Source organism: Bradyrhizobium sp. 138 (assembly GCF_023074075.1).
Classification (GTDB): domain Bacteria; phylum Pseudomonadota; class Alphaproteobacteria; order Rhizobiales; family Xanthobacteraceae; genus Bradyrhizobium.
The window spans coordinates 57,422-112,340 of the sequence record NZ_JADPKT010000086.1; the positions used below are offsets into that span (position 1 = coordinate 57,422).

58 protein-coding genes and 1 pseudogene (1 of these 59 only partly in view) are annotated in these 54,919 nt (G+C 64.6%); 36 read left to right on the forward strand and 23 right to left on the reverse strand.

Annotated elements, in window-relative coordinates:
* Positions 1-41: 41 nt before the first annotated feature.
* Positions 42-686, reverse strand: a complete 645-nt coding sequence (locus tag IVA79_RS29870; protein ID WP_247559845.1) for an arylesterase — start codon at positions 684-686, stop codon at positions 42-44.
* Between the two features lie 55 nt (positions 687-741).
* Here IVA79_RS29870 and IVA79_RS29875 point away from each other — a divergent pair, with 55 nt between their 5' ends.
* The 4 genes from IVA79_RS29875 to IVA79_RS29890 all read left to right on the forward strand — a co-directional run bounded on the left by IVA79_RS29875 (position 742) and on the right by IVA79_RS29890 (position 5,886).
* The gene (locus IVA79_RS29875) at positions 742-1,461 is read left to right on the forward strand and encodes an ABC transporter ATP-binding protein (protein WP_247559847.1); all 720 of its coding nucleotides are present in this window, start codon (positions 742-744) and stop codon (positions 1,459-1,461) included.
* Positions 1,458-4,028 (forward strand): FtsX-like permease family protein, encoded by a 2,571-nt coding sequence (locus tag IVA79_RS29880; protein WP_247559849.1) that lies wholly within the window; start codon positions 1,458-1,460, stop codon positions 4,026-4,028. Before IVA79_RS29875 ends, IVA79_RS29880 begins: the two co-directional genes overlap by 4 nt.
* Positions 4,029-4,309: 281 nt before the next feature.
* Entirely contained in the window at positions 4,310-5,101 is a 792-nt protein-coding gene (locus IVA79_RS29885) for a Bax inhibitor-1/YccA family protein (protein ID WP_247559851.1), read from the forward strand.
* Between the two features lie 254 nt (positions 5,102-5,355).
* Positions 5,356-5,886: a GNAT family N-acetyltransferase gene (locus IVA79_RS29890; RefSeq protein ID WP_247559853.1), complete on the forward strand. Its 531-nt coding sequence runs from the start codon at positions 5,356-5,358 to the stop codon at positions 5,884-5,886.
* A gap of 167 nt (positions 5,887-6,053) precedes the next feature.
* On the opposite strand, the gene IVA79_RS29895 is transcribed toward IVA79_RS29890, so the two are convergent.
* From IVA79_RS29895 to acnA, 3 genes are all read right to left on the reverse strand, one after another.
* A complete protein-coding gene (locus tag IVA79_RS29895; RefSeq protein WP_247559855.1) occupies positions 6,054-6,422 on the reverse strand; it encodes a DUF2794 domain-containing protein in 369 nt (122 codons plus the stop codon).
* Positions 6,423-7,022: 600 nt separating this feature from the next.
* Positions 7,023-7,799, reverse strand: coding sequence for a DUF1223 domain-containing protein (locus IVA79_RS29900; protein ID WP_247559857.1), 777 nt, complete (start codon positions 7,797-7,799; stop codon positions 7,023-7,025).
* Positions 7,800-8,035: 236 nt separating this feature from the next.
* Entirely contained in the window at positions 8,036-10,756 is a 2,721-nt protein-coding gene (gene acnA, locus IVA79_RS29905) for an aconitate hydratase AcnA (RefSeq protein ID WP_247559859.1), read from the reverse strand.
* Between the two features lie 242 nt (positions 10,757-10,998).
* Between acnA and ccmA the strand changes: the two genes are divergently transcribed.
* The 5 genes from ccmA (at position 10,999) to IVA79_RS29930 (ending at position 13,992) form a co-directional block, all read left to right on the forward strand.
* The gene (gene ccmA / locus IVA79_RS29910; RefSeq protein ID WP_247559967.1) at positions 10,999-11,601 is read left to right on the forward strand and encodes a heme ABC exporter ATP-binding protein CcmA; all 603 of its coding nucleotides are present in this window, start codon (positions 10,999-11,001) and stop codon (positions 11,599-11,601) included.
* 76 nt (positions 11,602-11,677) lie between these two features.
* Entirely contained in the window at positions 11,678-12,346 is a 669-nt protein-coding gene (gene ccmB, locus IVA79_RS29915) for a heme exporter protein CcmB (RefSeq protein WP_247559861.1), read from the forward strand.
* An 82-nt stretch (positions 12,347-12,428) separates the two neighbouring features.
* Positions 12,429-13,220: a heme ABC transporter permease gene (locus tag IVA79_RS29920; RefSeq protein WP_247559863.1), complete on the forward strand. Its 792-nt coding sequence runs from the start codon at positions 12,429-12,431 to the stop codon at positions 13,218-13,220.
* On the forward strand, positions 13,217-13,402 hold the full coding sequence (gene ccmD, locus IVA79_RS29925; RefSeq protein ID WP_247559865.1) for a heme exporter protein CcmD: 186 nt from the start codon (positions 13,217-13,219) through the stop codon (positions 13,400-13,402). The genes IVA79_RS29920 and ccmD overlap by 4 nt, the downstream gene beginning before the upstream one ends.
* Positions 13,399-13,992 (forward strand): DsbE family thiol:disulfide interchange protein, encoded by a 594-nt coding sequence (locus tag IVA79_RS29930; protein ID WP_247559867.1) that lies wholly within the window; start codon positions 13,399-13,401, stop codon positions 13,990-13,992. The genes ccmD and IVA79_RS29930 overlap by 4 nt, the downstream gene beginning before the upstream one ends.
* A gap of 122 nt (positions 13,993-14,114) precedes the next feature.
* Here IVA79_RS29930 and IVA79_RS29935 read toward each other — a convergent pair whose 3' ends face one another.
* Positions 14,115-14,717, reverse strand: coding sequence for a septation protein A (locus tag IVA79_RS29935; protein ID WP_247559870.1), 603 nt, complete (start codon positions 14,715-14,717; stop codon positions 14,115-14,117).
* Between the two features lie 3 nt (positions 14,718-14,720).
* Positions 14,721-15,668 carry a signal recognition particle-docking protein FtsY gene (ftsY, locus tag IVA79_RS29940; protein ID WP_247559872.1) on the reverse strand — a complete coding sequence of 316 codons (948 nt, stop codon included), beginning with the start codon at positions 15,666-15,668 and terminating at the stop codon, positions 14,721-14,723.
* A gap of 96 nt (positions 15,669-15,764) precedes the next feature.
* Between ftsY and IVA79_RS29945 the strand changes: the two genes are divergently transcribed.
* Both IVA79_RS29945 and IVA79_RS29950 read left to right on the forward strand, forming a co-directional pair.
* On the forward strand, positions 15,765-16,433 hold the full coding sequence (locus tag IVA79_RS29945) for an RNA pseudouridine synthase (RefSeq protein ID WP_346658212.1): 669 nt from the start codon (positions 15,765-15,767) through the stop codon (positions 16,431-16,433).
* 165 nt (positions 16,434-16,598) lie between these two features.
* Positions 16,599-17,708 carry a DUF2336 domain-containing protein gene (locus tag IVA79_RS29950; protein ID WP_247559877.1) on the forward strand — a complete coding sequence of 370 codons (1,110 nt, stop codon included), beginning with the start codon at positions 16,599-16,601 and terminating at the stop codon, positions 17,706-17,708.
* A gap of 116 nt (positions 17,709-17,824) precedes the next feature.
* Here IVA79_RS29950 and mtaB read toward each other — a convergent pair whose 3' ends face one another.
* On the reverse strand, positions 17,825-19,081 hold the full coding sequence (gene mtaB / locus IVA79_RS29955) for a tRNA (N(6)-L-threonylcarbamoyladenosine(37)-C(2))-methylthiotransferase MtaB (protein ID WP_247559879.1): 1,257 nt from the start codon (positions 19,079-19,081) through the stop codon (positions 17,825-17,827).
* Positions 19,081-19,956: a diaminopimelate epimerase gene (gene dapF, locus IVA79_RS29960; protein WP_247559882.1), complete on the reverse strand. Its 876-nt coding sequence runs from the start codon at positions 19,954-19,956 to the stop codon at positions 19,081-19,083. Before dapF ends, mtaB begins: the two co-directional genes overlap by 1 nt.
* A gap of 213 nt (positions 19,957-20,169) precedes the next feature.
* Between dapF and IVA79_RS29965 the strand changes: the two genes are divergently transcribed.
* Together IVA79_RS29965 and IVA79_RS29970 are read left to right on the forward strand one after the other, a co-directional pair.
* Positions 20,170-20,949 carry a GyrI-like domain-containing protein gene (locus IVA79_RS29965; protein WP_247559884.1) on the forward strand — a complete coding sequence of 260 codons (780 nt, stop codon included), beginning with the start codon at positions 20,170-20,172 and terminating at the stop codon, positions 20,947-20,949.
* A gap of 5 nt (positions 20,950-20,954) precedes the next feature.
* Positions 20,955-21,671 (forward strand): SIMPL domain-containing protein, encoded by a 717-nt coding sequence (locus IVA79_RS29970; RefSeq protein ID WP_247559969.1) that lies wholly within the window; start codon positions 20,955-20,957, stop codon positions 21,669-21,671.
* A gap of 36 nt (positions 21,672-21,707) precedes the next feature.
* On the opposite strand, the gene IVA79_RS29975 is transcribed toward IVA79_RS29970, so the two are convergent.
* Positions 21,708-22,772: an MBL fold metallo-hydrolase gene (locus IVA79_RS29975; protein WP_247559886.1), complete on the reverse strand. Its 1,065-nt coding sequence runs from the start codon at positions 22,770-22,772 to the stop codon at positions 21,708-21,710.
* A gap of 329 nt (positions 22,773-23,101) precedes the next feature.
* Here IVA79_RS29975 and ffh point away from each other — a divergent pair, with 329 nt between their 5' ends.
* The 8 genes from ffh (at position 23,102) to IVA79_RS30015 (ending at position 29,796) form a co-directional block, all read left to right on the forward strand.
* Entirely contained in the window at positions 23,102-24,649 is a 1,548-nt protein-coding gene (ffh, locus tag IVA79_RS29980; protein ID WP_247559888.1) for a signal recognition particle protein, read from the forward strand.
* 87 nt (positions 24,650-24,736) lie between these two features.
* Entirely contained in the window at positions 24,737-25,069 is a 333-nt protein-coding gene (gene rpsP / locus IVA79_RS29985) for a 30S ribosomal protein S16 (RefSeq protein ID WP_028150508.1), read from the forward strand.
* Positions 25,070-25,078: 9 nt separating this feature from the next.
* Positions 25,079-25,603, forward strand: coding sequence for a ribosome maturation factor RimM (gene rimM / locus IVA79_RS29990; RefSeq protein ID WP_247559890.1), 525 nt, complete (start codon positions 25,079-25,081; stop codon positions 25,601-25,603).
* Between the two features lie 101 nt (positions 25,604-25,704).
* Positions 25,705-26,340 (forward strand): DUF4304 domain-containing protein, encoded by a 636-nt coding sequence (locus tag IVA79_RS29995; protein WP_247559892.1) that lies wholly within the window; start codon positions 25,705-25,707, stop codon positions 26,338-26,340.
* 88 nt (positions 26,341-26,428) lie between these two features.
* Positions 26,429-27,184 carry a tRNA (guanosine(37)-N1)-methyltransferase TrmD gene (trmD, locus tag IVA79_RS30000; protein WP_247559895.1) on the forward strand — a complete coding sequence of 252 codons (756 nt, stop codon included), beginning with the start codon at positions 26,429-26,431 and terminating at the stop codon, positions 27,182-27,184.
* A 110-nt stretch (positions 27,185-27,294) separates the two neighbouring features.
* Positions 27,295-27,675 (forward strand): 50S ribosomal protein L19, encoded by a 381-nt coding sequence (rplS, locus tag IVA79_RS30005; protein WP_247559897.1) that lies wholly within the window; start codon positions 27,295-27,297, stop codon positions 27,673-27,675.
* A 409-nt stretch (positions 27,676-28,084) separates the two neighbouring features.
* Positions 28,085-29,491 carry a 3-isopropylmalate dehydratase large subunit gene (gene leuC, locus IVA79_RS30010; RefSeq protein ID WP_247559899.1) on the forward strand — a complete coding sequence of 469 codons (1,407 nt, stop codon included), beginning with the start codon at positions 28,085-28,087 and terminating at the stop codon, positions 29,489-29,491.
* Between the two features lie 95 nt (positions 29,492-29,586).
* Complete coding sequence (locus IVA79_RS30015; RefSeq protein ID WP_247559901.1) at positions 29,587-29,796, forward strand: hypothetical protein; 210 nt, start codon at positions 29,587-29,589, stop codon at positions 29,794-29,796.
* Positions 29,797-29,850: 54 nt separating this feature from the next.
* On the opposite strand, the gene IVA79_RS30020 is transcribed toward IVA79_RS30015, so the two are convergent.
* Positions 29,851-30,399, reverse strand: a complete 549-nt coding sequence (locus IVA79_RS30020) for a hypothetical protein (RefSeq protein ID WP_247559903.1) — start codon at positions 30,397-30,399, stop codon at positions 29,851-29,853.
* A gap of 176 nt (positions 30,400-30,575) precedes the next feature.
* Between IVA79_RS30020 and IVA79_RS30025 the strand changes: the two are divergent.
* Positions 30,576-30,867 (forward strand): annotated as a pseudogene (locus IVA79_RS30025) (DUF1330 domain-containing protein).
* Between the two features lie 3 nt (positions 30,868-30,870).
* On the opposite strand, the gene IVA79_RS30030 reads toward IVA79_RS30025, so the two are convergent.
* Positions 30,871-31,119 (reverse strand): hypothetical protein, encoded by a 249-nt coding sequence (locus IVA79_RS30030; protein ID WP_247559905.1) that lies wholly within the window; start codon positions 31,117-31,119, stop codon positions 30,871-30,873.
* Positions 31,120-31,151: 32 nt separating this feature from the next.
* On the reverse strand, positions 31,152-31,433 hold the full coding sequence (locus IVA79_RS30035; RefSeq protein WP_247559971.1) for a hypothetical protein: 282 nt from the start codon (positions 31,431-31,433) through the stop codon (positions 31,152-31,154).
* Positions 31,434-31,588: 155 nt separating this feature from the next.
* On the opposite strand from IVA79_RS30035, the gene IVA79_RS30040 reads away from it, so the two are divergent.
* The 4 genes from IVA79_RS30040 to IVA79_RS30055 all read left to right on the forward strand — a co-directional run bounded on the left by IVA79_RS30040 (position 31,589) and on the right by IVA79_RS30055 (position 34,179).
* Positions 31,589-31,987: a metallopeptidase family protein gene (locus IVA79_RS30040; protein ID WP_247559907.1), complete on the forward strand. Its 399-nt coding sequence runs from the start codon at positions 31,589-31,591 to the stop codon at positions 31,985-31,987.
* A gap of 80 nt (positions 31,988-32,067) precedes the next feature.
* Positions 32,068-32,673 carry a 3-isopropylmalate dehydratase small subunit gene (leuD, locus tag IVA79_RS30045; protein ID WP_008539074.1) on the forward strand — a complete coding sequence of 202 codons (606 nt, stop codon included), beginning with the start codon at positions 32,068-32,070 and terminating at the stop codon, positions 32,671-32,673.
* A 79-nt stretch (positions 32,674-32,752) separates the two neighbouring features.
* Positions 32,753-33,538 (forward strand): hypothetical protein, encoded by a 786-nt coding sequence (locus IVA79_RS30050; protein ID WP_247559909.1) that lies wholly within the window; start codon positions 32,753-32,755, stop codon positions 33,536-33,538.
* Between the two features lie 221 nt (positions 33,539-33,759).
* On the forward strand, positions 33,760-34,179 hold the full coding sequence (locus tag IVA79_RS30055) for a hypothetical protein (protein WP_247559911.1): 420 nt from the start codon (positions 33,760-33,762) through the stop codon (positions 34,177-34,179).
* Positions 34,180-34,281: 102 nt separating this feature from the next.
* Here IVA79_RS30055 and IVA79_RS30060 read toward each other — a convergent pair whose 3' ends face one another.
* The gene (locus IVA79_RS30060; protein WP_247559913.1) at positions 34,282-36,510 is read right to left on the reverse strand and encodes a TonB-dependent siderophore receptor; all 2,229 of its coding nucleotides are present in this window, start codon (positions 36,508-36,510) and stop codon (positions 34,282-34,284) included.
* Positions 36,511-36,726: 216 nt separating this feature from the next.
* Between IVA79_RS30060 and IVA79_RS36865 the strand changes: the two genes are divergently transcribed.
* A complete protein-coding gene (locus tag IVA79_RS36865) occupies positions 36,727-36,849 on the forward strand; it encodes a hypothetical protein (RefSeq protein ID WP_256465669.1) in 123 nt (40 codons plus the stop codon).
* A gap of 18 nt (positions 36,850-36,867) precedes the next feature.
* Here the strand turns inward: IVA79_RS36865 and IVA79_RS30065 are convergent, their stop codons facing one another.
* Positions 36,868-37,527, reverse strand: a complete 660-nt coding sequence (locus IVA79_RS30065) for an HAD hydrolase-like protein (RefSeq protein WP_247559915.1) — start codon at positions 37,525-37,527, stop codon at positions 36,868-36,870.
* 3 nt (positions 37,528-37,530) lie between these two features.
* Entirely contained in the window at positions 37,531-38,412 is an 882-nt protein-coding gene (locus IVA79_RS30070) for a CoA ester lyase (protein ID WP_247559917.1), read from the reverse strand.
* 112 nt (positions 38,413-38,524) lie between these two features.
* Here IVA79_RS30070 and IVA79_RS30075 point away from each other — a divergent pair, with 112 nt between their 5' ends.
* Positions 38,525-39,166 carry a carbonic anhydrase gene (locus IVA79_RS30075; protein WP_247559919.1) on the forward strand — a complete coding sequence of 214 codons (642 nt, stop codon included), beginning with the start codon at positions 38,525-38,527 and terminating at the stop codon, positions 39,164-39,166.
* Between the two features lie 115 nt (positions 39,167-39,281).
* Here IVA79_RS30075 and IVA79_RS30080 read toward each other — a convergent pair whose 3' ends face one another.
* Positions 39,282-40,316 (reverse strand): aspartate-semialdehyde dehydrogenase, encoded by a 1,035-nt coding sequence (locus IVA79_RS30080; protein ID WP_247559921.1) that lies wholly within the window; start codon positions 40,314-40,316, stop codon positions 39,282-39,284.
* A gap of 116 nt (positions 40,317-40,432) precedes the next feature.
* On the opposite strand from IVA79_RS30080, the gene IVA79_RS30085 reads away from it, so the two are divergent.
* Together IVA79_RS30085 and IVA79_RS30090 are read left to right on the forward strand one after the other, a co-directional pair.
* A complete protein-coding gene (locus IVA79_RS30085) occupies positions 40,433-41,221 on the forward strand; it encodes a hypothetical protein (protein ID WP_247559924.1) in 789 nt (262 codons plus the stop codon).
* A 155-nt stretch (positions 41,222-41,376) separates the two neighbouring features.
* Complete coding sequence (locus IVA79_RS30090) at positions 41,377-41,766, forward strand: hypothetical protein (protein ID WP_247559926.1); 390 nt, start codon at positions 41,377-41,379, stop codon at positions 41,764-41,766.
* 186 nt (positions 41,767-41,952) lie between these two features.
* Here the strand turns inward: IVA79_RS30090 and IVA79_RS30095 are convergent, their stop codons facing one another.
* Positions 41,953-42,588 carry a DapH/DapD/GlmU-related protein gene (locus IVA79_RS30095; protein WP_247559928.1) on the reverse strand — a complete coding sequence of 212 codons (636 nt, stop codon included), beginning with the start codon at positions 42,586-42,588 and terminating at the stop codon, positions 41,953-41,955.
* 131 nt (positions 42,589-42,719) lie between these two features.
* Complete coding sequence (gene leuB, locus IVA79_RS30100) at positions 42,720-43,832, reverse strand: 3-isopropylmalate dehydrogenase (RefSeq protein ID WP_247559930.1); 1,113 nt, start codon at positions 43,830-43,832, stop codon at positions 42,720-42,722.
* Positions 43,833-43,966: 134 nt separating this feature from the next.
* Here leuB and IVA79_RS30105 point away from each other — a divergent pair, with 134 nt between their 5' ends.
* Positions 43,967-45,169, forward strand: a complete 1,203-nt coding sequence (locus tag IVA79_RS30105; RefSeq protein WP_247559932.1) for a YbfB/YjiJ family MFS transporter — start codon at positions 43,967-43,969, stop codon at positions 45,167-45,169.
* Positions 45,170-45,315: 146 nt separating this feature from the next.
* On the opposite strand, the gene IVA79_RS30110 is transcribed toward IVA79_RS30105, so the two are convergent.
* The 4 genes from IVA79_RS30110 to IVA79_RS30125 form a co-directional block, all read right to left on the reverse strand.
* Entirely contained in the window at positions 45,316-46,098 is a 783-nt protein-coding gene (locus IVA79_RS30110) for a molybdopterin-binding protein (protein ID WP_247559934.1), read from the reverse strand.
* An 11-nt stretch (positions 46,099-46,109) separates the two neighbouring features.
* Positions 46,110-46,739, reverse strand: a complete 630-nt coding sequence (locus IVA79_RS30115; protein ID WP_247559936.1) for a cytochrome b/b6 domain-containing protein — start codon at positions 46,737-46,739, stop codon at positions 46,110-46,112.
* Between the two features lie 182 nt (positions 46,740-46,921).
* On the reverse strand, positions 46,922-47,476 hold the full coding sequence (locus IVA79_RS30120) for a fasciclin domain-containing protein (RefSeq protein WP_247559938.1): 555 nt from the start codon (positions 47,474-47,476) through the stop codon (positions 46,922-46,924).
* Positions 47,477-47,811: 335 nt separating this feature from the next.
* Entirely contained in the window at positions 47,812-48,573 is a 762-nt protein-coding gene (locus IVA79_RS30125; RefSeq protein WP_247559940.1) for an SDR family NAD(P)-dependent oxidoreductase, read from the reverse strand.
* Between the two features lie 86 nt (positions 48,574-48,659).
* Here IVA79_RS30125 and IVA79_RS30130 point away from each other — a divergent pair, with 86 nt between their 5' ends.
* Positions 48,660-50,186: a malonyl-CoA synthase gene (locus tag IVA79_RS30130; RefSeq protein WP_247559942.1), complete on the forward strand. Its 1,527-nt coding sequence runs from the start codon at positions 48,660-48,662 to the stop codon at positions 50,184-50,186.
* A 136-nt stretch (positions 50,187-50,322) separates the two neighbouring features.
* On the opposite strand, the gene IVA79_RS30135 is transcribed toward IVA79_RS30130, so the two are convergent.
* On the reverse strand, positions 50,323-51,183 hold the full coding sequence (locus IVA79_RS30135; RefSeq protein ID WP_247559945.1) for a sulfite exporter TauE/SafE family protein: 861 nt from the start codon (positions 51,181-51,183) through the stop codon (positions 50,323-50,325).
* 507 nt (positions 51,184-51,690) lie between these two features.
* Between IVA79_RS30135 and sdhC the strand changes: the two genes are divergently transcribed.
* The 4 genes in view from sdhC to IVA79_RS30155 are tightly spaced (at most 24 nt apart) and all read left to right on the forward strand, a layout consistent with a single transcriptional unit that may run on beyond the window.
* Positions 51,691-52,089, forward strand: a complete 399-nt coding sequence (sdhC, locus tag IVA79_RS30140) for a succinate dehydrogenase, cytochrome b556 subunit (protein ID WP_247559947.1) — start codon at positions 51,691-51,693, stop codon at positions 52,087-52,089.
* Entirely contained in the window at positions 52,086-52,490 is a 405-nt protein-coding gene (sdhD, locus tag IVA79_RS30145) for a succinate dehydrogenase, hydrophobic membrane anchor protein (RefSeq protein ID WP_247559949.1), read from the forward strand. The genes sdhC and sdhD overlap by 4 nt, the downstream gene beginning before the upstream one ends.
* A 3-nt stretch (positions 52,491-52,493) precedes the next feature.
* Positions 52,494-54,329, forward strand: a complete 1,836-nt coding sequence (sdhA, locus tag IVA79_RS30150) for a succinate dehydrogenase flavoprotein subunit (RefSeq protein WP_247559951.1) — start codon at positions 52,494-52,496, stop codon at positions 54,327-54,329.
* A gap of 24 nt (positions 54,330-54,353) precedes the next feature.
* Positions 54,354-54,919, forward strand: the 5' portion of a protein-coding gene (locus IVA79_RS30155) for a succinate dehydrogenase iron-sulfur subunit (protein ID WP_247559954.1). The gene runs 217 nt beyond the window's last position; 566 of the gene's 783 nt are visible here — the first part of the coding sequence; it begins with the start codon at positions 54,354-54,356; the stop codon falls past the right edge of the window.

A 54,919-nucleotide genomic window follows, 5' to 3' on the forward strand; every position in this document is an offset into this window, starting at 1 on the left:
CCGGGAAAACCCTGGGTATGAGGGTTGGCGCTGCCTGCATTTCAACGCCGCTGCCCAACGATCGTGCCAATGAATGCCTCCACCGTGGGCATGATGTTGCCAACGATGATGTCGACGCCGGCCGCGGTCGGATGAATGCCGTCGGCCTGGTTGAGCTTGGCATCGGCGGCGACGGCGTCGAGGAAGAATGGATAGAGCGGCACGTCGAATGTTTTCGCAAGCTCCGGATAAATCGAATTGAAGCGCGCGGCGTAATCGGCGCCGTAGTTCGGCGGCGCCAGCATGCCGCAGAGCATCACCGCGATCTTGCGCGCCTTGAGCCGCTGGATGATGTCGGTGAGCGCGGCGCGCGTCAAACCGGGATCGATGCCGCGCAGCGCATCGTTGGCGCCGAGCTCGACGATGACGCCCTCGGTTCCCTCAGGCACCGACCAGTCGAGCCGATCGCGGCCGCCGGAAGCAGTGTCGCCGGACACCCCGGCATTGGTCATGTCGACCGCTATGCCTTTGGCCTGCAAGGCTTTTTGAAGCTTTTGGGGGAACGCCTGCTGGGCCGGGAGGCCGAGGCCGGCACTTAAGGAATCGCCGAGAACCACCAGCTTGATCGGCTTGGCCGCCGGCTGTGCTTGGGCCAACGCGCTTGTCGCAATCGTCATCAAAGCGAGCATCAACACGGCTATGTGCATGAACAATCCGTAACGCCTCTCGACCGCGCTATCGGAGTTGCCATATGACCGGACCATGGACACTCGCATCGAAACCTCTTCGCTCGCCGCTGCCGCGGACACCATCGCCATCTCCAACGTCAACCTCTCATTGGGGACCGGCGCGGCACGCGTTCACATCCTCAAGGATATCAGCTTGCGGGTTGCCTCGGGCGAGGCGATCGGCCTGATCGGCCCGTCAGGCTCGGGCAAATCCACGCTGCTGATGGTGATGGCGGGGCTGGAGCGTCCTGATAGCGGAGAGGTGGTGGTCTCAGGCACGCCTTTCAATGCCCTCGACGAGGACGCGCTGGCCCGCTTCCGCGGCCGCCAGGTCGGCATCGTCTTCCAGTCCTTCCATCTGATCCCGACCATGACGGCGCTGGAGAACGTCGCCGTGCCGCTCGAACTCGCCGGCAATCCGGATGCAGCAAAGCGCGCGGCGCAGGAGCTGCAATCGGTCGGGCTCGGCGATCGCCTGCATCATTACCCGACGCAGCTTTCCGGCGGCGAGCAGCAGCGGGTTGCGCTGGCCCGCGCGCTGGCGCCCGATCCCGCCATCCTCGTCGCGGACGAGCCGACCGGCAATCTGGATGAGGCGACGGGAAAGCAGATCGTCGATCTGCTGTTCAGCAAGCATGCCGAACGCGGCATGACCTTGGTGCTGGTCACGCATGATTCCTCACTCGCGCATCGCTGCGATCGCGTGATCCGCCTGCGCTCGGGCCGCATCGACACGCAGTCTGCGCCGGCATGAGCGCGGTGGCCGAATCTTTCGTGAAGCCGGGCGGCGTTGCGCTGTCGCTGCGTTATGCGCTGCGCGAATTGCGCGGGGGCCTGCGCGGCTTCTACGTCTTCATCGCCTGCATCGCGCTCGGCGTGATGGCCATCGCCGGCGTCGGCTCGGTCTCGGCCAGCCTCTCCGACGGCCTTGCGCGCGAGGGCCGCACGCTGCTCGGCGGCGACGTCTCCTTCGTGCTGTTCCAGCGCGAGGCGAAACCTGAGGAAGTCGCCTTCCTGCGCTCGCGCGGCACCGTGTCGACCGCCGCCACCTTGCGCGGCATGGCGCGCGCGGCCGATGGCCAGCTCGCTTTGGTCGAGATGAAAGCGGTCGACGACACCTATCCGATGCTGGGTCAGCTGACGCTGGCGCCGCAGCTGGCGATGCCCGATCTGCTCGCGGAGCGCGACGGCGCATTCGGCGCGGCCGCCGATCCGACGCTGCTGGCGCGGCTGTCGCTGAAGACCGGCGATCGCGTCACCATCGGCTCCGCGACCTTCCAGATCCGCTCGACCGTCGAAGCCGAGCCCGACAAGCTCGCCGGCGGCATCGGCTTCGGCCCGCGCTTCCTGATCAGCGAGGCGGGCCTGCGGGCCACCGGCCTGATCCAGCCCGGCAGTTTGGTGCGCTGGGTCTACCGGGTGAAGCTGCCCGATGCCGCGAACAATGAGCGCGCCACCGAAACCTTTATCGCGGATGCGCGCAATGCCGCGCCGCAGGCCGGCTGGGAGATCCGCAGCCGCTCCAACGCGTCGCCGCAGCTCGAGCGCAACATCAACCGCTTCACCCAGTTCCTGACCCTGGTCGGCCTCGCCGCACTGCTGGTCGGAGGTGTCGGCGTCGCCAATGCCGTGAAGAGCCATATCGACCGCCGGCTCGAGGTGATCGCGGCGCTCAAGGCCGTCGGCGCTACCGGGCGCGACGTGTTCGGCATCTATCTTGCGCAGGTTCTCTTGCTCGCAGGCATCGGCTCGATGATCGGCCTTGCGCTCGGCGCCGCCATGCCCTTCGCCATCGTCGGCCTGTTCGGCAAGCTATTGCCGCTACCGGTGGTGCCGGCCGTGCATGCCGACGAGCTCGCGCTGTCCTTCGTCTATGGCCTCCTGACCGCGCTCGCCTTCGGCCTGTGGCCGCTCGGGCGAGTGCACGACGTGCCGGTGGCCGCGCTGTTCCGCGACACCATCAGCTCCGAATGGCACCGGCCGCGCGTGGGCTATCTCGTGTTCATGGGTGTCGTGATCGCGCTGCTGATCGCGGTCGTGATCGGGCTGTCGTTCGATAAGCGCATCGCGGCGGTGTTCGTGGCGGCCTCGGTCGTCGTGTTCGCCCTGCTGCGCGGCATCGCCGCCCTGCTGATGGGAACCGCGCGGCGGCTGCCGCGGACACGGCTGCCGATGCTGCGGCTTGCGATCGCCAACATCCACCGGCCGGGCGCGCTGACACCCTCGGTCGTGCTGTCGCTGGGCCTGGGGCTCGCGGTGCTCGTCACCATCACCCAGATCGACGGCAATCTGCGCCGGCAGTTTCTCGCAGCGCTGCCCGATCAGGCGCCGTCGTTCTTCTTCATCGACATCCCAAGCGCACAAGCCGAGCAGTTCGACCTCTATCTGCGCCAGATCGCGCCGGATGCGAAGGTCGAGGACGTGCCGATGCTGCGCGGGCGCATCGTCGCGGCGCGCGGCGTTCGCGCCGAGGACCTCAAGCCGACCACCGATTCCGAATGGGTGCTGCAGAGCGACCGCGGGCTGACCTATACCGGCGAGCTGCCGAAGGGCTCCAAGGTGGTCGAGGGCGAATGGTGGAGCGCGGACTATTCCGGCCCGCCGCTGGTCTCGATGGAGAAGAAGATCGCCGACGGATTGGGCCTCAAGCTCGGCGACGAAATCGTGGTCAACGTGCTCGGCCGCGACATTCCGGCCAGGATCGGCAATCTGCGCACCATCGACTGGCAGGGACTCGGCATCAACTTCGTTCTCGTGTTCTCGCCGAACGCCTTCAAGGGCGCGCCGCATACCCACATCGCGACGCTGACGGAAGCGGGCGGAAATGCGGCCGGCGACGGCAAGATCATCAAGCAGGTCGCCGACGCCTATCCGATGGTGACGAGCGTGCGTGTGCGCGAGGTGATGCAGACGGTCGGCTCGGTGGTGACCAATCTGGCGCTGGCGATTCGCGGCGCCAGCGCCGTGACCCTGATCTCGGCGATCCTGGTGCTCGGCGGGGCGCTCGCCGCCGGCCATCGCCACCGGGTCTACGATGCGGTGATCCTGAAGACGCTGGGCGCGACGCGGTTGCGGCTGCTCGGCGCCTATGCGCTCGAATACCTCCTGATCGGGCTCGCCACCGCCTTGTTCGGCGTGATCGCCGGCAGCGTCGCAGCCTGGATGATCGTGACGCGGCTGATGACGCTGAGCTTCGTCTGGCAGGCCGGCAGCGCGGCCGGCGTGGTGGCGGCCGCCCTGGTCGTCACCGTCGGGCTCGGGCTTGCCGGCACGCTGCTGGCATTGAACAAAAAGCCCGCGACGGTGTTGCGGAATTTGTGACAAATGGTAGCGGCTGGCCGCGCGGGTGCGAAATCGCACGATTCCTGCGATTAACCACGACTGCTCGTCAGGTTCGCGTCATAATAGCCGCCAAGGGCGACATTCAGCCGCGCGTGGAAGGTTGCAGCGAATGTGTTAGTTTCCCACATATCGAATGGGTTCGGAGCCCCGATTGTTAGCCAAAATTTAGTCGGTTGGCATCGGTATCCGAGATAGAATTTGACGAACCGGCGGCATGGCGACCCTCGTGCCGGACCGGACCAACCAACGGGAATTCGACCATGTCGGACCTAGACCGTAACTACGCTTCTCCTTTCGGCAGGGCCGCCGGGCGTGTTGACGCCGCGACGGTCGATGCCGGCCTGCGCGCCTATATGCTGCGCATTTACAACTACATGAGCATTGGCCTGGCCATCACCGGCCTTGCCGCGCTCGGCGTCTACATGGCCGCCGTGACCGACGTTCCGACGGCGGACGCCGTCCGCGTCGGCAAGCTGTTCCTGACGCCGTTCGGCTACGCGATGTTCGTCAGCCCGCTGAAGTGGCTATTCATGCTCGCGCCGCTCGCCATGGTGTTCGTGATCTCGGCGGGCATCAACCGTCTCGCACCCTCGACCGCCCAGATCCTGTTCTGGGTGTTCTCGGCGCTGATGGGCATCTCGCTGTCGTCGATCTTCCTGGTGTTCACGCACACCTCGATCGTGCGGGTGTTCTTCATCACCGCGGCGACCTTCGGTGCGCTGAGCCTTTACGGCTACACCACCAAGCGTGACCTGACCGGCATGGGCTCGTTCCTGTTCATGGGCCTGATCGGCATCATCATCGCGAGCCTGGTGAACCTGTTCCTGGCGAGCTCGATGCTGCAGTTCATCGTGTCGGTGGTCGGCGTGCTGATATTCGCGGGCCTCACCGCCTGGGACACCCAGCGGCTGAAGAACGACTACATCTACGGCTACGCCTCGGCCGGCGGTGACATCGCAGAGCGTGCGGCCATCACCGGCGCACTGTCGCTGTACCTGAACTTCATCAACCTGTTCACGCTGCTGCTGCAGCTCCTCGGTCAGCGCGACTAAGCGCCAGACCAGAGCGAACGGACACGAACCCCGGCCGAGAGGCCGGGGTTTTTGTTTGGGTGGCGTGGCCTCTCCCCGTCATTGCGAGCGAGCGACTTGTCCGCCGCAGCCTTGGCGAAGGGCGGAAGCAATCCAGAGTGCCTCCACGGATGCATTTCTGGATTGCTTCGTCGCAAGGGCTCCTCGCAAAGACGGAGGCTATGGCAACACCGTTGCCTCTTCCGGCCACCGCGGGAAGGCTCTAATCTTCCCCCATGACCGCACCTGACATCAGGCCCACGACCGAGGCCGACCTTCCCGCCATCACCGCCATCTACCAGCAGGCCGTCCGCGAGGGCACCGCGACGTTCGAGCTGGAGCCACCTGACCTCTCGGAGATGACGCGGCGCTATCGCGCGCTGGTCGACGGCGGCTATCCCTATTTCGTCGCCATGCTCGACGGCCGCGTGGCCGGCTATGCCTATGCCGGCCCCTACCGGCCGCGGCCGGCCTATCGCTTCACGGTCGAGAATTCGATCTATCTCGATCCCTCGTTCCACCGCCGCGGGGTCGGCTCAAGGCTGCTGGAGCGGCTGGTCGCCGAATGCGAGGCGCGCGGCTTTCGCCAGATGATCGCGGTGATCGGCGACTCCGCCAATGCCGGCTCGATCGGCGTGCACACCAAGGGCGGCTTCAAGATGATCGGCACGCATCCCAATGTCGGGCTGAAATTCGGCCGCTGGCTGGATACGGTGATGATGCAGCGCGACCTCGGCGAGGGCGCGAAGACGGTGCCGGCAAAATAGGTCTCGTAGGGTGGGCAAAGCGTAGCGTGCCCACGGTCTGTGGCGATGGAGAAAGGTCGTGGGCACGGCGCGTTGCGCCTTTGCCCACCCTACCGCACCGATCGTAAGGTTAGACCACCGCCAATTTGCTAGTGCGCCTTTGCCACCCTCCGGCACCGTGCGTGCCGCTACACCACCGCCAATTTGCGATCGATCACCAGCAGCACGCGCTCCAGCTCGTGGCCACGGCGCAGGATCAGGCCCGTCGCCGAGATCACGCTGTACATGCCTTGCTTGCGCGCCAGCCGCGGATCCTTCTCGATGCGATAGATCGGCACTTCCGAGGCACGGCGATAGACCGAGAACACGGCGCGATCCCTGAGGAAATCGATGGCATAGTCGCGCCACTCGCCGTCGGCGACCATGCGGCCGTAGAGATTGAGAATACGGTGCAGCTCGAGCCGGTTGAACGTCACCCGGCTCGGTTGCGTCGTCGCAGCGGCGTGACGCGCCGCCGCGCGCTGCTCGCTCGGATCGGCATCCTCCGACAGACTCATGGAGCGCTTCCTCATCGCACGGTATGACCCGCGTCCGCGAAGACCGTCCCCGGAACCGCAGATCATCATGACAGTGATATGATTGCGCCAACCGTTCCCCGCCGCAAGGCCCCTTGATGGAACTCGCTGGCTCAACTTATCGGAATCAAGGCACACGCATGGGTGGAACTTCCTCGCGGCAAACCGTCACGGGATCGTTAGCAGGAATCATAGTCTCGCCGCTTTTCCGCCCATCGACTGCCGCCCTGCATTGCGAAAAGACTCACGTGCGTTGACCCGGTCCTTTCGGTTCCGGATTCCTCAGCCCCCAGCCCCCCGGGGTCGAACAGGATCGGGTCTGTACGCGCGACAAGGAGGGCCAACGCAAGTTGGTCCTTTTTTGTTTGTGTCGGGATGTTTCTGCCGCCGACCGACCGTCTCTCCAAACATCCGCGCGAAGACTCTCACATCCTGAAGGCCACGCCCTTGCGCGGCGTCTCGAAGGATGAAAGGCCCGGCCGCGCCAGCAGGGGTCTGCCTGGTTCGAGACGGCGCTGACGCGCCTCCTCACCATGAGGGTTGAGAGTGCGTTCGAGTCGGAAGTTTCGAAGCGCGCGCGCTTCAGTGCAGCGACGTGTAAGCCGCGCCCAGCATCGGGCCGGGCTTCTCCCGGCTGCCATCCTGGACGTAGACCACCGCGCCGTCGACGCCGTCGCGCGTGAGGTTCTCGATCGGCACCGTCCAGCTTTCCGGACGCCCGGTCCAGTCACCGACCTTGAGCACGTTGCGCACCACATTGTGATAGGTGACTTGCTGCCCGCGATTCTCGCCGCGGGTGATCGCGATCGGGACCGACCGGGCGATCGAACAGATCCAGACCTCGCCATGCGAGATTGCCGGCTCGTTGCTCGCGGCCACCGACACGTTGATCTGCTTGCCCGCGAGCGACATCGTCACCGGCACGCTCATCACGCCCTTGCCCTTGTCAGCTTTGCCGATGGCAGTCTCGATGCCGGTACGGTCGCTGCCGATGACGTGGGTCGAGCCGTTGACCACGACCTGCGGCGTGTAGACCTCGCGGTCGCCGCGCATGCGCGAATAGGCACGCTGGCGTGCAGAAAAGCGCGAATCCGCCAGCGTGTCCTTCCAGCCCAGATAGTCCCAATAATCGATCGGCATGCTCAGCGCGATGATCGACGGGTCTTTGGAGAGATCGCCGATGATCTGGTCGGCGGGCGGACATGAGGAGCAGCCCTGCGAGGTGAACAATTCGACAACGGCGCGGGGATCAGCCTGTGCGGGACGGATGACGGCGACGATCGCACAGATGCCGAGGGCGCCCGACCAGAGGGCACCGGACCAACGTGAAACCAGATGAGAAGCCGTCATTGTTGTCATGTCGAACGCCGCACACCATTGCTCGTGGGAAGGGAGATCTTATCGCCGGATGGTCACCGTAGTCTTACGGGGCGCGGCACACTCGACCGTCCAGGCAAACCGTCCAAAGGAAGGTTTTTCCGCCGGGCGGGCCCATCTGGAGCATGCCGCAAACGCATGAAGGCGGCCTTGTGATAGGCCGCCTTCATTTAACCTTCTACTCACTTCGCAGTGAGCCACCGTTCACAAATCCGCGCTTAGGCCGCGAGCTTGCGCAGCACGTAGTGCAGGATACCGCCGTTGCGGTAGTAGTCGAGCTCGTCCAGCGTATCGATGCGGCAGAGCAGCGAAACGCGCTGCAACGAGCCGTCGCCGGAGACGATCTCCGCGGTCAGCTTCTGGCGCGGCTTGAGGTCGCCGACGAGGCCGCGCAGCGTGACCTTCTCGTCGCCCTTCAGGCCGAGCGATGACCAGGAGGTGCCTTCCTCGAAGGTCAGCGGCAGCACGCCCATGCCGACCAGGTTGGAGCGATGGATGCGCTCGAAGCTCTGGCAGATCACGGCGCGCACGCCGAGCAGACGGGTGCCCTTGGCAGCCCAGTCGCGCGAGGAGCCGTTGCCGTATTCGGCGCCGGCGAACACCACCAGCGGCACCTGCTCCTGCTGGTACTTCATCGCGGCGTCGTAGATCGACATCTGCTCGCCGTCGGGCCAGTGCTTGGTGAGGCCGCCTTCCGGAATGTTGCCGTCGGCGCCCTTGAGCATGAAGTTCTTGATGCGGATGTTGGCGAAGGTGCCGCGCATCATCACTTCATGGTTGCCGCGGCGCGTGCCGTATTGGTTGAAGTCGGCGGGACGCACCTGATGCTCGCTGAGATATTTGCCCGCGGGCGAGGTGAGCTTGATCGAGCCGGCCGGCGAGATGTGATCGGTGGTGATCTTGTCGCCGAACATGGCGAGGATGCGCGCCTCGACGATATCGGTGACCGGCTCCGGCTCCTTCTTCATGCCGTCGAAATAGGGCGGGTTCTGCACGTAGGTCGAAGACATGTTCCAGCGATAGGTCTCGCTCTCGACCGTCTTGATCTTGCGCCAATTGGTGTCGCCCTTGAACACGTCGGCATACTTCTTCTTGAAGATCGACGCGGTCACGAACTTCTTCATGAAGGCGTTGATCTCCTTCGTCGTCGGCCAGATGTCCTTCAGGTACACCGGCTTGCCGTCCTTGCCCTCGCCGAGCGGCTCGGTGGCGAGGTTCTTGGTGACGCTGCCCGCGAGCGCGTGGGCGACGACCAGCGGCGGCGAGGCCAGGTAATTCGCCTGCACGTCCGGCGAGACACGGCCCTCGAAGTTGCGGTTGCCGGAGAGCACGGCCGCCGCGACGATGCCGTTGTCGTTGATCGACTTCGAGATCTCCTCAGGCAGCGGACCGGAATTGCCGATGCAGGTGGTGCAGCCGAAGCCGACCAGGTTGAAGCCGACCTTGTCGAGATCCTTCTGCAGACCGGAATCGGCCAGATAGCCCGCGACGACCTGGCTGCCCGGGGCGAGCGAGGTCTTCACCCACGGCTTGGCCTTGAGGCCCTTCGCCGCGGCGTTGCGCGCCAGCAGGCCGGCGCCGATCAAGACGCTCGGGTTCGAGGTGTTGGTGCAGGAGGTGATGGCGGCGATGACGACGTCGCCATGGCCGATCTCGAAGTCCTTGCCCTCGACGGCAAAGCGCTTGTTCGGCTCCTCGGCCTTCTTGTACTCGGTGCCGAGCGCAAGCGAGAAGCCTTCGGCGACCGACGGCAGCGCGATGCGGCCTTCGGGACGCTTCGGACCGGCCATCGAGGGAACGACGTCGGCGAGGTCGAGCGTCAACGTCTCCGTGAACACCGGATCGGCCGACTTGGCGGTGCGGAACAGCCCTTGCGCCTTGGCATAGGCCTGCACCAGCGCAACGCGCGGCGCTGCGCGGCCCGAGGTCTTGAGGTAATCGATCGCGGCGGCATCGACCGGGAAGAAGCCGCAGGTCGCGCCGTATTCGGGCGCCATGTTGGCGATGGTCGCCTTGTCGGCGACGGAGAGATTGTCGAGGCCGGGGCCGAAGAACTCGACGAACTTGCCGACAACGCCGAGCTTGCGCAGCATCTGCGTCACGGTGAGCACGAGGTCGGTCGCGGTGACGCCTTCCTTCATCGCGCCCTTCAGCTTGAAGCCGACGACGTTGGGCAGCAGCATCGACAGCGGTTGGCCGAGCATGCAGGCTTCCGCCTCGATGCCGCCGACGCCCCAGCCGAGCACGGCGAGACCGTTGACCATGGTGGTGTGAGAGTCGGTGCCGACCAGCGAGTCAGGGTAAGCGACCTCGAAGGTGCCGGTCTTCTTGCCGACCGTCATCTTCTCCTTCCTGGTCCAGACCGTCTGGGAGAGATATTCGAGATTGACCTGATGGCAGATGCCGGTGCCGGGCGGCACGACGGAGAAGTTCGAGAACGCCTTCTGGCCCCACTTCAGGAACTCGTAGCGCTCCTGGTTCTGCTTGTATTCCTCGGTGACGTTCTTGCCGAAAGCCTTGTTGTCGCCGAAGAAGTTCACGATCACGGAGTGGTCGATGACGAGATCGACCGGCACCAAGGGATTGATCTTCTCGGCATCGCCGCCGAGCTTCTGCATCGCGTTGCGCATCGCGGCGAGGTCGACCACCGCGGGCACGCCGGTGAAGTCCTGCATCAAGACGCGCGCCGGGCGGAAGGCGATCTCATGCTCCAGCGATTTCTTGCGCAGCCATTTCGAGACGGCGACGATGTCCTCTTTCTTGACCGAACGGCCGTCCTCGTTGCGCAGCAGGTTCTCGAGCAGGACCTTCATCGAATAGGGAAGTTTGGAAATTCCCTTCAGACCATTCTTCTCGGCCGTGGGCAGGCTGTAATAGACATAGGTCTTGGCGCCGACCTTGAGAGTCTTTTTGCATTTGAAGCTGTCGAGCGAGGTCATGTAGGAGATCCCAATTGTTAGTTATACCCGGCAGGGTATTTTAACACCGTCAGCGTATCAGGCTGGGCCGCTTGCCAGGGGCGGGTTGGCTTGCTGCATCAAGTAGTTCCGGGCTTATAGAAGCTTTCTAACCGCGCCGCCACAGCCACAATCGTGCCCGCAGCAATCGCGAGCCAAAAATTCCCATGCGCTACCCCAAGTTTTCCTGAGGCCTCGAATTGAGTGACTTGAAACGAGGCGAGATGCAGCTCTCCGGGCGCGGGGTCACCTGCGTGCGCGGCGGCCGCGAGGTGTTTGCCGGGCTCGATTTCGCAGCCGTCGCCGGCGAAGCCGTGGCGGTCGTCGGGCGCAACGGATCGGGCAAGACCTCGCTGCTGCGGCTGATCGCGGGGCTGCTCGTGCCGGCGGGAGGCAGGATCGCGCTGGAGGGCGGCGATACCGAGCTGACCCTGCCCGAGCAGTGCCACTATCTCGGCCATCGCGATGCCCTGAAGCCGGCCCTCAGCGTGGCGGAAAATCTGACATTCTGGGCCGATTTTCTCGGCGGCGAGCGCCTTGACGCGGCCAAAAGTCTCGCCGCCGTCGGGCTCGACCATGCCACCCATCTGCCCGCCGGCTTCCTGTCCGCCGGCCAGCGCCGCCGGCTGTCGCTGGCCCGCCTGTTGACGGTCCGCCGCCCGGTCTGGCTGCTGGACGAGCCGACCAATGCGCTCGACGTGGCCGGCCAGGACATGTTCGGCGGCCTGATGCGCGAGCACCTCGCCCGCGGCGGCCTGATCATCGCCGCGACGCACGCCCCGCTCGGGATCGAATCGCGGGAGCTGCGGATCGGGGGTGCGGCGTGATTTCGGCGGACCCTCAGCTTTCCAAGCGGCTCGAAGCCGTTGGACGACCCTATTCCGCAGGAAGGGCCCCCACTTCATGACGGCCCTATCCGCCCTCATTCGCCGGGACATCCGGATCGCGCTTCGGGTTGGTGGCGGGGCGCTGATCGGGGTGCTGTTCTTCCTGACCGTGGTGGTGCTGATGCCGTTCGCGGTCGGGCCGGATCTGGCGCTGCTGTCGCGGCTGGGGCCGGCCATTCTCTGGCTCGGCGCGCTGCTGGCGAGCCTGCTCACCCTCGACCGGCTGTTCATGGCCGACCACGAGGACGGCTCGCTCGACCTGATCACGATGAGCCAGACGCCGCTGGAACTCGCCTGCGCCGCCAAGGCGCTGGCGCATTGGCTGGCCGCCGGCCTGCCGCTGATTGTCGCAACCCCTGTGCTCGGCCTCTTGCTCAATCTCGACATGGTCGCGACCAGCGCCGTGGCGCTGACGCTGCTGGCGGGCACGCCGGCCCTGACCTTCACCGGCATGATCGGCGCGGCGCTGGCGGTGACGCTGCACCGGGGCGGGCTGCTGATGGCGGTGCTGGTGCTGCCGCTGTCGATTCCCGTCCTGATTTTCGGCGTGGCGGCCTCGCAGGCCGTGATCGTCGGCCCGATGACGTTCGGTGCGCCGTTCTCGATCCTGTGCGCGCTGTCCCTGGTCAGCCTCGTGGTCGGCCCGTTCGCAGCCGCAGCGAGCCTGCGGCATGGGCTTGATTGAGATGGGCCTTGACCCCGATCAACTTTCGCTCGGGACTTTCGTGCTGATTGCCTGAGCGGCCACCGATGATTATCAGGGTACCATGTCACTGATCGACCTCGCCAACCCGACCCGGTTCCTCGCGCTAACAGCGCGGGTGTTGCCGTGGCTCGCGGCCGCGACCGTCATCATGCTCGCGATCGGCCTCTACCAGTCTGCCAACGCGCCAGACGACTATCAGCAGGGAGCGACCGTCAAAATCATGTTCATCCACGTGCCCAATGCGTGGCTGTCGATGTTCGTCTGGGCCGTGATGAGCATCGCCTCGCTGGGCACGCTGGTGTGGCGGCATCCGCTGGCCGACGTCGCCGCCAAAGCCGCAGCGCCGATCGGCGCCGCCTTCACCTTCCTCGCGCTGCTCACGGGCTCGCTGTGGGGCCGGCCGATGTGGGGCACCTATTGGGAATGGGATGCGCGGCTCACATCGGTGCTGATCCTGTTTCTGATGTATCTCGGCCTGATGGCGCTGTGGCGCGCGGTCGACGATCCTTCGCGCGCGGCTCGCGCCGCCGCGGTGCTGACCCTGGTCGGCGCGATCAATTTGCCGATCATCAAGTTCTCGGTCGACTGGTGGAACACGCTGCACCAGCCGGCCTCGGTGATGCGCATCGGCGGATCGGCCCTCGACAAATCGTTCCTGATTCCGCTGCTGGTGATGGCGATCGCCTTCACGCTGCTGTTCGTCACGCTGCATCTGGCGGCGATGCGCAACGAAATCCTGCGCCGCCGGGTCCGCTCCCTGCAAATGATGCAGGCGAGCCGCGCGGCGTTCTCGAGCGAAGCGGGCTCCGGTTCGCGCGGACAAAACGCGTCGAACGAAGTCGGGGCCGCATGATCATGTCGCTCGGTCCTTATGCATCCTTCATCGTGACGTCCTATGCCGCAGCGGCCGTCGTGGTCGCGATCCTGGTCGGCTGGATCGTGCTCGATTATCGCAACCAGACGCAGCGCCTGCGCGAGCTCGACCGCAGCGGCATCACCCGCCGCTCCGGCCGCAGCGCGGTGGACGCCCCATGAGCGATCCATCGACCCCCGCAGCGCCGCAGCGCCGCACCTTCCTGATGGTGCTGCCGCTGATCGCCTTCATTGCCCTTGCGCTGCTGTTCTGGTTCCGGCTCGGCAGCGGCGATCCCTCGCGAATTCCGTCCGCGCTGATCGGGCGGCCGGCGCCGCAAACGCTGCTGCCGCCGCTCGAGGGATTGCTGGCCGACAATGCGCCCGTGCCGGGGCTCGATCCGGCCGCCTTCAAGGGCAAGGTCAGCCTCGTCAATGTCTGGGCGTCCTGGTGCGTGCCTTGCCATGACGAAGCCCCGCTCCTGACCGAGCTCGCCAAGGACAAGCGTTTCCAGCTCGTCGGCATCAATTACAAGGACGCGGCCGACAATGCGCGCCGCTTCCTGGGGCGCTACGGCAACCCGTTCGGCCGCGTCGGCGTGGATGCCAACGGCCGGGCCTCGATCGAATGGGGCGTCTACGGCGTACCGGAGACCTTCGTCGTCGGGCGCGAAGGCACCATCGTCTACAAGCTGGTCGGTCCGGTCACGCCGGACAATCTGCAGAAGGTGTTATTGCCGCAGATGGAGAAGGCGCTGAAGGCGGGGTCGTAGAACGGTCGCGCGTCCCGGACGCTGCGCACCGCTGCAGAGCCGGGACCAATGTCACCGCGACGACGGTTTGGAGAGAGCCTGGGTCCCGGCTCGCGCTTCGCGCGTCCGGGACACGAGACCGACTACCCCTTCCTGACATCCCCCCCTTCGGCCTCGCTCGCCTCCAGCGACACCGGCTCGAGATGGTAGCGCTTGGTCAGCGGCATCTGGGCGATGGCGAAGATCATGGTCAGCGGGGTCACGCCGAACACCTTGAAGTTCACCCAGAAGTCCGTGCTCTGCGTGCGCCAGACGATCTCGTTCAGCACCGCCAGGCCGGCGAAGAACAGCGCCCAGCGCAGCGTGAGGATGCGCCAGCCCTGCGGCGTCAAATTGAACATCTGGTCGAACATCACGGCGATGAAGGAGCGGCCAAACAAAAGGCCGCCGCCGAGGATCGCGGCGAACAGGCCATAGATGATGGTCGGCTTGACCTTGATGAAGGTCTCATCGTGCAGCACCAGCGTCAGCGTGCCGAACACCAGCACGATCACGCCTGTGACGATCGCCATGATCGGAATGTGGCGCGTCACCACATAGGACGCCGCCATCGCCGCCGCGATCGCGACCATGAAGGCGCCGGTGGCGGCGAACAGATTGAACTTGGCGTTGACGAAGAAGAACACGAGCAGCGGACCGAGCTCGGTCGCAAGCTTGAACAGCGGATGCGGCTGGGTCTTGTCCATGCTCTAGCTTTCGATTCCGGCAATGGCGCGGGCGAAATCGCGCGCGGTGAACGGCGCGAGATCGTCGACGCCTTCGCCGACGCCGATGAAATGCACCGGCAGTTTGAATTTTTCCGCGAGCGCGACCAGGATGCCGCCGCGCGCGGTGCCGTCGAGCTTGGTCATCACCAGGCCAGTGACCCCGGCGGTGCGATGGAAGGCCTCGACCTGCGACAGCGCGTTCTGGCCGACGGTCGCGTCGAGCACCAGCAGCACCGCATGCGGCGCAGTCGCATCCACCTTGCGGATGACGCGCACGACCTTTTCGAGCTCGTTCATCAGCTCGGCCTTGTTTTGCAAGCGCCCGGCGGTGTCGATCAGCAGCACGTCGACATTCTGCTCCTTCGCCGCGGTGAGCGCGTTGAAGGCGAGGCTTGCGGAGTCCGAGCCCTGCGCCCCGGCGATGACGGGTGTCTTGGTCCGCTCGCCCCACACCTTGAGCTGCTCGATCGCGGCCGCGCGAAACGTGTCGCCGGCGGCCAGCATCACCTTGCGCCCTTCGGAGGCGAATTTTTGCGAGAGCTTTCCGATGGTGGTGGTCTTGCCGGAGCCGTTGACCCCGACCACGAGAATGACGAACGGCTTTTTGGCGGTGTCGATCTCGAGCGGCTTTGCCACCGGCGCCAGCACCTTCTCGACCTCGGTCGCGACGACATCCTTGACCTCGTCCGCCGAGATCGCCTTGTCGTAGCGGCCGGTGCCGACCGCATCGGCAATGCGGACCGCGACGGAGGTGCCGAGATCGGCGCGCAATAGCACGTCCTCGATGTCGTCGAGCATGGCGCGATCGAGCTTGCGCTTGGTCACAAGGTCGGCGACCGCGGTCCCGAGCGAGGACGAGGTGCGCTTCAGCCCGTTGGACAGGCGGCGCCACCAGCTCAGCTTGGGGGGATCTGACGTGGTATCGTTCATGGCGGGGGTGTGTTAGCCGTTCCGGCCTCCAAACGAAAGTCTTGACCGAAAGTCCTGCAATTGCCCGATGTTCCCCAATTGACCGCCGACGAGATCATGGCGCGCGTGCTCCATCGCGACGGGCTGATGCTGGTCATCGACAAGCCGTCCGGTCTGCCGGTGCATCGCGGCCCCAAGGGCGGCGCCAATCTGGAGGCCTCGTTCGACGCATTGCGTTTCGGCCTGCCGCGGCCGCCGGTGTTGGCCCACCGGCTGGACAAGGACACCTCCGGCTGCCTCGTGCTCGGCCGCCATCGCAAGGCGACCGCATCGCTCGGCCTCCTCTTCAAGCACGGCAAGATCGGCAAGACCTACTGGACCGTGGTCGAGGGCGGACCGGCCGAGGACGAAGGGATCATCGACATGCCGCTCGGCCGGCTCAATGCCGAGCGCGGCTGGTGGCAGAAGCCCGATCCCGAGGGACAGAAGGCGATCACCAACTGGAAAGTGATGGGCCGCGGCGGCGACGGCCTGACCTGGCTCGCAATGGAACCGGTGACCGGGCGGACCCATCAATTGCGGGTGCATTCGGCCGCGACCGGCTGGCCGATCTTCGGCGATAACATTTACGGCAACGGCCCGCGCTTCGGCGAGCCGAAGCTGCACCTACATTCCCGCGAGATCGTGATCCCGATCTCCCGGAACAAGGAACCCGTCCGGGTCGTGGCGCCGGCCCCGCCCCATATGCACGAGAAGCTGCGCGCCTGCGGGTGGAACGGGGAATAGCTGCTGCTGGAGTTCACCTCTCGCGCTCTTGTCCGCCGAAGCCTTGGCGGATGCGGAAGAGGCAGACCATCAAGCCCATGGTTTACCAAACCTTCAGTGCTCGCCTCTAATGATAGCGGTTGCTTAGAACAAGCTTCTGTAACCGCTCAGGACGAGCAACGCGTCATGTCCACGGCCGGGCTATCGATCATCGACGAGGTCGAATCCGCGATTCGCGCGGGCTCGCCGGAAAAGGGCCTGGCAACGGCCCGCCGCGTCACCGACCTGTTCCTCTCCTCCGCCGGCAGTTTCGACGACGAACAGATCGCGTTGTTCGATGAGGTGCTCGATCGCCTGATCGGCACCATCGAGCTGCGCGCGCTTGCCGACATGGGCGCACGCATCGCGCTCGCCGAGATCAGCGCGCAGCTGGCGCCGGTGGCTCAGGCGCCGCCCTCGGTGATCCGCCGCCTCGCCAGCAATGACGAGATCCGCATCGCCGGTCCCGTGCTGCAGGAATCCGCCCGCCTCGACGACGGCGAGCTGGTGAAGATCGCATCATCCAAAGGCGAGCCGCATCTGCTCGCGATCGCTGGTCGCTGGTGGCTGAAGGAGATCGTCACCGACGCGTTGCTGGCGCGCCGCTATCCCAGCGTCAGCCGCAGGCTCGCCGCCAATCCCGGCGCGCGCGTCTCCGGAAACGGATTCGCCGTGATGGTCGCCCAAGCCGAGTCGGATCCCGAGCTTGCCGTCAGCGTCGGCGTCCGCGTGGACCTGCCGTCGGAGCTCCGCCGCCGCTTGCTGCACTCGGCGACCGATGCCGTGCGCGCCCGCCTGCTATCGCGCGCGCCGCCGCATCTGTTCGAGGAAATCCAGAGCGCGATCGCGGCCATCGCCGTCGGCGTCGAGCGCGAGATGTCGAGCGTCCGCGATTTCGAAGGCGCCAAACGCGCGATTGCAATGCTCAAGGCAACCGGCCAGCTCAATGAGGCGACGTTGCTCGGCTTCGCCAAGCAGCGACGTTACGAGGAGACCGCCGCGGCCCTGGCAGCCATGTCCGGATCGACTGTCGAAGTCATTCGCCCGCTGATGCAGAGCCTGCGCGACGACGGCCTGCTGGTGCCGTGCAAGGCAGCGCAGCTCAGCTGGGACACGACCGTGTCCGTGCTCGAAAGCCGTTTTGCGACCGGCGCGATGAAGCCTGCGGATCTCGCGCGGGCGCAAGGCCACTATGCGCACATGACGCCGGAGAATGCGCGGCGGACGCTGCGATTCTGGCAGGTAAGGGCGTCGTAAACGGGCGGTCTAAGGCACGGCGCATCAACACTCTCAGTGTCGTCCCTGCCCCGTGCGCAATTGCGCACTAGGCGGGGACGACGTCGAGGATAGAGCGCCGCGCACTATTCGCAGCCTTATGATGTGGTGAGCCGCTCGCCATCGCTGCCGGCGATCCTGAGCGGCACGACGGTTCCCACTTGCCCGCCCGAAATCGCCACCGGCAGATAGTGCTCCGTGCGGCCCTGCCGGTCGCCCTCGATCAACACATCGCGCGTTGCGCCGATCTCGGCTTGCAGCCGCTTGCGCAGTGCTGCTTCGCCCGCCGCACGCAGCCGCTTGGCGCGTTGCTTGATCAGCGCCCCCGCAACCTGCGGCATCTTCGCAGCCGGCGTGCCGGGACGCGGCGAATAGGGGAAGACGTGCAGGAATGTCAGGCCGCATTGTTCGACGAGATCGAGCGAACGCGAGAACATTTCATCCGTCTCGGTCGGGAAGCCCGCGATGATGTCGGCGCCGAGGGCGATGTCCGGGCGCAGCCGGCGCACCTGGTCGCAGAATGCGATCGCATCCTGCCGCGAATGCCGCCGCTTCATGCGCTTCAGGATCATGTCGTCGCCTGACTGTAGCGACAGATGCAGATGCGGCATCAGCCGCGCATCATCAGCGATGGCATCGAGCAGGTCCGCATCCGCCTCGATCGAGTCGATCGACGAGATGCGCAGGCGCCGCAGCTCCGGCACGTGACGCAAGATCTGCTTCGTCAGCATGCCGAGCTTCGGCGCGCCGGGCAGGTCGGCGCCGTAGCTGGTGAGATCGACGCCGGTCAGCACGATCTCGGCATGGCCGCGTTCGACCAGCGTCCGCACCTGCTCGACCACCGCGCCCATCGGCACCGAACGCGAATTGCCGCGGCCAAACGGGATGATGCAGAAGGTGCAGCGATGGTCGCAGCCGTTCTGCACCTGCACGAACACGCGCGGCAGGCCGCTCGCATAGCCGTCGACGAGATGCGGCGCCATCTCCTTCACCGCCATGATGTCGCTGACGGCGATCTTCTCGCTGGCGCCGAGGTCGAAAGCGCTCCGCGTCTCCTGCCACGCAGACGCACGCATCTTGTCGTCATTGCCGACGACGCGATCGACCTCGGTCATATCGGCGAACATTGAGCTTTGCGTCTGCGCCGCGCAACCGGTGACGACGATGCGCGCACCGGGCCGTTCGCGCTTCAGCTTGCGGATCGACTGGCGCGCCTGCGCCACCGCCTCGTTGGTGACGGCGCAACTGTTGATGACGATGGTGTCGGAAAGACCCGCGCCCTCGGCCTCACGGCGGATCACCTCGGCCTCGAAGGCATTGAGGCGGCAGCCGAAGGTGACGATGTCGACGGCCATCAGGCGACCGGCGCGAACAGCGCCGGATCGAATCTGCCTTCATATTCGAAGGTCGCCGTGCCCGTCATCAGCACGTGGTCGTCGCGCTCGCGCCATTCGATGCCGAGCTTGCCGCCGGGCAGCGTGATCTCGACATTGCGCTCGGCCCGCTTCAGGCGGGCCGCCGCAACCGCCGTGGCGCAGGCCGCCGAGCCGCAGGCCTTGGTCAGGCCTGCACCACGCTCCCACGTTCGGATCGTGATGTGCTTGTCATCGACGATATGGGCGAGTGTGATATTGGCGCGCTCCGGGAAGATCGGATGGTTTTCGAGCAGCGGACCGAAACGCTCGAGATCGTAGGCGTCGACGTCGTCGACCCAGAAGATCGCGTGCGGATTGCCCATGCTCACCACGGAGGGCGAATGCAGGATCGGATTGTCGATCGGCCCGATCTGCAATTCGATGTAGCGGGTGTCGCGGAACTCTTCCGCCAGCGGGATATCCTGCCAGCCGAACTTGGGCGCACCCATGTCGACGGTGTAGAGATCCGGCGCGGGGCCCTGCCAGGCATTGAGCAGGCCCGCTTCCGTCTCGAACGTCGCGGTGGTCTGCCCGTTCTTCTCGAAAATGCGCCGCACCACACAGCGCATGCCGTTGCCGCAGGCACCGGCCTCCGAGCCGTCATTGTTGTAGATGCGGATGAAGGCTTCGGTGCCGTCGAGCCGCGGCTTCTGCAGCACCATGAGCTGGTCGTAGGCCACGCCGCCGTTCGCGGACGCCACCGCGCGCGCATCGTCCGGCGTCACCTTTGCGGTGGAATCGCGCATGTCGACAACGACGATCTCGTTGCCGATGCCGTTCATCTTGGCAAATGCGTGGTTGGCCAGCGCGCTCATGAAAATTCCCGAATTTCGCCCGTCTTATATGGCGATCCTTGCCGGCTTGGCCAGTGTTTTGCCACCAGTCGCCAGAGGTCTGCCATGACGCATCTGTCATGGGACGAATTTGGCGCTCGCGTGTTAGAACGGCGCGTTCGCGCGAGCCGGGGGCGCGGCCGGGCGCAAAGACGGTTTTAGGCCTTGTTTGGTTAAGGCCTTGGGGAGAATAAAATGTTCAGGTTTCGTCGTCTCGCTCTGGCCGCGCTGATCCCGGCAGCGGCCTTGTCGTTTGGCCTGCCTGAGGTTCTGGCGCAAACCCCGAGCCCGGCACCGGCCGCCTCGGCAAGTCCCTCGCCGGCCCCGTCGGCTTCCCCCTCCCCGGCCGCCAGTGCCTCGCCTGCGCCTGCGGCAACGCCCTCACCGGCGCCATCGCCTGCGGCCAGCGCTTCGCCGACCCCGACAACGTCGCCCTCTCCCGCAGCCAGCGCCTCACCCAGCCCGGCGACACCGCCACCCGCTGCGGCCACAACACCTGCTCCGGTGCAGACCGCCGATCCGTTCGGCCTGGAGACCACGCTCGAATCCAGGAAGGTCGTGATGGTCAAGGGCACTGCCAATTGGGACTCGGCCTTCGACACGCTGGTCGACGCCTTCAAGGCGCTGAACGCGCTGCTGGACAAGCAGGGCATCAAGCACGCCGGCAATTCGATGATCGTCTACACCTCGACCGACGACACCGGCTTCACCTTTCTCGCCGAGATCCCGGTCGACCAGGATCCCAAGAGCTTGCCCAAGGACATGAGCATCGGCAAATCGCCAGAGGGCAAGGCGCTGAAATTCGTCCATCGTGGTTCCTACGACAACATGGACAACACCTACGAGGCGATCACCAATCATCTCGACGACAAGAGACTGGAAGCCAAGGACACCTTCATCGAAGAATATCTCACCGATCCCCTGAAGACCGCTGAGGACAAGCTCGTGATCAACGTTTTCGTGCCGCTGAAGTGAGAATGATGAAAAAGCCTACCGTATTTGTTACTTCCCTTGCCGCCGTTCTCGCGGCCACGCTGCCGGCAGCGCCTGCGCTCGCCGATGATTTCCCGTCCGCCATTTCGGTGAGCGGCGAGGCCAATATTTCCGTGGCGCCGGATCTCGCGCAGATCGATGCCGGCGTTGCCAGTGACGCCAAAACGGCAAAGGAAGCCTCCGACGCCAACAATGCCGCGATGGGCAAGGTGCTGCTGGCGCTGAAGGGCGCCGGCCTTGCCGAGAAGGACTATCAGACCTCGCGCTTGTCGCTGCAGCCGCAATATGGCCAGAACAAATCCACCGGCGCATCCCCGGTGGTCGGCTTCCGCGCCTCCAACCGTGTCACCGTGAAGATTCGCGACGTGACCAAGGTCGCCGGTATCATCGACACGCTGGTCGCCGCCGGCGCCAACGACATCGGCAATATCTCGTTCGAGGTGACGCAGGCGTCAAAGCTGCTCGACGATGCCCGCGAGCAGGCGGTGGCCGATGCACGGCGTAAGGCCGAAGTTTACGCCAAGGCCACCGGTGTCACGCTGGGCGCGCCGCTCAGCATCTCCGAGGGCGGCACCCCGATGCCGCTGTTCCAGGCGCGGATGGCGAAGGCGCCGATGGCGGCGCCTGCTGCGGTCGCACCAGGCGAGGAGACGCTGTCGGTGACGGTGAATGTGAGCTGGGCGATCAAGGCGAAAGAGCAATAAGTCTCGCCACGAGTTGTATGTGGGGCGAGAGCGAAGCTAGATCTCCACAACCTGCCCTGGCTGCATCGCCACGAACCGCTCCTGCGAAATTTTCGCCGCATCGAGCGCCTCGACCAGCGCCTTCGCCGGCGCGTCGATCGCTTCGTCCGTGAGCTGGAACGTGCCGTGGTGATGCCCGAGCGCGGCTTGCGCGCCGCAATCCGCCAGCGCCTTTACGGCATCCTCCGGATTCATGTGCTGATCGCGCATGAACCAGCGCGGCTCGTAGGCACCGATGGGAAGGATCGCCAGACGCAGCGGTCCGTGCTTCTCGGCGACGCGACGAAAATGCGTGCCGTCGCCATAGCCGGAATCGCAGACGACGTAGATTTTCCCCGCAGGCGTCTCCAGCACGAAGCTCGCCCACAGCGCCTTGTTGCGATCGAACATGCCGCGCGCGGTCCAGTGCCGGGTCGGCACCAGATGCACGGCGATGCCGCCGCCGAGCTCGACGCGGTCGTGCCAGTCGAAGGCTTCCACCTTGATGGTGGGATCCCAGCTGCGCATCGTGACGTCGTTGCCGAGCGGGGTGACCACGCGCGGGGCGAAATTCTTGGTGAGCCGCGACAGCGTCGCAATGTCCAGGTGATCGTAATGGCCGTGCGAGACCAGCACGACATCGATCTTCGGCAGCTTCTCGAACGCGATGCCGGGATCGTTGTGCCGCTTCGGCCCCGCCCAGGCGACCGGCGAGACCCGCATCGACCAGACGGGATCGACCAGAATGTTGAGGCCGCCGGTCTGGATCAGCCAACTGGCGTGGCCGACGAAGGAGAGCCGCACGTTGTCGCCGTCGACCCGCGCCGGCGGGGTATCGACATGGGGGCTGGGAGTCCAGTCGGGCCATTCGGCGCGCTTCCGCCTGCCGCCGAGCTGCCAGCGCAGCACCTCGCGCAGCGACTTTGGCGGCGCACCATCCGGATCGAAGAAGGTCAGGCCGTCGAAATGATCGGAGACCGGGCCGTCATAGGTTTTCATGCGAGAGATCCAAAGGGAGGGCACGCCGACCAGCGCGCCGGCTCCGGCAAGCAGTCCGAACAGGCGACGGCGGGTGATCGGCACGGGCGGCTTCAGCGATGGTGATGGAGGCGGGTCATTCTCTTTAATATGGGCGGTCCCGCAGGAAAAGGAACCGGGCGCCAAAACGGCCCTGTTTTCAGGGTCTTGCCTTGGCGAAGGCATCCCGACGCCCTAACTTTCCTTGACTTTTGGGCGTGGGCGGCGTTTAACCCCGCCACTTTCTCGGAAAGGCTTTCTTTTCGACCCGCCGACCGGCCTTAGGACCGGAGGTCAACGCCCGACAGCGCTGTGCGCCCTCGGGCGCAAAGGTGTTTGGACTTTCTTCTCCCTCGCCCCGCTCTTGCGGGGAGAGGTAAAACAGGACAACGGCATTGTTCGACAATCTGTCGGAACGGCTTGGTGGCATTCTCGATCGTCTGACGGGGCGCGGGGCGCTGACCGAAAAGGACGTCGACGCCGCGATGCGCGAGGTGCGACGCGCGCTGCTGGAGGCCGACGTCGCGCTCGAAGTCGTGCGCAGCTTCACCGAACGCGTCCGCGAGCAGGCGATCGGCGCCACCGTCGTCAAGTCGGTCACCCCCGGCCAGATGGTGGTCAAGATCGTCCATGACGAGCTGATCAACACGCTCGGTGCCGAAAGCCAGACCATCGACGTCAATTCCGTGCCGCCGGTGCCGATCATGATGGTCGGTCTGCAAGGCTCTGGTAAGACCACCACCACCGCAAAGCTCGCCCGCCGGCTGGTCCAGCGCGACAAGCGCAAGGTGCTGATGGCCTCGCTCGACGTCTATCGCCCGGCGGCGATGGAGCAGCTGGCCGTGCTCGGCCGCGATCTCGACATTCCGACCTTGCCCATCGTGGCGGGACAGCAGCCGCCGCAGATTGCGAAGCGCGCACTGGAGGCCGGCAAGCTCGGCGGCTACGACATCGTGCTGCTCGACACCGCCGGCCGCACCACGCTCGACGAAGAGATGATGGCGGAGGCAGCCGCGATCAAAGCTGCCGCCAATCCGCACGAAGTGCTGCTGGTCGCCGACAGCCTCACCGGCCAGGACGCGGTGAACCTTGCGCGCTCGTTCGACCAGCGCGTCGGCCTCACCGGCATCGTGTTGACTCGTGTGGACGGCGACGGCCGCGGCGGCGCCGCGCTGTCGATGCGCGCGGTGACCGGCAAGCCGATCAAGCTGATCGGCACCGGTGAAAAGACCGACGCGCTGGAAGATTTCCATCCTGATCGTATCGCCGGCCGCATCCTCGGCATGGGCGACGTGGTCTCGCTGGTCGAACGTGCCGCCGCCAACATCGACGCCGAGAAGGCCGCGCGCACCGCCGAGCGCATGCGCAAGGGTCAGTTCGACCTCAACGACATGCGCGAGCAGCTGTCGCAGATGGCCAATATGGGCGGCATCAGCGGGCTGATGGGCATGATGCCCGGCATCTCCAAGATGAAGAACCAGATCGCGGCGGCCGGCATCGACGACAAGATCTTGAAGCGCCAGGTCGCGATCATCGATTCCATGACGCGCGACGAACGCCGTCACCCCGACCTGCTCAAGGCCAGCCGCAAGAAGCGTATCGCAGCCGGCAGCGGCCAGAGCGTCGAGCAGGTCAACAAGCTGCTTAAGATGCACCGGAACATGGCCGACGTGATGAAGGCGATGGGCTCGGGCAAGCGCGGTCCGCTCGCCGGCATCGCACAGGCCATGGGTTTCGGCGGCGGCATGAAGATGCCTTCGCCCGACGAGATGAAGGCGATGCAGGAGAAGATGCAGGCCGGCGGTGGACAAGGTCTGCCCAGCCTGCCGAAGGATCTGCCACCCGGTCTTCGCTCGGGCCTGCCGAATTTGCCGGGGCTTACGGGCCTCAGCGGCAAGCCGACCCTTCCGGGGCTCGGCGGTTTCCCCGGCAAGAAGAAATGAGGAATTCGTCGCGTCGGGAGCGTAGGCATCTCGCGCGGCGCGAAAATACCAATCAACCGAACAAACTGTACTTTGAAGGAGAACTAGATGTCCGTCGTCATCCGCCTCGCCCGCGCAGGCACCAAGAAGCGCCCCGTCTATCACGTCGTCGTTGCCGATTCGCGCTTTCCGCGCGACGGCCGCTTCATCGAGCGTCTCGGTTATTTCAACCCGCTGCTGCCGAAGGACAACGAGGCGCGCCTCAAGCTCGACATGGACAAGGTGAAGGCCTGGGTCGCCAAGGGCGCGCAGCCGTCGGACCGCGTGGCCCGTTTCCTCGACGCTGCCGGCGTCAAGAAGCGCGAAGCCCGCAACAACCCGCAGAAGGCCGTGCCGCGCAAGGAGCGCAAGGCGCAGGCCGAAGCGGCCGCCAAGGGCTAAGGCTAGACCATGTCGGCGCTGGTCTGCGTCGCGCGGATCGGCGCCGCGCATGGTGTGCGCGGTGCGGTCAAACTGTGGACCTTCACCGAAGATCCCTTTGCCGTCAGGCGCTACGGTGCGCTGCTGTCCAAGGATGGCAAGCGCCAGTTCGAGGTTGCAACGGCGCGCGAGGCCAAAGATCATCTGGTCGCGACGTTCAAGGGCGTCACCACCCGCGATGAGGCCGAGCGCCTCAACGGCATCGAGCTCTACGTCGCGCGCGAAAAACTGCCCGCGACGGATGAGGACGAATATTACCACACCGATCTGATCGGGCTCGCCGCCGTCACCACGGACGGCGATGCGCTCGGCCGCGTGCTCGCGATCCATAATTTTGGCGCCGGGGACATCATCGAGATCGCCCCGCTCAAGGGTGCGACGCTGCTGCTGCCGTTCTCGAATGCGGTGGTGCCGGAAGTCGATATTGCCGGCGGCCGCGTGGTGATCGCGCTGCCGGAGGAGATCGAGGGCGACGACGAGAAGTCATCGTCATAACTTCTGGCCTGAGTTCATGCGCAGAGGTCGCGCGTGAAATGCGCAGGAGATTCCTGGGCGCGCCGGCCAGCGGAACTGAGAGCAAAGGTTCGGAGAGACATGTGAACGGACCGACGCCTCGCCTCGAATCTTCAATCAAAAATCACCTGAGTCCAATGCTCAAGAGCGATGGATTCGTCGGCTCCGGCCGCACTTTTCGTCGTGTCTCGGAAGATCTTATCCACGTCGTTCAGGTTCAAGGATCGCGGTTCGGCGGCGAGTTCGCCGTAAACCTCGGCATCCAGCCTCGGTCGATTCCGGATATCGCTGGCAATTCACCCGATCCAACGAAAATCCGAGAAGAGCTCTGCGAGTTTCGGCGAAGGCTGTCCGAAGCAAAAAGCGATCAATGGTGGGAACACGAAGGGTCAATTGAGAGCATGGACGCGGCCGTTCGGGCGGCGGCATTGGTCTACGCGACAATTGGTCGAAATCTATTCTCCGAGGTGTCTGGACCAGAATCTCCGTTGCAGAAGGTCACGCCTGCACAATTCGAGGCCGGCCAGTATAGCTTTTCGGGCTTCGGCTCCACGAAGGTTCGAATGGCGCGCTCATTGGCGCTCATGCGGCAATCGATTGGCAATCTGGCTGACGCCAACGCCTTCGCCCGGATTGCGCTGGCGAGTCTAGCAAATGCGTCCGCGCTACGTACGGAACTGGAAGAATTGTGTAGAGCAACGGAATCGAAGCAGACGTAACGAGACGCCGCGGCTGTGAAGATTGCCACTTGAATGCGGCCCCATGCCGGGTCTCGACCTGGCGCGCACGATGCCCTAACCAGCGATCATGACCCACCCCTCACCCTGGCGCGCGACGGTGCTGACGCTCTTCCCCGAGATGTTTCCGGGACCGCTCGGCGTGAGCCTCGCCGGCCGGGCGCTCGCCTCGGGCCTCTGGGAGATCGAAGCGCGGGACATCCGGGCTTCCGCCACCGACCGCCACCGCAGCGTTGACGACACCCCGGCCGGCGGCGGTCCGGGCATGGTGCTTCGAGCGGATGTTTTGGCGGCTGCGATCGATGCTGCCGAAATCGGCCCGGAGCGGCCTCGCCTGCTGATGAGCCCGCGTGGTCGGCCATTGACCCAGGCCCGGGTTAGGGAGTTCGCCCGGGGCCCCGGCCCCCTGATCGTTTGCGGGCGGTTCGAGGGGATCGACCAGCGGGTGATCGACGGGCGGGGCCTGGAGGAGGTCTCGATCGGCGATTACGTGCTGTCTGGGGGCGAAATCGCCGCGATGGCGCTGATCGACGCCTGTGTCAGGCTCCTGCCGGGGGTGATGGGCAAGGAGGCCTCGGGAACCGAGGAAAGTTTTTCGGACGGCTTGCTCGAGTACCCCCAATACACCCGTCCGCAGCTGTTCGAGGGGACTCCGATCCCTGAGATCCTGACCTCCGGCGACCACGCCAAGGTCGCCAGCTGGCGGCGGGCGCAATCCGAGGCCCTGACGGCGGCCCGGCGGCCCGATTTGTGGGCCCAGATCCCACCCAAGCCGGCGAATCGACCCGGTCGCCAAAAAACGCCAAAAAACAAGACAGACGGGTGACAAACGCTCCGGCTTGCCTTATAGCAGCGGCCAAATCCGCAATGGCTGGATAGACGAATTTTGCGCAGCCCCCCGTTTCCAGGGCTGGGCGCGCCGATGGAGATTTACCCATGAACCTGATCAAGCAGCTCGAGCAAGAGCAATTCGACAAGCTGTCCGCCGGCAAGGACATTCCGGAATTCGGTCCCGGCGACACCGTGATCGTCAACGTGAAGGTCGTCGAAGGCGACCGCACTCGCGTGCAGGCCTATGAGGGCGTCTGCATCGGCCGTTCCGGCGGTGGCCTCAACGAGAGCTTCACCGTGCGCAAGATCTCCTACGGCGAGGGCGTGGAGCGCGTGTTCCCGGTGATGTCGCCGATGATCGACTCGATCAAAGTGGTGCGCCGCGGCAAGGTGCGTCGCGCCAAGCTTTATTACCTGCGTCAACTGCGCGGCAAGTCGGCCCGTATCGTCGAGAAGCAGGACCGCCAAGCGGCCGTCGGCGAGTAAGCTTCGCCCACCAGGCAAGTTTTCGAAAGCGCGGGGCTCGGCTCCGCGCTTTTTTGTTGCGCGCCACTGTCATTGCGAGGAGCCCTTGCGACGAAGCAATCCAGACTGTCTCCGCGGATGCATTTCTGGATTGCTTCGCTGCGCTCGCAATGACGAGCCGAAACTCTCGCGCTTTTGCCGCTGCATGCTATATAGCTTCTAGAATGTTTCCAGATCGGACCAGCCTCGTCCCCGTCAAGCGCATCGTCATCGACGATCGCTCGCGGCTGCCTGGCCGGTTCTTCGGACGCTTCGCGACCTCGGCAACGTCAGAGCTTAGCCGCGCAGCCTAACAGCTGCGCTGACGATTTTGTTGCCCGCGCGCTCTGCCGCGCTCATCGCTGACACACATTCTTCGGAGCTCAAGCTCATGTCCAAGCCGACCACCCTGTACGACAAGATCTGGAACGACCATCTGGTGCACGAAGCCGAGGACGGCACCTGCCTGCTCTACATCGATCGCCACCTGGTGCATGAGGTGACCTCACCGCAGGCGTTCGAAGGCCTGCGCGTCACGGGACGCAAGGTCCACGCGCCCGAGAAGACGCTCGCCGTCGTCGACCACAACGTGCCGACCACCGATCGCACCAAGCCGAATCCCGATCCTGAAAGCATCGAGCAGATCAAGGCACTGGCCGAGAACGCCAAGGAATTCGGCATCGAATATTACAACGAGTTCGACAAGCGCCAGGGCGTCGTCCACGTCATCGGCCCCGAGCAGGGTTTTACGCTGCCCGGCACCACCATCGTCTGCGGTGACAGCCACACCTCGACGCATGGTGCGTTCGGCGCGCTCGCACACGGCATCGGAACCTCCGAGGTCGAGCATGTGCTGGCGACACAGACGCTGATCCAGAAGAAGGCCAAGAACATGCGCGTCACCGTCGACGGCAAATTGCCCGACGGCGTGACCGGCAAGGATATTATTCTGGCCATCATCGGCGAGATCGGCACCGCGGGCGGCACCGGCTACGTGCTGGAATATGCTGGCGACGCGATCAGCGCGCTCAGCATGGAAGGCCGCATGACGGTCTGCAACATGTCGATCGAAGGCGGCGCCCGCGCCGGTCTCGTCGCGCCCGATCAGAAGGCGTTCGACTTCCTGCGCGGCCGCCCGAAGGCGCCGAAGGGCGCGGACTGGGATGCGGCCATGCGCTACTGGGAGAAGCTGCGCTCCGACGACGGCGCGCATTTCGACAACGAGCTGCGCCTCGATGCGGCCAAGCTGCCGCCGATCGTGACCTGGGGCACGAGCCCGGAGGACGTCATCTCGGTGACCGGCATCGTGCCCGACCCCGACAAGATCGCGGACGAGGCCAAGCGTCTCTCCAAGCATCGCGCCCTGAAATACATGGGCCTGACCGCGGGAACGAAGATCACCGACATCAAGGTCGACCGCATCTTCATCGGCTCCTGCACCAACGGCCGCATCGAGGACCTGCGCGCGGCGGCAAAGATTGCTGAAGGCAAGCACGTCTCGGCCCACGTCAACGCCATGGTCGTGCCGGGCTCCGGCATCGTGAAGGAGCAGGCCGAGGCCGAGGGTCTCGACAAGATCTTCATCAAGGCCGGCTTCGAATGGCGCGAGCCGGGCTGCTCGATGTGCCTTGCCATGAACCCGGACAAGCTGAAGCCGGAAGAGCGCTGCGCCTCGACCTCGAACCGCAATTTCGAGGGTCGCCAGGGTTTCAAGGGCCGCACCCATCTGGTGTCGCCGGCAATGGCGGCAGCGGCTGCGATCGCCGGTCACTTCGTCGACGTCAGGGACTGGCGCTAAGCCGCTTCCTGCAATTGTAGCGATCGCGGCAAACCGCCGTTAATGCGCATCGCCGACATTGCGCCCTCGCGAGGATTTCGCGAGGACGCGGGGCCATGGCCAACAAGCCGGAATATGTCGACCTGATCAGCGAGGCCACGCGCCAGCATCGCCGGCGCGCGCCGCGCTTGCGCATTGTCGCCAAGCCGGAGCTGGCGGAAACCTCGAAGCTCAGCCGCTGGCCGGCGGCGATGTTCAGGCAGTGGAAGCTCGAGAACCTGATGCGGTGGAAGTCCGCGTCGTGGAAGCGGAAGGATTGGCTTTAGGTCACCGGATGAACAAAGGGCGCCGCTAAGGCGCCCTTTCCGCTTCGATCGTCCTTACCAATACCGGTAGGGATAGTGCCAGCGGCAGACGCGGCGCGGGCCGTAATAGGTCCAGATGATCCGGCAGCGGCGCGGATAGTGGTAATAGGGGTAATAGCCGCCGACATAATAGCGTCGGTGGAAGTGGCGATGGCCGTAGTGGGGCCGATAGATCCCGTAGCGATGAAATCCGCCATAGCGGTGAACGCCACCATAGCGATAGCCACCGCCATGGAAGGCCGGCGCGGCGCGGAAGCCGCCGATATGGCCACCGCGAAATCCGCCGCCGCGGAAACCGCCGATATGTCCTCCGCCGCCATGGAAGCCGCCACCGCGGAAGCCTCCGCCGCCGTGAAAATGTCCGCCACCATGTCCACCACCGCCGTGGCGAACCTGCGTGACGAGGTCGTCGGCCGCAGCCTTGGTCGCGGGTGACGTCGCCGGATTGATCAAGGTCAGCGCTTCAGCGCGGCGCGCAGTGCCGGCCGACAGCATCAGCGTCGTGGCTGCCGCAATCCCGAGCAAGCGCATCGGGCTTGCCCTGAGACCCAAACTCCTCAGCATGGAATCCTCCCTGAATCCTAACAGCGGAGTTGCGATGCTCGTTCCCGGCCCGCGTCATCCCTGTTCATTGCGGTCGCTCCCGGGATTAAATTGCGGACAGCGATGTGAACGCGCCATGAATGAACGACGCCGGGCCCGGCGCTGCGGCGCAGTGCCGCGATGGAAGGAATTTTGGAATGACAGTCTACGCGATTGCGCAATTGAAGATGACGGACCGCGCGGCCTATGACCGCTATCAGGCGCGGTTCTTCGATGTCTTCAGGAAGTACAATGGGCGGCTGCTCGCCGCCGATGAGCGCCCGCGCGTGCTGGAAGGCGCATGGCCGCATGACAAGCTTGTCATGATGTCGTTTCCCGACGAGGCCGCCTTCCTCGCCTTCTCGAACTCGCCCGAATACGAAGAGATCTCGCGTGACCGCAAGGCCGGCGACCGTGCTGCTGGTCAAGGGATTTGCGCCCGCCGGCTAGGCGTCACCAGAACGGCCCGTAGCCGAACACGAACGGTGCGGGCACGCCGTAAGGGTAGGGACGGTAATAGACGGGCCGCGCGTAATAGCGTGGATCGCGACGTACAGCAGGCCGCGCCATGTGATGGGTTCGCACTGGTCGCCGCGCGTCGAAAACCGCGATCCCCGCCGAGGCCTCCGGCACCGTCACCCGCGGCGCTGCGAACGCGCGAGGCAGGCCAGCGGCAAGTGCGACGGCGACGGCCAGTGCCACGCTATTTCGTTGGCGGGGCATCGAGCCGGGCCTCAGCCACGGCGCCAGTAGCAGCTCACGCGCGGCACGATCACCGTGCCGCTCGGCCGGAATTCCTGCACATAGGTGGCGTTGCAGACGCGGACCGCATCCGGACCCGGATTGTAGCGCGGATAGACGCCGTCCGGGCTGTAATAGGGCGTGACGCGCAAGCGCGCCGGGGGTCGCTTGCGTGGCCGGGGAACATCGTCCGGCGAGGCCGCTTGGGCGAGGCGGATCCCGGGGCTCGCCGTCTGGGCCTCGGCGCCAACGCAAAACTGCGAAAACAACCCCATGCACAGTAGCGTCAGCGCTGTTTTCGCTCGCATTTTTCCGCCCACCTGAAACGTCCGTTCGAGACCCCACGCTCCCCGTTTTGGAAGCGCCCGTCAACCTCGCCGCGCTTATAAAGCGGGATGCATCGCCAAGGAACCCGCGCTAAGAGGGTGGCATGTGGACGGAATTGAAAGCTCCCTCGCTGGCCGAGATGGAAGCGACGGCGCACGAGATCTTCGAGGCCCTGCCGGCGGAATTTCGCAAGCTCTGCGAGGGCGTGATCATCCGCGTCGACGACTTCCCGACCGAGGAAGTGCTGGACGAGATGGAGTGCGAGAGCGAGTTCGACCTGCTCGGGCTGTTCCAGGGCATTGGCCTGCCGCAGCAGAGCCTTGGCGACGTGGCGCGGCTGCCCAACATGGTCTGGCTCTACCGCCGACCGATCCTGGACTATTGGGCCGAGCACGACGAGAGCCTCGGCCACATCGTCCGCCACGTCCTGATCCACGAGATCGGCCACCATTTCGGCCTCTCGGACGACGATATGGCCGCGATTGAGGCCAAGGCAGAGTAGATCTGCCCAATTCGGCCTAGGATTCCCGCCCCGATCGCGATAGATACCTGTTCCCTAGACCTATCCGGGAAAGCGCAACCATGGACAAGTTCACCACGCTGGAAGGCGTCGCGGCGCCGCTGAAGATCATCAATGTCGACACCGACATGATCATTCCGAAGCAGTACCTGAAGACCATCAAGCGCACCGGCCTTGGCAAGGGGCTCTTCTCCGAGCAGCGCTACAAGGACGATGGCAGCGAGAACCCGGATTTCGTCCTCAACCAGCCGGCCTATCGCAATGCCAAGGTGCTGGTCGCCGGCGATAATTTCGGCTGCGGCTCGAGCCGCGAGCACGCGCCCTGGGCGCTGCTCGATTTCGGCATCCGCTGCGTGATCTCGACCTCGTTCGGCGATATCTTCTACAACAACTGCTTCAAGAACGGCATTCTGCCGATCCGCGTTTCGCAGGAAGACCTCGACAAGTTGTTCGACGACGCCGAGCGCGGCGCCAACGCGACGCTGACAATCGACCTGCCGAACCAGGAGATCCGCGGTCCCGACGGCGGCAAGGTCAAGTTCGAGATCGACCCGTTCCGCAAGCACTGCCTGATCAACGGCCTCGACGACATCGGTCTCACGATGGAGAAGAAAGCCTCGATCGATACCTACGAAGACAAGCTCAAGCGCGAACGCGCCTGGGCCTGATCGCAGTTTTTGGTTCGAGCCCCGGTGCTGTCAGCGCCGGGGCTTTTTCTTTGTCCTGATTATCTCCTAGTGTTCGAGCATGCGCCCCGAGATCGTCACCTTCTGGCATGGCCCGATGGACGCGCTGCGCCAGACCTGTCTGCGCTCGCAGCTGGCGGCCGGCCACAGGGTCACGGTTTACAGCTTCGACACCATTCCCGGCCTTCCCGCCGGCGTCGCCAACGCGGAAGCCGAAGCGATCCTGCCGCACGCATTCTCCGAACGGTTGCGGCCACCGCAGCCGGACGGCAGCTGGCGCGACTGGACCACGCTTCAGTTCAGCGATTTCTTCCGCATGAAGCTGATGGCGAAGGGCCTCGGCCTCTGGCTCGACGCCGACGTGCTGCTCTTGAGGCCCGTCGAGATCGATCCGGCAAAACCCTATTTCGCCTGGGAGCGGCCGCGCCAGCTCGGCAATTCCGTGATCTATCTGCCGGCCGAACACGGCATCATCGCCGCCTTCGAGGAGCTGATGGAGCAGGAGGAGCTGACGCCGAACTGGCTGTCGGTGCGCCACCGCATCACCTTCATGATGCGCCGCCTGCGTGGCGGCTCGAGCCGCCTCTCCGACATCCGCGTTGCGATCTATGGCCCGGCAGCGCTCACGGCGCTGGCGCGCCGCACCGGCGAGCTCGCTTGCGCGCTGCCGAAGCAGTCGTTCTACGCCGTGCATGCCGAACCGAAACTGTTCTTCGATCCCTCGAGCTATCTCGGCCTCGTCACCGACCCCGAAATCATCGGCCTGCACATCTCGCCCAAGGGCCGCGGCGGCGAGAAGCCGATCCCGGGCAGTCTGTATGCGTGGGCGGCGGAGCGGTTCGCTTAGCTCTCGTGCCCCGGACGCAGCGCAGCACCCCTTGGTGATGCGCCGCTGAGCCGGGGCCCAGCATAGCGGTGAGATGGGTCCCGGCTCTGCGCAGCAGCGTTGCACGCTGCGGCGCGTCCGGGACACGAGCTTTACAGCGCTTCCCAGTTTGATCCAGCGCAACGCGCTCCTGCATCATTGTGCTTAATTCGCTCCAATTCCGCTGTCCGAAGGAGCTGTCCATGAGCACCGCAAGCAGGCCTTATCCCGTCCTCCAGGACCTCATCGACTCCTTTGCCGACTGGCTGAAGCATCGCCGCGAGATGAACGAGATACGGCGGCTCGATCGCGCCGATTTCGACCGGATCGCCAGCGATCTCAGGATCGCGCCCGACGATCTGGAGGAGCTGGTTCGTCACGGCAAGCACGCCGCCGACGAATTGGCGAAGATGCTGGAGCAGCTCGGCATCAACGCCGAAGGCCTCGGCCGCGCGCAGCCGCTGTTGTTGCGTGACCTGGAGCGCGTCTGCTCGCTCTGCAATCACAAGGGACAATGCGACCGCGAGCTGGCCGCCGGCACCGCCGCGGAGAACTACCACGGCTTCTGCGCCAATGCCTCGACCCTGGAGTCGCTCGATCGCGCGGATCTCGCGCCGCGCTGAGGCGGCGCGTGAGAATTCCTTGTCCGCGGTGCACCACCTACCCCTAGTCGCCAGCGGGGAGAGGCGTTCTGGGCCATCGGCCAACCAAAAGTTCGTTCCGCTCTAGAAGTCCACGGACATCGATAGCCACAGCGTTCGCGGCATGCCGCTGATCACGTAGCCGGTCGGATTGCCGATCCAATAGCGGTTGTCGAACAGATTGGTGACGGCAGCCCGGAACGTGGTGGGCCGCCCTGCCAAGCTGGTCGCATAGCGCGCGCCAACGTCAAAGGTGATCCAAGCCGGCACGCTTTGAATGTTATCAGCGCTGACATAGGCCCTGCTGGTGTAAATGGTGCGGGCTGTGGCCGTCAATCCGGGCAGGAATGGCGCATCCCACTCGATGCCGAGATTGCTCTGCCATCCTGGCGCGCCGATCGCATGGTTCCCGTCATGGAGGTGGCCATCGGTCTTCGTGAGCCGCGCATCGAGATAGGTCACACCGCCCAAGACGCGGAGACCTGTGGTCACCTCGCCGAAGGTGTTGAGTTCAATGCCGCGATTCCTCTGCTCGCCGTCAAGACTGTAGATCTTGGTGATCGGGTCAATGACGCCGCTCGGCAAGCTGATCTGGAATGCCGCCAGGCTAGCGCCGAAGCGTCCGAGATCGAGCTTGGTCCCAACCTCGTACTGCTTGGTCTTGAAGGGCGCAAACACGGCGTTCGTGTTGGCTGCACCGGACGGAGGCGTTGGCCCGGGCGTCAGGCCCTCGATATAACTCGCATAGAACGATACTTCCCTGATCGGTCGCACCAACAGCGCGACGGAGGGTGACGTGGCGCTTTGATCGTAGTGGGTCGTTTCCAGCCCGCTCACCGTGTCATAGTCGTTCGCGATCACCCGTTGTTGCCGGGCGCCGACGATGACCTGGAGCATTCCGCTCATCATGGACAGAGTATCAGCGACGCCAACGCTTCGGAGCCCAAGGAAGGCCGACTTCCCTTCCGGAAACGAGGATACCGCGGCCCCCGGGCTCGCGAGAATGGTCGGCGTATAGATTTTGGTGAGATAGTTTCCGTAGTTGGTCTGACCGAGCCAATCGGTGTGGTTCAGAGCGCTGCCGCTGACAACCACCTCGTGACTAATCGTCCCCGTGTCGAAACGGGCCCTCACACCAGCTTCGCCCGACACGCTCTCAGACTTTCCGGTCTGGAAGCGTGAGGTCGAGAGCGCGTCGCCCGCAGTGTTGAGAAGTGTGGCGCCTGGCGCTTCCCGCTTGTCAAAGCTGAACTGGTTTCCGCCGATCGCCCCAAAGACCGTGACATTGTTCGAGAGATCATACTCAGCCCGCGTCAGCCCTGTCAGGCTCTTCGCTCGCGCGTAGTCGAATGGCTGAGCGAGATTGATCCGAGGGTCCGGGGCATTGGGGACTGCGATGCCGGTGACGGGCGTGTAGCCACGTGCGGCGGCCTTCATCCAGTCGTCCTGATAGATGATATCGGCCGACCACCTGAACCGTTCGCCGCGATAGTCAACGCCAAGCGAACCGATTCCGTCGCGCACCGACTGACGGTCGATCGTCGTATTCCCGCCGTCGATTCCACCGTTGAACCGCACGCCCCATTCCCTTTGCTCACCATAGCGACGGGCCACATCGACCTCAGTGCCAAACCGCGCATTGGACATGTAGCCGGCAGTAAGTCGGGTGAAGTCTTCACTGGCCCGCTTGGTCACGACATTGACACTGCCACCGATACTGCCCGACGGCGCCATGCCGTTGAGGAAAGCCGCGGGTCCCTTCAGCAACTCGATGCGCTCGATCGGCGCAGGGTTGATTCGGTAGGCCGGCACGAGGCCGTACAGGCCATTCAAAGCGATCTCGCTGTTTTCGACCCGGAAGCCACGAATCGTCAGAGCGTCATAGCGATTGCTGCTGCCGATTGCGGCGCGGACCGACGGATCGGAATTGGTCAAGACCTCAGCGACACTGGTGGCCTGCTGATCACGGATGGTCTTCTCGGTATAGCTCGTGAGGCTATACGGCGTATCCATATAGTCCTTGTTGCCGAGCAGGCCGACTTGTCCGCCACGCGCCACTTGCCCACCGACAAACGGTACCGGCAGCGCCGCCCTTTGTGCACCAAGCGTCGCGGGCGCAATCGGCGTGCTTTCGCGCCTACCCGCCTGCCGTGTTGTTGCAGAGCGCGGTGAATTCGACGAGCGGTGCCTCCGAACGGGAGCGGCACGACGTTCCGGTGCAGAGACGGTAACCGGAGGGAGTGGCTGGCCAGAAGCGGTCGATGTTTGGCGGTCCGACTGCTGCGCCAGTGATGAGGTCGTGGCGAGCAGCATCGATACGCACGCGAGCCCAAATGCGCGCGAGTAACCCAAGTCGCTAAGCATATTATTCCCGGAGTCTTTTCTTCTTGATGCCCCGCAGTGGGGACAGGCATGGCATATCTGCCAGAGCGGACCGAGCCAACTAGAATGGGTCTAGCGTAATTGATGTGACGTTGATGCGGCGCGCGTCTCGTTCGACGCTTCGCTTTCACTTCGCGCCGAAGGCTGGTGCCGCTGCGTCATCGCATCACCTTTGCGATGTGCCGCTTTGCGCGGAGGCTCGAACACGATCGCGCCGATTTCGACGGGATCGCGAGCGATCTCGAGGCCGCGCCGGAGGCGCCGCACTGAGGTCGGCACGAGACGGGCCTATCCACTCAACATCGATAGAACCATGCGCGCGAGGTCGGCTGGTCGCTCCACCAAATGATCCGCGCCCGCCATTTCGAGCTCGTCCCGGCTGCCATATCCCCAGAGCACACCGAGGCCAAGCATCCTGACTGCGTGAGCACCATTGATGTCGTGGCGGCGATCGCCGACCATGAGGCTGTGCGAGGCGGAGATGTCCCGTTCGGACAGGATGTGGGCAAGCAGCTCCGGCTTGTGATCAAGCTTGCCGCCCGGCACCGAACCGTAGACGCCGTCGAAATGCGCCGCCAGATCGAGATTTTCCAAAATTCGTCGCGCGAAAGCCTCGCGCTTCGACGTGGCGAGATAGATCCGCAACCCAGCGCGTCGCATATCCGCAATCGCTGCGCCGATTCCGGGATAAGCCTCGCTTCCGAGCAGACCGGTGTCGCCATAGTGCCCGCGATAGGCGACGGCGGCTTCATCGACCCGGTCGTCGCCGTACGCCGCAAGCAAAGCCCGCAAGATGTCTTCGAGCGGTGGCCCGATGGTTATGTCAAGCGCGCCGTCGGGATCATGTCCCAGCGCACGCAATGCGGCTGAGCAGCTCGCGACAATGCCCGGCCGGGAATCGATCAGCGTTCCGTCGAGATCGAGCAGGACGGAACGAGCTGGGCCCACCCCTCAGCCCTTGCCCATCGCGGCGATCGCGTCCGCGATTGCAATCGTGCGCCGCGCCATGTCGGCGTGCAGGCGCTCCACCATCGCGCCATCGAGCCGGATCGCACCGCGCGAGGCGTTTTCCGGCAGCTCGAACGCCGCGATGATCTTTCGCGCGCGCGCAACCTCCTCCTCGGGCGGGGTGAAGATGGCGTTGCAGGCGTCGATCTGCGACGGGTGGATCAGCGTCTTGCCGTCGAAGCCGAGATCGCGGCCTTGCGCGCATTCGGTGGCGAAGCCGTCGGAGTTGGCGATGTCGCTGTAGGGGCCGTCGAGAATTTCGAGACCATGGGCGCGCGTCGCCAGGATGCAATGCGTGATCATCGGGATCATCGCGGCGCGGCCGGGCAGCATCCGGATCCGCGTCTCGCGCGAGATGTCGTTCGGACCGAACACGAAACCCGACAGGCGCCGCGATGGATCACGCCCGGCTGCAGCCAGCTCTTCGGCATGCAGCACGGCGCACGCGGTCTCGATCATGGCCCAGACCTTCACGGTCGGCGCCGCACTGAGCTCGGCGAGGCGACGGCCGATCGCGTCGAGATCCTCGATGCTTGAAACTTTTGGAACCAGGATGCCATCCGGTGAGGCCTTGGCGGCCATCGCGACGTCATCGGCCCACCACGGCGTGTCGAGGCCGTTGGTGCGGATCAGGATTTCGCGCCTGCCAAAACCCTTGGCCGCAACCGCAGCGGCGATGCCGTCGCGTGCCAGCGCCTTGGCATCGGGCGCGACGGAATCCTCGAGATCGAGGATCAGGCCGTCGGCGGCAAGATTGCGCGCCTTTTCCAGCGCGCGTGGGTTGGAGCCGGGCATGAACAGATGGCTGCGGCGCGGGCGGGTCATGCAAGCGTTCCTTCCGGTTTCCTCGAGCGGGCTCTTGACCGAAGGCGATAGCACCTGGCCTGCCTATTCGAAAGGCTTGTTCGCCCCGACGGTATATGTTTAGGCATAGGCCATGACCTCATTCCCAGAGCATTTGCTGAAAGGCTACAGGGCCTTCGCCACCCAGCGGCTGCCGACCGAGCAGAACCGCTACCGCGAACTTTCGCTGAAGGGACAGTCGCCGGAAGTGATGGTGATCGGCTGCTGCGACAGCCGTGTCTCGCCCGAGGTGATCTTCGACGTCGGCCCGGGCGAGCTGTTCGTGGTCCGCAACATCGCCAATCTGGTGCCGACCTATCAGCCCGACGAGAACGCACATGGCGTCTCGGCGGCGCTCGAATATGCCGTGACGGTGCTGAAGGTGAAGCACATCGTGGTGCTCGGCCATGCGCAATGCGGCGGCATCCGCGCCTTCGTCGACAAGATCGAACCGCTCACGCCCGGCGACTTCATCGGCAAATGGATGCAGATGTTCATCAAGCCGGGCGAGGTGGTCGAGCAGCGCGAGCACGAAACCATGGCGCAGTTCGTCGAGCGCATCGAGAAAGCCGCGGTGTTCCGCAGCCTCGAAAATCTGATGACGTTCCCGTTCGTGCGCAAGGCCGTGGAGAGCGGCCAGATGCAGACCCACGGCGCCTATTTCGGCGTCGCAGAGGGATCGCTGTTCGTGCTGGACAAGGTCGCGAAGGAATTCAAGAGCGTGCGCGAGGCGTAAGCCACCTCTTGTAGGGTGGGCAAAGGCGCGACGCGCCGTGCCCACCACCTGTCGCAATCGAAAGAAGGTGGGCACGGCGCGCGAAGAGCGCGCCTTTGCCCACCCTACGGCAGCGTCAGGCCGCCTGCTTCTTCGCGCTGATCAGCTTGCGGTTGATCAAGACTTCCGCGATCTGGATCGCGTTGAGCGCGGCGCCCTTGCGCAGATTGTCGGACACGCACCACAGCACGAGGCCGTTCTCCACCGTCGCGTCCTCGCGGATGCGGCTGATATAGGTCGCGTCCTCGCCGGCCGCTTCATACGGCGTGGCGTAGCCGCCGGGCTCCTGCTTGTCGATGACGAGGCAGCCGGGCGCCTTGCGCAGGATGTCGCGCGCTTCGTCCGCGCTGATCGGATTCTCGAACTCGATGTTGACGGCCTCGGAGTGGCCGACGAACACCGGCACGCGCACGCAGGTGGCGGAGAGCTTGATCTTGGGATCAAGGATCTTCTTGGTCTCCGCCATCATCTTCCACTCTTCCTTGGTGTAGCCGTCCTCCATGAAGACGTCGATGTGGGGGATGACGTTGAAGGCGATGCGCTTCGGAAATTTTTTGTTGACCAGCTCCTGGTTGGTGTAGACGGCCTTGGTCTGCGAGAATAGCTCGTCCATGCCATCCTTGCCGGCGCCGGACACCGATTGATAGGTCGAGACCACGACGCGCTTGATGGTCGCCTTGTCGTGCAGCGGCTTCAGCGCGACCACGAGCTGCGCGGTCGAGCAGTTCGGGTTGGCGATGATGTTCTTCTTCTTGAAGCCTTCCGTCGCAGCAGCGTTCACTTCCGGCACGATCAACGGCACGTCCGGATCCATGCGCCAGGCCGAAGAATTGTCGATCACCACAGTGCCGGCGGCGCCGATCTTCGGCGACCATTCCTTCGACACCTCGCCGCCCGCCGACATCAGGCAGATATCGACGTCGGAGAAGTCGTAGTGCTCGAGCGCCTTGCACTTCAGGGTGCGGTCGCCATAGGAGACCTCGACGCCGACGCTACGGCGTGACGCCAGGGCCACGACCTCGTCCGCGGGAAATTTGCGCTCATCGAGGATGTTGAGCATTTCCCGTCCGACATTGCCGGTCGCGCCGACGACTGCGACTTTGTAACCCATCGTTCACTCTCCGATGAAAAAGCCCGTTCCTGAAGCTGACGCTTAAACAGGAAGAGCAGCGCTTCTATGCGAGAACCGGCCTCAAGACAACGTTGGACCATGCCTGAAGGCCATGGATGCAGTCGCCTGAGGCCAGCACGGCCGTTAGCCCCACCCAGATCCATCTGGCGCTTGCAGCCTTCGCCGACGAGGTCGTCGGCACGCTGGCGCGCCTGTTCGCCTATGTGGGGGCGCTCGCCCTGCTTTGCATCCTCGGCCTCGCGGCGCTCGGCCAGCTGCCCGATTGGCGCGACGATGAACCGACGCCGCGACCGGACTGGAGCGTGGCCGACCGCTCGCGCCCGGCCTTCGCCCTCAGCAAGCTCGATTCGACAGAGAAAACAGCCTCTTACACCATCCTCAGGCATCCCGAGGGCGGCCGCAGGGACGTTATGCGCTGGACCAGCGCCGCAGACCAGGTGCTGGCCGAGCTCGAGATTTACCGGGAGGGCGGCGAATTCGACGTCACACGTCCGGCGACCGCGGACCTCGCCGTCCAGATGGGCCTGGGCGCGGCCAGCCCGCTCGAGCAGGCCGGGCTGATCGAGACCAAATTCGGCCCCGTCGCCCTGTTCCGGCCGGTCGCAGCAAGCAAGGGAGCGCAGGCCTGCCTCGGCTACCTCAAGCGCAGCGAGGAGCCCGCCTTGCAGATCTCCGGCTTCTCCTGCCAGGGCGATACCCTGCCCGCCCAGCGCGCGGCCATCGCCTGTACGCTGAACCGGTTGACGCTGCTGACCTCGGGCAACGAGCCGAAGCTGGCGGACCTGTTCGCCCATGCCGAGCTGAAGCGCCGTCCTTGCGACCTCGCGGGTTCGCCGGACTGGCTGCTCGGCGCCGCAAACGCGCAATTGCGCGGGACGCTGTAAGCCGCATCAAGCCAAGTGGCTGGTATTGATGCAACTTTTGCCGGCGCGCACGATTATTCCGAGCCGGTGTGACCCAATAGACCTAGTTGCGCTCACCCCGGCCGGGCTAGTATGGGGTGAAATCGACTGGCGGTGCGCCGCTTGAAGGGGACGTGATGAGCTCGAAATTCTCTGCCAAATTGGCGACCTTGTTTGCAGCGGGCGCCGTGATTGCCATGTCCTCTGCCATTGGTTTGGCGACACCGGCCTCGGCCGACACCAAGACCAAGCGTTATGACGAGCGCGGCCGCCCCTATTACGGCCCGAGCGGTCCCAACGCCGTGTACCAGCAAGGCCGCACCCGCATCTATGTCAGCAAGCGCTCCTGGCTCGACGGCGGCACCGAGGTCAATCCGGGCGACCGCAAGTTCTCCGACTACGCCTTCCCGCCGGCCGTGGGCTACCCGTCCTTCGCCCGCGAGAACCTCAACCGCCCAATCGACCGCCAGCCGCTCTCGCCGCCGAGCGATGTCGGCGGCTATCCGCAGACTTTCCCGCTGTACTGAGCGGACATATCTTCGAATCAAAAGGCCGGGCTCATGCCCGGCCATTTTTGTTTCAGGAGATGCCGTAGGGTGGGCAAAGGCGCCCTTGCGCCGTGCCCACGATCTCTCTCGATCGTGAAAAATGCGTGGGCACACTTGCGCTTTGCCCACCTACGATTCCTGTTGCTTGGCTGAGATGCGTGGGCCTCACACATTCGCCGCAGGATCATAGCGCCGGCAAAATTCTTCCATCGCCTCGGAGCGGAAATCGGCGAGGCGCGCGAAGATCAGCTGATCCGGCCAATCCCACCAGGCGATGCGGCGCAGGCTTGCCGCAACGGAATCGTCAAAGCGCTTGCGGATCGGACGCGCCGGAACGCCGCCGACGATGGTGTAGGGCTCGACATCACGGCTGACGACTGCGCCTGCGGCGATCACCGCGCCGTCGCCGACCTTCACACCCGGCAGCAGGATGGCGGCGTGGCCGATCCAAACGTCGTTGCCGACGATCACGCGGTCGCCGCGGCGGTCGGCGAAGAAGTCGCGGTCGCGCGTCACGCCCGCCTCGTAATATTCCGGGACATAGGTGAAGCGATGTTGCGACGGCCGGCCCATCGGATGGTTCGGCGCGCCGATCCGCACCGAATTGGCGATCGCCGTGAACTTGCCGATCACCGCGTCGGCGACGTCGCAATTCTCGCCGAGATAGGAGTAGTCGCCGAGCGAGGCATATTCGATGCGCGTATTCGCGAGCACCTCGCAACGGCGCCCGATCTGCGCCTCGCGCAGGCGCACCGTTTCATGGACGATGGTTTCCGCGATCTTGGGGCGGGGTGTGTCCATGAGGCGGCTCCACAAGCAAGTGCCGTAGGGTGGGCAAAGGCGCCCTTGCGCCGTGCCCACCATCTCTCTCGATCGCGAAAAATGCGTGGGCACGCTTGCGCTTTGCCCACCCTACGATGGCGGTGCAAGCCTTACGCGTGCAGCTTCTGCAATTCCTTCAGGATCGCCTCGCCCATCTGCGTGGTCGAGACGGCGGTGGTGCCTTCCGACTTGATGTCGGCGGTGCGCAGGCCGCTGGCGAGCACCGCGGCGATCGCGGCGTCGACCTTGTCGGCCAGCGCGCCCATGTCGAAGGAATAGCGCAGCGCCATGCCGAAGGACGAGATCATCGCAATCGGATTGGCGAGGCCCTTGCCAGCGATATCAGGGGCCGAGCCGTGCACGGGCTCGTACAGCGCCTTGCGCTTCTTGCTCTTGACGTCGACCTCGCCGAGCGAGGCCGAGGGCAGCATGCCGAGCGATCCCGTCAGCATCGCCGCGATGTCGGACAGCATGTCGCCGAACAGATTGTCGGTGACGATGACGTCGAACTGCTTCGGCCATTTCACCAGCATCATGCCGCCGGAATCGGCGAGCTGGTGCTCGAGCGTGACATCAGGATATTCGCGCTTGTGGACCTGGGTCATGACCTCGTTCCAGAGCACGCCCGACTTCATGACGTTGCGCTTCTCCATCGACGTCACCTTGTTCTTGCGCTTCCTGGCAAGCTCGAAGGCGACGCGGCCGATGCGCTCGATCTCATAGGTGTCGTAGACCTGGGTATCGACGGCGCGCTTCTGGCCGTTGCCGAGATCGGTGATGGTCTTGGGTTCGCCGAAATAGACACCGCCGGTGAGCTCGCGCACGATCATGATGTCGAGGCCTTCGACCGCCTCGCGCTTCAGGCTCGATGCCTCCGCAAGCGCCGGGTAGCACATTGCGGGACGCAGGTTCGCGAACAGAGCGAGATCCTTGCGCAGGCGCAGCAGGCCGGCTTCGGGACGCACCTCGTAAGGAACCGCATCCCACTTCGGGCCACCGACCGCGCCGAAGATGATGGCGTCGGCGGCCAGCGCCTTGGCCATGTCGCCCTCGGAGATCGACACCCTGTGCGCGTCATAGGCGGAGCCGCCGACGAGGCCGCTGTCCGTCTCGAACTTGGCGATCCCGGCCGAATTGAGCCAGTCGATCAGCCGCTTCACCTCGCCCATCACCTCGGGGCCGATACCGTCGCCGGGAAGCAGCAGCAGTTTGTGGGTCGCCATGGTCGTTTCCTCTGAGATCGAATTTCGGCGGGAGTGCTAGAGCGGCGTTGCGCACTTGGCAAGACACCATTGCCGCCGCGCCGCTGTGCAAGGCGGGCGGGGCCTGCCACACTGCGATCCGCCGGAGTACCCCCTTGCACGCCCCTGACCGCCCCCCGCTACAGGCGCATCTCGCGCGGCTGATCCTGACCCTGTCGCTGGCCGCCACCGTCGGGCTCGGCATCGGCCGCTTTGCCTATGCCCTGGTGCTGCCCGACATGCGGGAGGACCTCGGCTGGTCCTACTCGGCGGCCGGATTCATGAACACCATCAATGCCGTCGGCTATCTCGTCGGCGCGCTCGTGGCGTCCCGCCTGATCCAGCGTGTCGGCTGGGCGGCGGCGATCCGCGGCGGAACCCTCGCCTGCGTCGCTGCACTCGCCACCTGCGCGCTGACGGGGAATTTCGTCGCGCTGAGCCTGGCCCGCCTGGTGCTGGGTCTTGGCGCTGCGGCCGGCTTCGTCGCCGGCGGCGCGCTGGCTGCGACCATCGCCCAGTCACGCCCGGAGCGGGCCAATTTCCTGCTGAGCCTGTTCTATGCCGGGCCCGGCATCGGGATTCTGTCCTCGGGGCTGATCGCCCCGTTCACGCTGCAATATTTCGGGCCGGGCTCATGGTGGATCGTCTGGTGGGCGCTGGCGCTGCTGTCCGTCGCGATGACGATCCCGCTGTTCCTGATCCGCATCGAAAGCAGCGTCCGCTTCTCGGAAGGCGGCCACGCCGCGTTCGCGATTTTGCCCGTGCTGATCTATCTCGCCGGCTACTTCCTGTTCGGCGCCGGCTACATCGCCTACATGACCTTCATGATCGCCTATGTGCGCGATGGCGGCGGCGGCGCCGCGGCACAGGCCGCGTTCTGGAGCCTGATTGGCCTGTCCGCCTTCGCGACGCCCTGGGCCTGGCGCGGCGTGCTGGCGCTCGACCGCGGCGGGCTTGCCACCGCCATCATCCTCGGCACCAATGCGCTGGGTGCGGCCCTGCCGATGCTCGGGCATTCGCCGGCCTGGCTGGCGGTCTCCGCGCTGGTGTTCGGCGTCGCCTTCTTCGCCGTGGTCGGCTCGACCACCGCCTTCGTGCGCTTCAACTATCCGCCGGAGGTATGGCCGACCGCGATCGCGGCGATGACGATCTCGTTCGGTGTCGGCCAGACGCTCGGGCCGATCGTGGTCGGCGCCATCACGGACGCGCTGGGGAGCTTGGGTTACGCGCTGAATGTTTCGGCCGCATTGCTGGCGCTCGGCGCGGTGGCGGCGTTGTGCCAGCGCAAGGTGGGGCCGGCCAAGCAACCGGTGCCGTAGGGTGGGTTAGCCCTGCAGATACGCGAAGCGCATCTGCTCGGCGTAACCCACCACTTCTGTCACTGCGGACATCAAAGAGGTGGATTACGCCTCGCGAAGTGCGCTTCGCGCATTCGCAAGGCTAATCCACCCTACGGCAGCGTGCCTCAGCTCCCACTAAACGAATTATACCCCTGGTCTTCCCAATAGCCGCCCTTGTAATCGTTGGTGACTTCCATCGACACCACGTATTTCGGGTTCTTGAAGCCGAGCTTGGTCGGCACGCGGATCTTCATGGGGAAGCCGTAGGCACGCGGCAGAATCTCGCCCGCATATTTGAACGTCATCTGGGTCTGCGGATGCAGTGCGCTGCGCATGTCGAGCGGCGAATTGTAGCCGTCCTTGTCGGCGCACTGGAACCAGACATATTTCGCGCGCGTGTCGGCGCCGATCAGCTTGAGGAAATCGCGCAAGGGCGTGCCGGTCCAGCTGCCGATCGCGCTCCAGCCCTCGACGCAGATGTGCCGCGTGATTTGCGTGACCTGCGGCAACTTGTAGAGCTCGTCCAGCGTCCAGGACTTCTTGTTGTCGACGAGGCCGCCAACCTCAAGCTTCCAATCTTTACCGTCGACGTCGGGCGCGTCGTCGAGATCGTAATAGGCGTTGAACGGGAACGGTTTTGTGATCGCGCTCTCGGGGAAGGTCGGCGCCAGCGCGTCGGGATTGAAGATGAAGGCCTGCACCGCGTCGTTGAATTTCGAGACCTGCTTCAGCATCTCCTCGGCCGACGAGGAATCGATGACGTCACAGCCGGTCAGCAGCGTCAGCGCACCCAAGCTGGCGCCGCCCGCGATGAAGCGGCGGCGGGTGACATCAGGCATGGTCTTGATGGAGTCCTTGATCAGCAACCGCTTGTCGACGCCGGGGATCAGGAATGAACGCTTGGCCATATTCTCCTCCTCTAGCGACCGATGATCATGGCGCGCAGGCTCTTCGGTACCAGCAGCGCGAGCAGAACGTGAATGACGAGGAATGCGCAGATCGCGGCCATGCAGAAGAAGTGGATGTAGCGCGCGGTCGGATAATCGCCGAACAGCGCGACGAGATAATAGAGCTGCACCGGCTTCCACATGCCGAGCCCGGTGAGCACGATCAGCACGCCGACCACGATGATGCCGGCATAGAGCAGGCGCTGCACGTAGTTGTAGACGGTGAGATCATCGTGGCCGAGCTTGAAGGTCAGGGCAGCCCTGACGTCGTGGAGCACGCCTGACGGGGTGATCGGGAACAGCTTTTTCCGGAAGCGACCGGTGGCAAAGCCGGTGACGAGATAGGCAAGGCCATTGATCATCAACAGCCACATCGCGGCGAAATGCCAGAGCAGGCCGCCGCCGAGCCAGCCGCCCAGCGTGTACTCGCGTGGGAAGGTGAAGCCGAACAGCGGCGAGGCGTTGTAGATCTGCCAGCCCGACAGGATCATCAGGATCATGGCAAGGGCGTTCACCCAGTGCATGATCCGGACCCAGGCCGGCTGGATCACTTTGGCCTTGGTGGCCCCGACCTGCTCGTCGGTGACTGTGAGGCTCGCCATGGTGGTTCCGTCCTGAACGTCGTGTGACTGCAATTATACGCCGGGACTTCCGTTTTCGTTACGCCCATCCGCTATCGAATCCATGCCGGCGGGCTATCTCGGTCAAAATAATGCGAGCCGGGCACCCCCGGCTCGCCGTCTCGACGCATCCTGTTCCGGGGATGAAACAGGAGCGCGTGGTGTTACGACGCCGGCATCAGCACGGTGTCGACCACATGGATGACGCCGTTCGACTGGTTGACGTTGGAGATCGTCACCATCGAGGTGCCGCCCTTGGCGTCGACGATCCAGGTCTTGCCGTCCATCTTCTTGACCGTCAGTTCCTCGCCCTCGGCGGTCTTCAGCTTCTTGCCCTCGGTGAGGTCGGAGGCTTCGAGCTTGCCGGGCACGACATGGTAGGTGAGGATCTTGGTCAGCGTGGCCTTGTTCTCGGGCTTGACCAGATTGTCGACGGTGCCGGCCGGCAGCTTGCCGAAGGCGGCGTTGGTGGGCGCGAACACCGTGAACGGACCTTTGCTTTCCAGCGTCGGCACCAAGCCTGCCGCCTTCACGGCCGCCACCAGCGTGGTGTGGTCCTTCGAGTTGACCGCGTTCTGGACGATGTTCTTCGACGGGAACATCGCGGCGCCGCCGACCATGACGGTCTTCTCCTCGGCACTGACGGGCGCGACGACGGTCGCGGTGATGGCCAGGGCGCTGAAGGCGGCGGCGGCGAGATAGGCAATGCGCTTCGACATGGAAAGTCTCCCGATTGAATTGGTACCGGCGATAGCCAGCGTTGAGTTGGGGCAACAACGGCGACTGCGACAGTCGAGGGTGATGCAGCAGTGCCGTCGTTGGACCGAACTACGGGAGGGTTCGCGATGCGGTTTCGGGGAAAAATTCTTTGTGATGCGTGAAACTATGCGCGGGGATGTTCGTGTGATGCGGGCGAGCGCCAAGCGGACGGTGCTGTAGGGTGGGCAAAGCGCAAGCGTGCCCACGCAGTTGTCGTGATCGAGAGAGATGGTGGGCACGGCGCTTCGCGCCTTTGCCCACCCTACGGCAGTGTGCCCGTTGAGACAGTATCGCCTCAATCCCTGTTGTTCGGCGTCTGAATAAACCCGCGATTGTGCGTCGGGCTGATCAGCACCTCGTTGATGCAAACACGCGCCGGCATGCTGGCAATGAACGCGATGGTGCGGCCGAGATCTTCGGACTGCAGCATCCTGGCCTGCTCCTCATCGCTGGGCACCACCGGGCGCAGCTTCAGGATTGGGGTGGCCACCTCGCCCGGCATCAGGCAGCAGGCGCGCAGGCCGTTGACGCATTCGTCCATGTTGAAGGAATGGGTCAGCGCCAGCACCGCATGCTTGGTCGTGGTGTAGGCCGGGCCCGGCATCTTGGAGACGTGGCGCCCGGCCCAGGACGAGACGTTGATGATCGCGCCGTCCTGCTGCTTGCGCATCGTCGGCAGCACCGCGCGCATGCAGTAGAGCACGCCGTTGAGATTGACCTGGACCAGCTGGTCCCAGCCCTCCAGTTCCATATCCTTCCAGCTGCGCCTGGGGACATTGATGCCGGCATTGTTGACCAGGAGGTCGATGCGGCCGTGCTTGGCGACGATCTGATCGGCGGCCTTCTGGGCCGCACTGGCGTTGGAGACGTCCAGCGCAATGGCCTCGGCCGCCCCACCAGCCCCGGTGATCTTCGCAACCACTGTATTCAGGGCGTCCTTTCGCCGGCCGGACACCACCACCGTCCAGCCGTCGGCCGCTAACGCCTCGGCGCCGGCCTCTCCGATCCCGCTGCCACCACCCGTCACCCAGGCCACGCGTTTCCCGTTTTTGGTCATGCAAACTGTCTCCGTTGCTTCATCGGGGCGGTTTTTGCTAATCCAGCCCTCGGTTTTGACCGGCCTTCGCCGGCGAGGAATGTTGCATGAACCCAGCTGCCAACGCCAACCTGTTTTCCCGCCTGTTCGACGACCTGGACGATCCCAAACGCCTCGCAATCGAGACGCATGACGGCGCTCATATCAGCTATGGCGATTTGATCGCGCGGGCGGGGCAGATGGCAAACGTGCTGGTTGCGCGCGGCGTGAAGCCGGGCGACCGCGTCGCGGTGCAGGTGGAGAAATCCGTCGCCAACATCGTGCTCTATCTCGGCACGGTGCGGGCCGGCGCGGTCTATTTGCCGCTCAACACCGCCTATACGCTGAACGAGCTCGATTACTTCATCGGCGATGCCGAGCCGTCACTCGTGGTCTGCGATCCCTCGAAGGCGGAAGGGCTCGCCCCGATCGCTGCCAAGGTGAAGGCCAAGGTCGAGACGCTCGGACCCGACGGCAAAGGCTCGCTGACGGAGGCCGCCGCGAAGGCCAGCAGCGAGTTTGCGACGGTGCCGCGCGCGAACGACGATCTTGCTGCGATCCTCTACACCTCGGGCACCACGGGCCGTTCCAAGGGCGCGATGCTCAGCCACGACAATCTCGCCTCGAACTCGCTCTCGCTCGTCGGTTATTGGCGCTTCACCGACCAGGACGTCTTGATCCACGCACTGCCGATCTATCACACCCACGGCCTGTTCGTGGCGACCAACGTGACGCTGTTCGCACGGGCCTCGATGATCTTCCTGCCGAAGCTCGATCCGGATCTCATCATCAAGCTGATGGCGCGCGCGACCGTGCTGATGGGCGTGCCGACCTTCTACACGCGGCTTCTGCAAAATCCGGCGCTGTCGCACGACACGACCAAGCATATGCGGCTGTTCATCTCGGGCTCGGCGCCGCTGCTGGCCGAGACCCACCGCGAATGGTCGGCGCGCACCGGACACGCCGTGCTCGAGCGCTACGGCATGACCGAGACCAACATGAACACGTCGAATCCTTACGACGGCGAGCGCGTGCCCGGCGCAGTGGGCTTTCCGCTGCCCGGCGTTTCCGTGCGCGTGACCGAACCCGAGACGGGAAAAGAGCTGCCGCGTGAAGAGATCGGCATGATCGAGGTGAAGGGCCCGAACGTCTTTAGGGGTTACTGGCGCATGCCGGAGAAGACCAAGGCCGAATTCCGTGACGACGGCTTCTTCATCACCGGCGACCTCGGCAAGATCGACGCCAAGGGCTACGTCCATATCCTCGGCCGCGGCAAGGATCTCGTCATCTCCGGCGGTTTCAACGTCTATCCCAAGGAGATCGAGAGCGAGATCGACGCCATGCCGGGCGTGATCGAATCCGCCGTGATCGGCGTGCCCCATGCCGATTTCGGCGAGGGCGTCACCGCCGTCCTGGTCTGCAAGGGCGCGGATGTCACCGAAGCCGCGGTCCTAAAGGCGCTCGACGGCCGTCTGGCAAAATTCAAGATGCCCAAGCGCGTCTTCGTCGTCGACGAGCTGCCGCGCAACACCATGGGCAAGGTGCAGAAGAACATCCTGCGGGATACGTACAAGGATATTTACGCGAAGAAGTGAGGGCTCCTAATTCGTAGGGTGGGTTAGCCGATGGCGTAACCCACCTCTTGAGTCTCCGCGGTGACAGAAGTGGTGGGTTACGCTAGCGGACTGTGCTTCGCACAGCCGCGAGCTAACCCACCCTACGAGGTCACGCTCACATCCCACCCACCAGGCTCACCACAAACCGGCTGCCGACGATAAATAGATAGCACCCGAACGCCACTTCCAGCGTGCGCTTCGACATCGCATGCGCGGCTCTCACGCCCAGCGGCGCCGTCACGAGGCTCATTGGCATCACCAGCACGGCGCCGATCAGCGAGACGTAGCCGAGCGCGAACGGGATTTGCAGCGCGGCGACGGCCGGATAGGTCGCCGATGCCGGCCAGCCGGCATAGATGTAACCGACCGCGCCGGGAATCGAGATCAGCACTGCCAGCGCCGACGAGGTTGCGACCGCCTGGTGGATCGGACGGCCGTAGAAGGTCATCAACAGGTTCGAGAACAAGCCGCCGCCGATTCCCATCAAGGTCGAGAGAATGCCGACGCAGAAGCCGTAGGCGCGCATCAACAATCCCTGCGGCATGTCGCCGCCGAGCTTCCAGGTCTCACGCGCGAAGATCAGCCGCGCCGCAGCGGCGTAGGCGACGCAGACGAAGACGATCTTGAACAGCCGCTCCGGCGCGTAGCGTGCCACCACGCTGCCGGCGATGACGCCGAGGACGATCGGCAGCCACCAGAGGCGGAGGATCGCCATATCGACCGCGCCGCGCCGGTAGTGCGCCTGGAACGAGCGAAGCGAAGTCGGGATGATGATGGCAAGCGAGGTGCCGATGCAGAGCGGCATCCGCACCTCCAGGGGCACGCCAACGATGCGGAAGCATTCGTAGAGCACCGGCACCAGAATCGCGCCGCCGCCGATGCCGAACACGCCGGCCAGAAAGCCCGAGAGCGCGCCCGTTGCGATCAGCAACAGCGCGAGCTCGATGATCTCTTTGATATCAAGACCTGCAATCACCCGGCCTGCCCCGGCAGCACCGCCGAAAGGTCGGCTCGGATTTGGCTACAGGTCCAGCTGTAGGAGATCTGCCTTGCCGGGGTCGACACGGCGCGCCTGCCGGCTTGGGTGGGATGCAGGTGGCGCATATCCGCCGCCGCGCGGAAAATCAGTGCGCATGGCGGAATTGGCGACCGCATTGGGGTTGGTCGAGGCGACTTCCGACATCATGAGCTCACTGGTTCGAACGACGCGCGAGCCAGTTCGCTTAGAGGCGTTCCAATAGTAATTTCAATGTGCCTCGATGCACCAAAAGAAGTGAAATTTGATTCATTGGTTATCTGGCGGACCTAGGCTCTGGTATACCAAGCCGCTGATTGGCCTTGTTTCATCAAGGCTCTAGAGCTGAACCGACGTTCGATTTATGGCGAATTGGTGATTGCGCCAGCGAAGTCGACTCCGTAAATAGAGCCGACCTTTCCGATCCCCGCGCGCCCCCTGCTGGGCCGCCATACAACATCAAAGCCCATGACCGCACGGATCGAACGACCGCTCTCGCCACACATGCAAGTGTACCGCTGGACCCTGACGATGGCCATGTCCATCGTCCATCGCGCCACCGGTATCGCCCTCTATGTCGGAACCCTGCTGCTGGTCTGGTGGCTGGTTGCCGCGGCCTCCGGCCCGGCCGCCTATGCCCACGTCCAGGCCTTCTCGGGGAGCATCATCGGCCGGCTGATCGTGTTCGGCTACACCTGGGCCTTGATGCACCATATGCTCAGCGGCATCCGGCATTTCGTCTGGGACCTCGGCTACGGCTTCAAGGCCAATGAGCGGGAAGCCCTGACCTGGGGCGCGCTGATCGGCGGCATCGCGTTGACGGTGCTGGTCTGGATCATCGCCTATGCAATCGGAGGCGGACGATGAGCGGAAGCGATACGCCCAAGCGCAGCATGCGCACTCCGCTCGGCCGCGTCCGCAATCTCGGCGCCGCGCATTCCGGCACGTCCGATTTCTGGCGCCAGCGCATCACCGGCGTTGCCATGACGCTGCTGATGATCCCGGGGCTGGTGATCATCATGATGCTGCTCGGTCGCAACCAGGTCTACGCTGCGCAGACCCTGAGCTCCATTCCCGTCGCGGTGATTCTGCTGCTCTTCATTCTCGCCAGCGCCTGGCACATGAAGATCGGCATGCAGGTCGTGATCGAGGACTACGTCCATAACGAGAAGCTGAAGCTCACCGCGATCATGCTCAACAACTTCTTCTCGTTCGCCGTGGCGCTCGCCTCGACCTACGCGATCTTGAAACTGTCATCCGGAGTGTAACCCATGGCCACCACAACGAATGGCTCGGGCAACGGCGCTCCCGCCACCAACGGCAAAGCCTATCCGATCGAAGACCATACCTATGACGTCGTCGTGGTCGGCGCCGGCGGCGCCGGCCTGCGCGCCGTGGTCGGCTGCAGCGAGGCGGGCCTGCGCACCGCCTGCATCACCAAGGTGTTTCCGACCCGCTCGCACACGGTCGCAGCGCAGGGCGGCATCTCGGCTTCGCTCGGCAACATGCACAAGGACGACTGGCGCTGGCACATGTACGACACCGTGAAGGGGTCGGACTGGCTCGGCGACCAGGACGCGATCGAATATATGGTGCGCAACGCGCCCGAGGCGGTCTACGAGCTCGAGCATTGGGGCGTGCCGTTCTCGCGCACCGAGGACGGCAAGATCTATCAGCGTCCGTTCGGCGGCATGACCATGGACTACGGCAAGGGCCAGGCGCAGCGCACCTGCGCCGCCGCCGACCGCACCGGTCACGCCATGCTGCACACGATGTATGGCCAGTCGCTGCGCCACGCGGCCGAGTTCTTCATCGAGTTCTTCGCCATCGACCTGATCATGGACGACCAGGGCACTTGCCGCGGCGTCATCGCGCTCAAGCTCGATGACGGCACGCTGCACCGCTTCCGCGCCCAGACCGTGATCCTGGCGACCGGCGGCTACGGCCGCGCCTACGCCTCCTGCACCTCGGCGCACACCTGCACCGGCGACGGTGGCGGCATGGTGCTGCGCGCCGGCCTGCCGATGCAGGACATGGAGTTCGTCCAGTTCCACCCGACCGGCATCTACGGCTCGGGCTGTCTCGTCACCGAAGGCGCGCGCGGCGAAGGCGGCTATCTCGTCAATTCCGAGGGCGAGCGCTTCATGGAGCGCTATGCGCCGTCGGCCAAGGACCTCGCCTCGCGCGACGTCGTCTCGCGCGCGATGACCATCGAAATCCGCGAGGGACGCGGCGTCGGCAAGAAGAAGGACCACATCTTCCTGCACCTCGACCATCTCGACCCGGCCGTGCTGGCCGAGCGGCTGCCGGGCATCTCCGAATCCGCAAAGATCTTCGCCAATGTCGACGTGACGCGCGAGCCGATTCCGATCGTGCCGACCGTGCACTACAACATGGGCGGCATCCCCACGAATTATCACGGCGAAGTCCTGACCAAGAAGGACGGCGACGACAACGCGGTGATTCCCGGCCTGATGGCGATCGGCGAAGCCGCCTGCGTCTCCGTGCACGGCGCCAACCGCCTCGGCTCCAACTCGCTGATCGACCTCGTCGTGTTCGGCCGCGCCGCGGCGCTCCGCCTCGCCGAGAAGCTCACCCCCAACGCCAAGCAGCCCGAACTGCCGGCGAACTCGGCCGAGCTCGCGCTCGGCCGGCTCGACCATTACCGCTACGCCTCCGGCGGCACGCCGACCGCAAAACTGCGCGAGGGCATGCAGCACGTGATGCAGAGCAATTGCGCGGTGTTCCGCACCGGCGAGGTCCTGAGCGAAGGCCAGAACCTGATCGCGAAGGTCCACAGCGGCATCACCGACATCGCCGTGTCCGACCGCTCGCTGGTGTGGAATTCGGACCTCGTCGAGACGCTCGAATTCGACAATCTGATCTCGCAGGCGGTGGTGACGATGAATTCCGCCGCCAACCGCACCGAGAGCCGCGGCGCCCATGCCCGCGAGGACTTCTCCGAGCGCGACGACAAGAATTGGATGAAGCACACGCTGGCCTGGCTGGACGATACCGGCAAGGTCAGGATCGAGTATCGCCCGGTTCACGACTACACCATGACCAACGACGTGCAGTACATCCCGCCGAAGGCGCGCGTGTACTGAGCGAACAGCGAAGGCCCTATCGAAATGGTTGAATTCGCACTTCCGAAGAACTCCAAGATTTCAGGCGGCAAGACCTGGCCGAAGCCCGCGGGCGCGACAGAGGTTCGCGAATTCCGGGTCTATCGCTGGAATCCGGACGACGGCAAGAATCCGAGCGTCGACACCTATTACGTCGACACCAATGATTGCGGTCCGATGGTGCTGGACGGCCTGATCTGGATCAAGAACCACATCGACCCGTCGCTGACCTTCCGCCGCTCCTGCCGCGAAGGCGTCTGCGGCTCCTGCGCCATGAACATCGACGGCCAGAACACGCTGGCCTGCACCCGCTCGATGCATGACGTCAAGGACGGCGCGGTGAAGATCAACCCGCTGCCGCACCAGCCGGTGGTGAAGGATCTCGTCCCCGATCTGACCAATTTCTACGCGCAATACGCCTCGATCGAGCCGTGGCTGAAGACGACTTCGCCGACGCCGCAGAAGGAATGGCGCCAGAGCCACGAGGACCGCGAGAAGCTCGACGGCCTCTACGAGTGCATCCTCTGCGCCTGCTGCTCGACCTCGTGCCCGAGCTATTGGTGGAACAGCGA

What these genes read in the sequence shown, in the direction of transcription:
- IVA79_RS29870 (WP_247559845.1), bottom strand. Translation starts at nt 686, where the DNA reads ATGCACATAGCCGTGTTGATGCTCGCTTTGATGACGATTGCGACAAGC.
- IVA79_RS29875 (WP_247559847.1), top strand. Translation starts at nt 742, where the DNA reads ATGGACACTCGCATCGAAACCTCTTCGCTCGCCGCTGCCGCGGACACC.
- IVA79_RS29880 (WP_247559849.1), top strand. Translation starts at nt 1,458, where the DNA reads ATGAGCGCGGTGGCCGAATCTTTCGTGAAGCCGGGCGGCGTTGCGCTG.
- IVA79_RS29885 (WP_247559851.1), top strand. Translation starts at nt 4,310, where the DNA reads ATGTCGGACCTAGACCGTAACTACGCTTCTCCTTTCGGCAGGGCCGCC.
- IVA79_RS29890 (WP_247559853.1), top strand. Translation starts at nt 5,356, where the DNA reads ATGACCGCACCTGACATCAGGCCCACGACCGAGGCCGACCTTCCCGCC.
- IVA79_RS29895 (WP_247559855.1), bottom strand. Translation starts at nt 6,422, where the DNA reads ATGAGTCTGTCGGAGGATGCCGATCCGAGCGAGCAGCGCGCGGCGGCG.
- IVA79_RS29900 (WP_247559857.1), bottom strand. Translation starts at nt 7,799, where the DNA reads ATGACAACAATGACGGCTTCTCATCTGGTTTCACGTTGGTCCGGTGCC.
- acnA (WP_247559859.1), bottom strand. Translation starts at nt 10,756, where the DNA reads ATGACCTCGCTCGACAGCTTCAAATGCAAAAAGACTCTCAAGGTCGGC.
- ccmA (WP_247559967.1), top strand. Translation starts at nt 10,999, where the DNA reads ATGCAGCTCTCCGGGCGCGGGGTCACCTGCGTGCGCGGCGGCCGCGAG.
- ccmB (WP_247559861.1), top strand. Translation starts at nt 11,678, where the DNA reads ATGACGGCCCTATCCGCCCTCATTCGCCGGGACATCCGGATCGCGCTT.
- IVA79_RS29920 (WP_247559863.1), top strand. Translation starts at nt 12,429, where the DNA reads ATGTCACTGATCGACCTCGCCAACCCGACCCGGTTCCTCGCGCTAACA.
- ccmD (WP_247559865.1), top strand. Translation starts at nt 13,217, where the DNA reads ATGATCATGTCGCTCGGTCCTTATGCATCCTTCATCGTGACGTCCTAT.
- IVA79_RS29930 (WP_247559867.1), top strand. Translation starts at nt 13,399, where the DNA reads ATGAGCGATCCATCGACCCCCGCAGCGCCGCAGCGCCGCACCTTCCTG.
- IVA79_RS29935 (WP_247559870.1), bottom strand. Translation starts at nt 14,717, where the DNA reads ATGGACAAGACCCAGCCGCATCCGCTGTTCAAGCTTGCGACCGAGCTC.
- ftsY (WP_247559872.1), bottom strand. Translation starts at nt 15,668, where the DNA reads ATGAACGATACCACGTCAGATCCCCCCAAGCTGAGCTGGTGGCGCCGC.
- IVA79_RS29945 (WP_346658212.1), top strand. Translation starts at nt 15,765, where the DNA reads ATGGCGCGCGTGCTCCATCGCGACGGGCTGATGCTGGTCATCGACAAG.
- IVA79_RS29950 (WP_247559877.1), top strand. Translation starts at nt 16,599, where the DNA reads ATGTCCACGGCCGGGCTATCGATCATCGACGAGGTCGAATCCGCGATT.
- mtaB (WP_247559879.1), bottom strand. Translation starts at nt 19,081, where the DNA reads ATGGCCGTCGACATCGTCACCTTCGGCTGCCGCCTCAATGCCTTCGAG.
- dapF (WP_247559882.1), bottom strand. Translation starts at nt 19,956, where the DNA reads ATGAGCGCGCTGGCCAACCACGCATTTGCCAAGATGAACGGCATCGGC.
- IVA79_RS29965 (WP_247559884.1), top strand. Translation starts at nt 20,170, where the DNA reads ATGTTCAGGTTTCGTCGTCTCGCTCTGGCCGCGCTGATCCCGGCAGCG.
- IVA79_RS29970 (WP_247559969.1), top strand. Translation starts at nt 20,955, where the DNA reads ATGAAAAAGCCTACCGTATTTGTTACTTCCCTTGCCGCCGTTCTCGCG.
- rpsP (WP_028150508.1), top strand. Translation starts at nt 24,737, where the DNA reads ATGTCCGTCGTCATCCGCCTCGCCCGCGCAGGCACCAAGAAGCGCCCC.
- rimM (WP_247559890.1), top strand. Translation starts at nt 25,079, where the DNA reads ATGTCGGCGCTGGTCTGCGTCGCGCGGATCGGCGCCGCGCATGGTGTG.
- trmD (WP_247559895.1), top strand. Translation starts at nt 26,429, where the DNA reads ATGACCCACCCCTCACCCTGGCGCGCGACGGTGCTGACGCTCTTCCCC.
- rplS (WP_247559897.1), top strand. Translation starts at nt 27,295, where the DNA reads ATGAACCTGATCAAGCAGCTCGAGCAAGAGCAATTCGACAAGCTGTCC.
- leuC (WP_247559899.1), top strand. Translation starts at nt 28,085, where the DNA reads ATGTCCAAGCCGACCACCCTGTACGACAAGATCTGGAACGACCATCTG.
- IVA79_RS30015 (WP_247559901.1), top strand. Translation starts at nt 29,587, where the DNA reads ATGGCCAACAAGCCGGAATATGTCGACCTGATCAGCGAGGCCACGCGC.
- IVA79_RS30020 (WP_247559903.1), bottom strand. Translation starts at nt 30,399, where the DNA reads ATGCTGAGGAGTTTGGGTCTCAGGGCAAGCCCGATGCGCTTGCTCGGG.
- IVA79_RS30035 (WP_247559971.1), bottom strand. Translation starts at nt 31,433, where the DNA reads ATGGGGTTGTTTTCGCAGTTTTGCGTTGGCGCCGAGGCCCAGACGGCG.
- IVA79_RS30040 (WP_247559907.1), top strand. Translation starts at nt 31,589, where the DNA reads ATGTGGACGGAATTGAAAGCTCCCTCGCTGGCCGAGATGGAAGCGACG.
- leuD (WP_008539074.1), top strand. Translation starts at nt 32,068, where the DNA reads ATGGACAAGTTCACCACGCTGGAAGGCGTCGCGGCGCCGCTGAAGATC.
- IVA79_RS30050 (WP_247559909.1), top strand. Translation starts at nt 32,753, where the DNA reads ATGCGCCCCGAGATCGTCACCTTCTGGCATGGCCCGATGGACGCGCTG.
- IVA79_RS30055 (WP_247559911.1), top strand. Translation starts at nt 33,760, where the DNA reads ATGAGCACCGCAAGCAGGCCTTATCCCGTCCTCCAGGACCTCATCGAC.
- IVA79_RS30060 (WP_247559913.1), bottom strand. Translation starts at nt 36,510, where the DNA reads ATGCTGCTCGCCACGACCTCATCACTGGCGCAGCAGTCGGACCGCCAA.
- IVA79_RS30070 (WP_247559917.1), bottom strand. Translation starts at nt 38,412, where the DNA reads ATGACCCGCCCGCGCCGCAGCCATCTGTTCATGCCCGGCTCCAACCCA.
- IVA79_RS30075 (WP_247559919.1), top strand. Translation starts at nt 38,525, where the DNA reads ATGACCTCATTCCCAGAGCATTTGCTGAAAGGCTACAGGGCCTTCGCC.
- IVA79_RS30080 (WP_247559921.1), bottom strand. Translation starts at nt 40,316, where the DNA reads ATGGGTTACAAAGTCGCAGTCGTCGGCGCGACCGGCAATGTCGGACGG.
- IVA79_RS30085 (WP_247559924.1), top strand. Translation starts at nt 40,433, where the DNA reads ATGCAGTCGCCTGAGGCCAGCACGGCCGTTAGCCCCACCCAGATCCAT.
- IVA79_RS30090 (WP_247559926.1), top strand. Translation starts at nt 41,377, where the DNA reads ATGAGCTCGAAATTCTCTGCCAAATTGGCGACCTTGTTTGCAGCGGGC.
- IVA79_RS30095 (WP_247559928.1), bottom strand. Translation starts at nt 42,588, where the DNA reads ATGGACACACCCCGCCCCAAGATCGCGGAAACCATCGTCCATGAAACG.
- leuB (WP_247559930.1), bottom strand. Translation starts at nt 43,832, where the DNA reads ATGGCGACCCACAAACTGCTGCTGCTTCCCGGCGACGGTATCGGCCCC.
- IVA79_RS30110 (WP_247559934.1), bottom strand. Translation starts at nt 46,098, where the DNA reads ATGGCCAAGCGTTCATTCCTGATCCCCGGCGTCGACAAGCGGTTGCTG.
- IVA79_RS30115 (WP_247559936.1), bottom strand. Translation starts at nt 46,739, where the DNA reads ATGGCGAGCCTCACAGTCACCGACGAGCAGGTCGGGGCCACCAAGGCC.
- IVA79_RS30120 (WP_247559938.1), bottom strand. Translation starts at nt 47,476, where the DNA reads ATGTCGAAGCGCATTGCCTATCTCGCCGCCGCCGCCTTCAGCGCCCTG.
- IVA79_RS30125 (WP_247559940.1), bottom strand. Translation starts at nt 48,573, where the DNA reads ATGACCAAAAACGGGAAACGCGTGGCCTGGGTGACGGGTGGTGGCAGC.
- IVA79_RS30130 (WP_247559942.1), top strand. Translation starts at nt 48,660, where the DNA reads ATGAACCCAGCTGCCAACGCCAACCTGTTTTCCCGCCTGTTCGACGAC.
- sdhC (WP_247559947.1), top strand. Translation starts at nt 51,691, where the DNA reads ATGACCGCACGGATCGAACGACCGCTCTCGCCACACATGCAAGTGTAC.
- sdhD (WP_247559949.1), top strand. Translation starts at nt 52,086, where the DNA reads ATGAGCGGAAGCGATACGCCCAAGCGCAGCATGCGCACTCCGCTCGGC.
- sdhA (WP_247559951.1), top strand. Translation starts at nt 52,494, where the DNA reads ATGGCCACCACAACGAATGGCTCGGGCAACGGCGCTCCCGCCACCAAC.